51 protein-coding genes, 3 tRNA genes and 2 pseudogenes (2 of these 56 cut by a window edge) are annotated in these 56,596 nt (G+C 65.0%); 37 read left to right on the forward strand and 19 right to left on the reverse strand.

Annotation, left to right across the window (positions count from 1 at the left end; genetic code table 11):
• On the forward strand, positions 1–577 hold the 3' portion of the coding sequence (locus IEY43_RS01845) for a DUF8185 domain-containing protein (protein WP_188946864.1). Its footprint begins 83 nt before the window's first position; 577 of the gene's 660 nt are visible here — the last part of the coding sequence; its start codon lies off the left edge, out of view; it ends in the stop codon at positions 575–577.
• Positions 578–655: 78 nt separating this feature from the next.
• On the opposite strand, the gene IEY43_RS01850 is transcribed toward IEY43_RS01845, so the two are convergent.
• From IEY43_RS01850 to pepN, 3 genes are all read right to left on the reverse strand, one after another.
• A complete protein-coding gene (locus IEY43_RS01850) occupies positions 656–1,162 on the reverse strand; it encodes a globin (RefSeq protein ID WP_229777220.1) in 507 nt (168 codons plus the stop codon).
• Positions 1,159–1,656, reverse strand: coding sequence for an OsmC family protein (locus tag IEY43_RS01855; protein ID WP_188946865.1), 498 nt, complete (start codon positions 1,654–1,656; stop codon positions 1,159–1,161). The genes IEY43_RS01850 and IEY43_RS01855 overlap by 4 nt, the downstream gene beginning before the upstream one ends.
• Positions 1,657–1,747: 91 nt before the next feature.
• Positions 1,748–4,294, reverse strand: a complete 2,547-nt coding sequence (gene pepN, locus IEY43_RS01860) for an aminopeptidase N (protein ID WP_188946866.1) — start codon at positions 4,292–4,294, stop codon at positions 1,748–1,750.
• Positions 4,295–4,579: 285 nt separating this feature from the next.
• Here pepN and IEY43_RS01865 point away from each other — a divergent pair, with 285 nt between their 5' ends.
• The 4 genes and pseudogenes from IEY43_RS01865 to IEY43_RS18305 form a co-directional block, all read left to right on the forward strand.
• Positions 4,580–5,053 carry a ribose-5-phosphate isomerase gene (locus IEY43_RS01865; protein WP_188946867.1) on the forward strand — a complete coding sequence of 158 codons (474 nt, stop codon included), beginning with the start codon at positions 4,580–4,582 and terminating at the stop codon, positions 5,051–5,053.
• Between the two features lie 2 nt (positions 5,054–5,055).
• A complete protein-coding gene (locus IEY43_RS01870; protein WP_188946868.1) occupies positions 5,056–6,024 on the forward strand; it encodes an Fpg/Nei family DNA glycosylase in 969 nt (322 codons plus the stop codon).
• Positions 6,025–6,209: 185 nt separating this feature from the next.
• Positions 6,210–6,283 (forward strand) — tRNA-Gly (locus IEY43_RS01875).
• A gap of 630 nt (positions 6,284–6,913) precedes the next feature.
• Positions 6,914–7,114: pseudogene (locus tag IEY43_RS18305) on the forward strand (S26 family signal peptidase); the annotation flags it as partial.
• 143 nt (positions 7,115–7,257) lie between these two features.
• Here the strand turns inward: IEY43_RS18305 and IEY43_RS18310 are convergent.
• The 3 genes from IEY43_RS18310 to IEY43_RS01890 are packed head-to-tail and all read right to left on the reverse strand — an operon-like array spanning position 7,258 to position 7,814.
• Entirely contained in the window at positions 7,258–7,386 is a 129-nt protein-coding gene (locus IEY43_RS18310; protein ID WP_268240049.1) for a hypothetical protein, read from the reverse strand.
• 18 nt (positions 7,387–7,404) lie between these two features.
• Entirely contained in the window at positions 7,405–7,551 is a 147-nt protein-coding gene (locus tag IEY43_RS01885; RefSeq protein ID WP_188946869.1) for a hypothetical protein, read from the reverse strand.
• A gap of 23 nt (positions 7,552–7,574) precedes the next feature.
• Positions 7,575–7,814 (reverse strand): hypothetical protein, encoded by a 240-nt coding sequence (locus IEY43_RS01890; RefSeq protein ID WP_188946870.1) that lies wholly within the window; start codon positions 7,812–7,814, stop codon positions 7,575–7,577.
• A 349-nt stretch (positions 7,815–8,163) separates the two neighbouring features.
• Here IEY43_RS01890 and IEY43_RS01895 point away from each other — a divergent pair.
• The 8 genes from IEY43_RS01895 (at position 8,164) to IEY43_RS01930 (ending at position 14,701) form a co-directional block, all read left to right on the forward strand.
• Positions 8,164–8,238, forward strand: a tRNA-Pro gene (locus tag IEY43_RS01895).
• A 157-nt stretch (positions 8,239–8,395) separates the two neighbouring features.
• Positions 8,396–8,470: transfer RNA gene (locus IEY43_RS01900), tRNA-Pro, on the forward strand.
• Between the two features lie 85 nt (positions 8,471–8,555).
• Complete coding sequence (gene tig / locus IEY43_RS01905) at positions 8,556–9,893, forward strand: trigger factor (protein WP_188946871.1); 1,338 nt, start codon at positions 8,556–8,558, stop codon at positions 9,891–9,893.
• 254 nt (positions 9,894–10,147) lie between these two features.
• Positions 10,148–10,741 carry an ATP-dependent Clp protease proteolytic subunit gene (locus IEY43_RS01910; protein ID WP_047120760.1) on the forward strand — a complete coding sequence of 198 codons (594 nt, stop codon included), beginning with the start codon at positions 10,148–10,150 and terminating at the stop codon, positions 10,739–10,741.
• A 50-nt stretch (positions 10,742–10,791) separates the two neighbouring features.
• On the forward strand, positions 10,792–11,451 hold the full coding sequence (locus IEY43_RS01915; RefSeq protein WP_188946872.1) for an ATP-dependent Clp protease proteolytic subunit: 660 nt from the start codon (positions 10,792–10,794) through the stop codon (positions 11,449–11,451).
• A 166-nt stretch (positions 11,452–11,617) separates the two neighbouring features.
• The gene (gene clpX, locus IEY43_RS01920) at positions 11,618–12,910 is read left to right on the forward strand and encodes an ATP-dependent Clp protease ATP-binding subunit ClpX (RefSeq protein ID WP_188946873.1); all 1,293 of its coding nucleotides are present in this window, start codon (positions 11,618–11,620) and stop codon (positions 12,908–12,910) included.
• Between the two features lie 59 nt (positions 12,911–12,969).
• On the forward strand, positions 12,970–13,578 hold the full coding sequence (locus IEY43_RS01925; protein ID WP_188946874.1) for a mycothiol-dependent nitroreductase Rv2466c family protein: 609 nt from the start codon (positions 12,970–12,972) through the stop codon (positions 13,576–13,578).
• Positions 13,579–13,735: 157 nt separating this feature from the next.
• Entirely contained in the window at positions 13,736–14,701 is a 966-nt protein-coding gene (locus IEY43_RS01930; protein WP_188946875.1) for a hypothetical protein, read from the forward strand.
• A gap of 69 nt (positions 14,702–14,770) precedes the next feature.
• On the opposite strand, the gene valS is transcribed toward IEY43_RS01930, so the two are convergent.
• Positions 14,771–17,389, reverse strand: coding sequence for a valine--tRNA ligase (gene valS, locus IEY43_RS01935; RefSeq protein WP_188946876.1), 2,619 nt, complete (start codon positions 17,387–17,389; stop codon positions 14,771–14,773).
• 129 nt (positions 17,390–17,518) lie between these two features.
• Between valS and IEY43_RS01940 the strand changes: the two genes are divergently transcribed.
• The 13 genes from IEY43_RS01940 to IEY43_RS02000 all read left to right on the forward strand — a co-directional run bounded on the left by IEY43_RS01940 (position 17,519) and on the right by IEY43_RS02000 (position 29,853).
• Positions 17,519–18,028 carry a methyltransferase family protein gene (locus IEY43_RS01940; protein ID WP_188946877.1) on the forward strand — a complete coding sequence of 170 codons (510 nt, stop codon included), beginning with the start codon at positions 17,519–17,521 and terminating at the stop codon, positions 18,026–18,028.
• Positions 18,029–18,071: 43 nt separating this feature from the next.
• Positions 18,072–18,662 carry a gamma-glutamylcyclotransferase family protein gene (locus IEY43_RS01945; protein WP_188946878.1) on the forward strand — a complete coding sequence of 197 codons (591 nt, stop codon included), beginning with the start codon at positions 18,072–18,074 and terminating at the stop codon, positions 18,660–18,662.
• Between the two features lie 57 nt (positions 18,663–18,719).
• Positions 18,720–19,487 carry an SDR family oxidoreductase gene (locus IEY43_RS01950; protein WP_188946879.1) on the forward strand — a complete coding sequence of 256 codons (768 nt, stop codon included), beginning with the start codon at positions 18,720–18,722 and terminating at the stop codon, positions 19,485–19,487.
• A 25-nt stretch (positions 19,488–19,512) separates the two neighbouring features.
• Complete coding sequence (locus tag IEY43_RS01955) at positions 19,513–20,250, forward strand: sirohydrochlorin chelatase (protein ID WP_188946880.1); 738 nt, start codon at positions 19,513–19,515, stop codon at positions 20,248–20,250.
• 67 nt (positions 20,251–20,317) lie between these two features.
• Complete coding sequence (locus IEY43_RS01960; protein WP_188946881.1) at positions 20,318–22,018, forward strand: nitrite/sulfite reductase; 1,701 nt, start codon at positions 20,318–20,320, stop codon at positions 22,016–22,018.
• Positions 22,015–22,728 (forward strand): phosphoadenylyl-sulfate reductase, encoded by a 714-nt coding sequence (locus IEY43_RS01965; RefSeq protein WP_188946882.1) that lies wholly within the window; start codon positions 22,015–22,017, stop codon positions 22,726–22,728. The genes IEY43_RS01960 and IEY43_RS01965 overlap by 4 nt, the downstream gene beginning before the upstream one ends.
• Before the next feature lie 16 nt (positions 22,729–22,744).
• Positions 22,745–23,668, forward strand: a complete 924-nt coding sequence (gene cysD / locus IEY43_RS01970; protein ID WP_188946883.1) for a sulfate adenylyltransferase subunit CysD — start codon at positions 22,745–22,747, stop codon at positions 23,666–23,668.
• A gap of 1 nt (position 23,669) precedes the next feature.
• A complete protein-coding gene (locus tag IEY43_RS01975; RefSeq protein WP_188946884.1) occupies positions 23,670–24,965 on the forward strand; it encodes a sulfate adenylyltransferase subunit 1 in 1,296 nt (431 codons plus the stop codon).
• Positions 24,952–26,037, forward strand: coding sequence for an ABC transporter substrate-binding protein (locus tag IEY43_RS01980; RefSeq protein ID WP_188946885.1), 1,086 nt, complete (start codon positions 24,952–24,954; stop codon positions 26,035–26,037). The genes IEY43_RS01975 and IEY43_RS01980 overlap by 14 nt, the downstream gene beginning before the upstream one ends.
• Positions 26,037–26,774 carry an ABC transporter ATP-binding protein gene (locus tag IEY43_RS01985; protein ID WP_188946886.1) on the forward strand — a complete coding sequence of 246 codons (738 nt, stop codon included), beginning with the start codon at positions 26,037–26,039 and terminating at the stop codon, positions 26,772–26,774. The genes IEY43_RS01980 and IEY43_RS01985 overlap by 1 nt, the downstream gene beginning before the upstream one ends.
• Positions 26,752–27,609: an ABC transporter permease gene (locus tag IEY43_RS01990; RefSeq protein WP_188946887.1), complete on the forward strand. Its 858-nt coding sequence runs from the start codon at positions 26,752–26,754 to the stop codon at positions 27,607–27,609. The genes IEY43_RS01985 and IEY43_RS01990 overlap by 23 nt, the downstream gene beginning before the upstream one ends.
• A complete protein-coding gene (gene cobA / locus IEY43_RS01995; RefSeq protein WP_188946888.1) occupies positions 27,602–28,381 on the forward strand; it encodes a uroporphyrinogen-III C-methyltransferase in 780 nt (259 codons plus the stop codon). Before IEY43_RS01990 ends, cobA begins: the two co-directional genes overlap by 8 nt.
• A gap of 17 nt (positions 28,382–28,398) precedes the next feature.
• Positions 28,399–29,853 carry an FAD-dependent oxidoreductase gene (locus IEY43_RS02000; protein WP_188946889.1) on the forward strand — a complete coding sequence of 485 codons (1,455 nt, stop codon included), beginning with the start codon at positions 28,399–28,401 and terminating at the stop codon, positions 29,851–29,853.
• A gap of 100 nt (positions 29,854–29,953) precedes the next feature.
• Here the strand turns inward: IEY43_RS02000 and IEY43_RS02005 are convergent, their stop codons facing one another.
• Positions 29,954–31,189 carry an exonuclease domain-containing protein gene (locus IEY43_RS02005; protein ID WP_188946890.1) on the reverse strand — a complete coding sequence of 412 codons (1,236 nt, stop codon included), beginning with the start codon at positions 31,187–31,189 and terminating at the stop codon, positions 29,954–29,956.
• Between the two features lie 276 nt (positions 31,190–31,465).
• Here IEY43_RS02005 and IEY43_RS02010 point away from each other — a divergent pair, with 276 nt between their 5' ends.
• On the forward strand, positions 31,466–32,542 hold the full coding sequence (locus IEY43_RS02010) for a hypothetical protein (protein WP_188946891.1): 1,077 nt from the start codon (positions 31,466–31,468) through the stop codon (positions 32,540–32,542).
• A gap of 78 nt (positions 32,543–32,620) precedes the next feature.
• On the opposite strand, the gene IEY43_RS02015 is transcribed toward IEY43_RS02010, so the two are convergent.
• The 4 genes from IEY43_RS02015 to IEY43_RS02030 all read right to left on the reverse strand — a co-directional run bounded on the left by IEY43_RS02015 (position 32,621) and on the right by IEY43_RS02030 (position 37,125).
• Positions 32,621–33,058: a DUF2871 domain-containing protein gene (locus tag IEY43_RS02015; protein WP_188946892.1), complete on the reverse strand. Its 438-nt coding sequence runs from the start codon at positions 33,056–33,058 to the stop codon at positions 32,621–32,623.
• Positions 33,051–35,156: an MMPL family transporter gene (locus IEY43_RS02020; RefSeq protein WP_188946893.1), complete on the reverse strand. Its 2,106-nt coding sequence runs from the start codon at positions 35,154–35,156 to the stop codon at positions 33,051–33,053. The genes IEY43_RS02015 and IEY43_RS02020 overlap by 8 nt, the downstream gene beginning before the upstream one ends.
• A gap of 110 nt (positions 35,157–35,266) precedes the next feature.
• Complete coding sequence (locus IEY43_RS02025; protein ID WP_188946894.1) at positions 35,267–35,884, reverse strand: response regulator; 618 nt, start codon at positions 35,882–35,884, stop codon at positions 35,267–35,269.
• Positions 35,881–37,125, reverse strand: coding sequence for a sensor histidine kinase (locus tag IEY43_RS02030; RefSeq protein WP_188946895.1), 1,245 nt, complete (start codon positions 37,123–37,125; stop codon positions 35,881–35,883). The genes IEY43_RS02025 and IEY43_RS02030 overlap by 4 nt, the downstream gene beginning before the upstream one ends.
• 179 nt (positions 37,126–37,304) lie before the next feature.
• Between IEY43_RS02030 and IEY43_RS02035 the strand changes: the two genes are divergently transcribed.
• Positions 37,305–37,847, forward strand: a complete 543-nt coding sequence (locus IEY43_RS02035; RefSeq protein ID WP_188946896.1) for a GNAT family N-acetyltransferase — start codon at positions 37,305–37,307, stop codon at positions 37,845–37,847.
• Positions 37,848–37,912: 65 nt separating this feature from the next.
• Here the strand turns inward: IEY43_RS02035 and helR are convergent, their stop codons facing one another.
• Positions 37,913–40,102, reverse strand: a complete 2,190-nt coding sequence (gene helR, locus IEY43_RS02040; protein ID WP_188946897.1) for an RNA polymerase recycling motor ATPase HelR — start codon at positions 40,100–40,102, stop codon at positions 37,913–37,915.
• Positions 40,103–40,591: 489 nt separating this feature from the next.
• Between helR and ileS the strand changes: the two genes are divergently transcribed.
• From ileS to ndk, 4 genes are read left to right on the forward strand one after another with little or no spacing between them, the layout of a single operon-like run.
• Positions 40,592–43,843 carry an isoleucine--tRNA ligase gene (gene ileS, locus IEY43_RS02045; RefSeq protein WP_188946898.1) on the forward strand — a complete coding sequence of 1,084 codons (3,252 nt, stop codon included), beginning with the start codon at positions 40,592–40,594 and terminating at the stop codon, positions 43,841–43,843.
• Positions 43,844–43,896: 53 nt separating this feature from the next.
• On the forward strand, positions 43,897–45,189 hold the full coding sequence (locus tag IEY43_RS02050) for a bifunctional folylpolyglutamate synthase/dihydrofolate synthase (RefSeq protein WP_188946981.1): 1,293 nt from the start codon (positions 43,897–43,899) through the stop codon (positions 45,187–45,189).
• Positions 45,189–45,620 (forward strand): DUF4233 domain-containing protein, encoded by a 432-nt coding sequence (locus IEY43_RS02055; RefSeq protein WP_188946899.1) that lies wholly within the window; start codon positions 45,189–45,191, stop codon positions 45,618–45,620. The genes IEY43_RS02050 and IEY43_RS02055 overlap by 1 nt, the downstream gene beginning before the upstream one ends.
• A gap of 48 nt (positions 45,621–45,668) precedes the next feature.
• The gene (ndk, locus tag IEY43_RS02060; protein ID WP_188946900.1) at positions 45,669–46,085 is read left to right on the forward strand and encodes a nucleoside-diphosphate kinase; all 417 of its coding nucleotides are present in this window, start codon (positions 45,669–45,671) and stop codon (positions 46,083–46,085) included.
• A gap of 65 nt (positions 46,086–46,150) precedes the next feature.
• On the opposite strand, the gene IEY43_RS02065 is transcribed toward ndk, so the two are convergent.
• The 6 genes and pseudogenes from IEY43_RS02065 to IEY43_RS02095 all read right to left on the reverse strand — a co-directional run bounded on the left by IEY43_RS02065 (position 46,151) and on the right by IEY43_RS02095 (position 50,535).
• On the reverse strand, positions 46,151–46,372 hold the full coding sequence (locus IEY43_RS02065; RefSeq protein ID WP_188946901.1) for a type II toxin-antitoxin system Phd/YefM family antitoxin: 222 nt from the start codon (positions 46,370–46,372) through the stop codon (positions 46,151–46,153).
• Positions 46,373–46,643: 271 nt separating this feature from the next.
• A pseudogene (locus tag IEY43_RS18475) lies at positions 46,644–47,173 on the reverse strand (GNAT family N-acetyltransferase).
• A 124-nt stretch (positions 47,174–47,297) separates the two neighbouring features.
• The gene (locus IEY43_RS02080) at positions 47,298–48,632 is read right to left on the reverse strand and encodes an AI-2E family transporter (RefSeq protein WP_188946902.1); all 1,335 of its coding nucleotides are present in this window, start codon (positions 48,630–48,632) and stop codon (positions 47,298–47,300) included.
• Between the two features lie 139 nt (positions 48,633–48,771).
• On the reverse strand, positions 48,772–49,362 hold the full coding sequence (locus IEY43_RS02085) for a GNAT family N-acetyltransferase (protein ID WP_188946903.1): 591 nt from the start codon (positions 49,360–49,362) through the stop codon (positions 48,772–48,774).
• A 145-nt stretch (positions 49,363–49,507) separates the two neighbouring features.
• Entirely contained in the window at positions 49,508–49,909 is a 402-nt protein-coding gene (locus tag IEY43_RS02090) for a ribosomal maturation YjgA family protein (RefSeq protein WP_188946904.1), read from the reverse strand.
• 2 nt (positions 49,910–49,911) lie between these two features.
• Positions 49,912–50,535, reverse strand: a complete 624-nt coding sequence (locus IEY43_RS02095; protein ID WP_188946905.1) for a vitamin K epoxide reductase family protein — start codon at positions 50,533–50,535, stop codon at positions 49,912–49,914.
• A gap of 609 nt (positions 50,536–51,144) precedes the next feature.
• On the opposite strand from IEY43_RS02095, the gene IEY43_RS02100 reads away from it, so the two are divergent.
• From IEY43_RS02100 to proB, 5 genes are all read left to right on the forward strand, one after another.
• Positions 51,145–54,012 carry an Rne/Rng family ribonuclease gene (locus IEY43_RS02100; RefSeq protein WP_188946906.1) on the forward strand — a complete coding sequence of 956 codons (2,868 nt, stop codon included), beginning with the start codon at positions 51,145–51,147 and terminating at the stop codon, positions 54,010–54,012.
• Between the two features lie 228 nt (positions 54,013–54,240).
• Positions 54,241–54,549, forward strand: coding sequence for a 50S ribosomal protein L21 (gene rplU / locus IEY43_RS02105; RefSeq protein ID WP_047119274.1), 309 nt, complete (start codon positions 54,241–54,243; stop codon positions 54,547–54,549).
• 46 nt (positions 54,550–54,595) lie between these two features.
• Complete coding sequence (rpmA, locus tag IEY43_RS02110) at positions 54,596–54,850, forward strand: 50S ribosomal protein L27 (protein WP_022875303.1); 255 nt, start codon at positions 54,596–54,598, stop codon at positions 54,848–54,850.
• 125 nt (positions 54,851–54,975) lie between these two features.
• A complete protein-coding gene (obgE, locus tag IEY43_RS02115) occupies positions 54,976–56,559 on the forward strand; it encodes a GTPase ObgE (protein WP_188946907.1) in 1,584 nt (527 codons plus the stop codon).
• On the forward strand, positions 56,556–56,596 hold the 5' portion of the coding sequence (gene proB / locus IEY43_RS02120; protein ID WP_188946908.1) for a glutamate 5-kinase. It continues 1,096 nt past the right edge of the window; the window shows 41 of its 1,137 coding nt (coding positions 1–41); its start codon is at positions 56,556–56,558; the stop codon falls past the right edge of the window. Before obgE ends, proB begins: the two co-directional genes overlap by 4 nt.

Here is a 56,596-nt window from a genome sequence, read left to right on the forward strand (position 1 = left end):
AGACGATGCGGCGCTGCTCATGGCACGGGGTACCGCCCTGGCAGTCTACGTCCCGGTGCTGGTACCGGTGGACCTGGGCCAGGGGGAATACACCATCCTGGCCATGCGGGTGCACCGGCTGGCCCAGCCGGCGGAACTGACCCGCAGCTACTCCCTGGCATCGATGCAGGACCGTCTGGCCCGCATGGCGGACGGCTCGGTCGAGTTCTCGCTTCCACCGGTTGAAGAGAACCCTCGATGGGCCGGGATCTCGGTGCCGGTCTCGGGGTGGACCGACAGCGGAACCATCGCCGATGACGCGCTGCGCACCGCGGCCCAATCGGGCATTGATGCCGTGGCCAAGGCCTTGCCTGAGAATCCCGGAAAGCCCGTAGTGGCTCAGATCCGCCAGCGGATCTGGTCATCGCCGATTCTTGCCAGCGAGCACGAGCTGCCCATGGGAGCGGCCTTCGCGATGCAGGCCCTGGGATTCCTCGTACTTGGCGGTGAAAGCCGGATCTTCCGCAACGGGGGCTGGGTGCGGATCAGCAACGGGCGCGGGCACGTGGTGCTGCGCCGGTCGTCGCTGCTGGGCTAACCGGCTGCAGCAGGCACTAAACGAAAGATGGGCTGGAACTCCCGGGGGAGTTCCAGCCCATCCATGTTCTGCGGCAGGTTACATGGTGTCCGGGGTGTTCTGCAGCGAGTGCGCCGCGCGATCGAAGTAGTCGCGCAGCGTCTCGGCTTGGAGCATCGGAAGCTCCAGCTGGTCGATGGCCTTGTTCATGTGCCCCAGCCAGACATCGCGGTAATGCGAGTTGATCGGGTAGTTGTGGTGGCGCATGCGAAGGCGCGGATGGCCGCGGTGCTCGGAGAAGGTTGTGGGCCCGCCCCAGTACTGTTCAAGGAACAATTGCAGGCGCACCTGGGCCGGATGCAGGTCTTCCTCCGGGTACATCCGTCGGAAATCTTCATCCTCGGCCACGGAGGCGTAGAAGTTCTTGGTCAGCTGGGAGAACACCGGCCGGCCGCCGACCTCCTCGTAGAACGTTCCGGCGTACTGCGATGCATCGACCGGCTCCTGCGCCAAGTCGAGGAATTCCTGCGATGATTTTCCCATCACCAAGGGGTTGCTCATGGGGTCGCGCCGGACGGCCTGCGGAAGAAACTGTGGTTCGCTCATTGGCTAGATCCTTGGGTATCTGTCGGTTGGAAGGGGACTGGCTCATGCAGGACCGGGAAATTCACGGATCGTGCGATGAAGCAGACCTTGTTGGCCTCGCGGTGCAGCGAATCGGCCAATTCCCGCTGGGACTCGTCGGCGAGTTCCACCCGGGGATGCAGCACCACCTGCGTGAACTCGCCGCTGTTATCGCGGTTCAGGCGCAGAGTTCCCGTGGACTCATCGCTGTAGCCCGTGACAACAACTCCGTGCGTCACCGCCACATGCAGGTAGGAGAGCATATGGCACTGAGCCAGCGCCGCCAGCAGCAGCTGCTCCGGATTCCACCGGTCCTTGTCGCCGTGGAATGTCGGGTCGGCGGTGCCGGGAAGATCGGGCAGGCCCGGCGCCCGGACAATGTGGTCGCGGCCGTAGCTGCGGTATCCCTGGGTTCCGGCGCCGCGGTTCCCGGTCCAGTCGATGCCCACCCGGTATTGGTGCTGCGAGAGGTCCATGACCCTATTCTCCCACCCTTTAAACGAACGGTGGTGTGCCATCACGCACACGGCGCGTGGCACACCACGGGTTCGCTGCCGGTCAGGCTTATTAGGCCTGCGCGTCAGCCGCGCGGGCGGCCAAGGCGCGCACCACGTCCGCCTTGGACTCCACCAGCAGCCGGCGCATGGCCGGATGCTTCTCGCCGAGCGAGGACAGGAAGCCGTCGGTGGCCTCCAACGTCTGCTCGGAGACGTTCGAGCCCGGGTAGAAGCCCAGTACGATCTGCTTGGCCATTTCGTGGGAGAAGGACTCCCACGTGTTGACCAGCAGGCCGAAGTACTGCTCCGAATAGCCGGAGAGCAGTTCGGAGTCATGAGTGGTGTTGAAGCCGGCGATGACCGCGCTCTGCTGGTCGTTGGACAGGTTTGCGCTGGTCGCCGCGGCGAACGCGGCGGCCTTGGCTTCGGCCGTAGGGCGCGCGGCGCGGGCGGTGTGCCAGGAGGCCTTGCCCTTGGCGGTGTCGTCGTCGGCAAGCACCGCGTCCAGCGCGGCGTCGTCCATGCGGCCGCCGGCGGACAGTGCGATGGCCAGGGCCCAGCGCAAATCGGTGTCCACGGCAAGCCCGTCGAGCACGGTGGAGCCGTCGAACAGCGACTGCACGGTATCCAGCTGCGCGTCCGTGCGCGAGCGGTGGGCGAAAGCCTTGGTGAACTGCAGCTGCGCATCGGATCCGGCGTCGGCTTCCGAGGCCAGCTCCCACAGCCGGTCGGCGGCGTGGACGCCCAGCTCCTTGCTGTGCTCGGCGGCCACGAAGGAATCCAGCGAGGTGTTCAGCTGGCGCAGCAGCACCATGATCACGGTCGAGTCGACCTCGTGCCCGATGTTGTTCAGCAGCAGCTGGACATAGGTGCGCGCCGGGGACTCAGCCTCGCGGACCGCGTCCCAGGCCGCGGACCAGACCAGCGTGCGGGGCAGGGACTGCGCGAAGTCCTTCAGATGCTCGGTGGCGGTGGCCAGCGAACGCTCGTCCAGGCGGATCTTGGTGTAGGTCAGATCGTCGTCGTTCAGCAGCACCAGGTCCGGGCGCTGCAGGCCGACCAGCGCCGGCACCTCGGTGAACTCGCCGTCGATGTCCAGCTCCTCGCGGTGCACACGCTGCAGCTTGCCGTCGGCATCCAGCGAGTAGAAGCCCACGGCCAAGCGGTGCTGTCGCAGGGTCGGGTAGTCCGCGGCGGCGCTCTGGCGGATGCCGAAGGCGGTGATGGCGCCGTGCTCGTCCTCGGAAATCTGCGCGGTCAGGGTGTTCACGCCGGCGGTTTCCAGCCAGGACTCGCCCCAGTGGCTCAGGTCGCGGCCGCTGGCCGCTTCCAGTTCGCGCAGCAGGTCGGGCAGCTCGGTATTGCCCCAGGCATGCTTGGTGAAGTATTCGCGCACCCCGGCCATGAATTCTTCCTGGCCGACGAAAGCCACCAGCTGGCGGAGCACCGAGGCGCCCTTGGCGTAGGTGATGCCGTCGAAATTGACCTCGACGTCCTCCAGGTCGTTGATCGGGGCGACGATCGGGTGGGTGGAAGGCAGCTGGTCCTGGCGGTAGGCCCAGTTCTTCTCCAGCGTATTGAAGGTCGTCCAGGCGCTGGTGAACTCCGTGTTCTGCGCCGCGGCCAGGGTGGACATGAACTCCGCGAAGGACTCATTCAGCCAGAGGTCGTTCCACCACTTCATGGTGACCAGGTCGCCGAACCACATATGGGCCAGCTCGTGCAGGATGGTGATGGCGCGTCGCTCCACCATGGCGCCGGTGGGCCGGGAGCGGAAGACGTACTCTTCCAGGAAGGTCACCGCACCTGCGTTCTCCATGGCCCCGGCATTGAATTCCGGCACGAACAACTGGTCGTACTTCTCAAACGGGTACGGGGTGCCGAAGTTCTTCTCGTAGAACTCGAAGCCCTGGCGGGTGATGGTCACGATGTTCTCGACATCCAGGTACTGCATCAGCGAGGCGCGGGCGAACACTCCCAGCTCCACGGTGCGCCCGCTGGAGGAGACCAGCGAGTCGCGGGCCACCTGGTAGGGGCCGGCGATCAACGCGGTGATGTAGCAGGAGATGCGCTGGGTTGGCGCGAAATCCCAGGTGGCGGACTCGCCGTCTTCCGTCGGCTGCGGGGTGGGGGCGTTGGAGACGACGTTCCAATATTTCGGCGCCGTCACCGCGAACTGGAAGGTGGCCTTCATGTCCGGCTGCTCGAAGACGGCGAACATGCGGCGGCAGTCGGCGACCTCGAACTGGGTGTAGAGGTAGACCTCCTGGTCCACCGGGTCCACGAAGCGGTGCAGGCCTTCGCCGGTGTTCATGTACAGCGCATCGGCGTCGATCACCAGGACATTCTCGGCGGCCAGGTTCGGCAGCTGGATCCGGATGCCGTCGGACACCTCGGCGGGATCCAGCTCGATGCCGTTCAGCTTCACCGAGCGCACCGTGTCGGTCACGGCGTCGATGAAGCTCGCGGCTCCCGGGGGCGCGGTGAATCGCACGGTGGTCTGCGAGGTGAACACGCGCTCGCCGCGGGTCAGGTCGAGATTCACCTCATAGGACTCGACATTGATCAAACTGGCGCGTTCGGCGGCCTCGGCGCGCGTGAGGTTCATTCCTGGCATGGGGGTCTCCAATTCCTCGTGAGGCGTCACCTCACCCGAAGTTCTGAAATGGATATTGAATATCTATTCCTATTGTGGCACCCGCCACCGCCACCATGGCAACCCCCGGCCGGGAGAATCCTTATATTTCGCGTATTTTTTTCGCGTCACGAATTTCGCCGGTCCGAATCGCGTCCCGACTTCATACTATTGCCCGGCGGGTGACGCAATGCCCATGGTGCGCGCGTTGGTCGCTAAGCTAGAAGCGACAGCAACAACCGTCCCCAATGAATGAGGCTCCACACGATGCGCGTGCATATCGCCACCGACCATGCCGGTCTTGAACTCAGCGACTACTTGGTCAAGCACCTGACCGCCAAGGGCTACGAGATGGTCAACCATGGACCGAAGGCCTATGACGCGGAAGACGACTACCCGGCATTCTGCATCAACGCGGCCAAGGCCGTTGTGGCAGACCAGCGTGCCGGCGTCGACGCGCTGGGCATCGTCCTGGGCGGCTCTGGCAACGGCGAGCAGATCGCCGCCAACAAGGTCGAAGGCATCCGTGCCGCACTGGCATGGAACCTGGACACCGCCAAGCTGGCCCGCGAGCACAATAACGCCAACGTGATCGCCGTGGGCGGCCGCCAGCACACCGTGGAGGAAGCCGCCGAACTGATCGAGGCGTTCCTGGCCGAGCCGTTCAGCGAAGCCGAACGCCATGTTCGCCGCATCGGCAAGATCGCGACCTATGAAACCACCGGCGAGGTCATCGACTAACCGTGCCCGAAGGACATTCCCTTCACCGCCTGGCCCGCCAATTCGACGACGTTTTCGGCGGCCAGACGGTCAACGTTTCTTCCCCGCAGGGCCGCTTCGCGGTGGACGCGCAGCGCATCGACGGGTGCCGGCTGGAGTATGCATTCGCCAAGGGCAAGCAGCTGTTCTGCCTTTTCTCCAACGATCTGTACCTGCGGGTGCATCTGGGGCTATACGGCGCCTTCAGCTTCGGTGGAGACAGCTACTTCACCGGTGCGTCATCCATCGGAGCCCCGCGGAAGATCGGTGAACGCGAAACTTCTGCGCCGCAGGAGGCGGGGGAGTATGCCGGTCCACCAGCCCCGGTGGGCGCGGTGCGTGCCCGCATCGTCTCCGAGCATGGCTGGGCCGATCTGCGCGGCCCGACTGCCTGCGAGGTGCTGGACCACGAGCAGGTGCAGATCCAGCTGGCCAAGCTTGGGCCGGACCCGCTGGTCGGCGCGGCCGTCCGGTTCCGGGCCGCCAAGGGGCAGGCGGATCCCGCCGAGGCGGACGCCCGGCTGGATGAGGCCTACACGCTGTTCAGCGCCAACCTGCTGCGCACCAAATCGCCGATCGGCATCGTGCTGATGAACCAGCAACTCATCAGCGGCGTGGGAAATATCTACCGCGCCGAGGCGCTGTTCCGCAATCGGATTTCTCCCGACCTTCCTGCCAATGAGCTTTCGACACGCACCGCCAGGAAACTGTGGAACGACATCGTGGAGACCATGGAAGACGGGGTGCGTGACGGAAGAATCATCACGACGCATCCCGAAGACCGCGATCCCGAGGGATTGCTGTGGCCGGACAATGCCTACTACGTTTACCAGCGCCAGGGGATGGGGTGCCGGAAATGCAACGCGAAGATCTCCCTCGCGGAGGTCGCCGCAAGGAAGTTGTATTGGTGCCCTAAATGCCAGCGCCTGCCGCGCAAGCGCGGCGGCAATTAGGATTCTTAAGCGCCGGGAATTCGGAATTATCGGATCAAATTCGGATTTCCGGCGTGTTCTGTCTCGTCTGCACCGAACTCGGTGCTAGTGAATGGATCCCAAGTCGGATAGTGGTTTCCCGATTTGCAATGCCCAAGTTTCATGGTCTAGACTAGAACTTGTTCGAAGCGATGCAGCTTCGGAATGGGGATGTAGCTTAATGGTAAAGCCTTAGTCTTCCAAACTAATGACGCGAGTTCGATTCTCGTCATCCCCTCCAGAAAAAGACCTCACCTCGGTGAGGTCTTTTGCGTTCCCCGCGGTTCGCCAGGGCCTGGACAAGACCTGCGCGGTGCTGCGTGGTGGACCGCCAGCTTTTCATAGGTTTTCTCCGCAATACTGGAGCAACGGCCAATCTGACCAACGGCGTTAAACGTACCGGAGCATGGTTCGTAGCCGACCTTCAGGTTCGACCGGAGCACCCCAGCTGACGGATGAATCTCCCAAGCCCCGTCAGGTTGGGCCACGGCGCCGGTACCTTGCAGCGGCGCCCCCCAAGGGCCCCGGTTTCCCCCAACCGGGGCTCTTGCCTTGTTCTTGCCCCGGGAATAGACCAAATGACCGCATGCCAAGGTTTCCCAAGGGTGCTCCGCGCACGCTGTGCTGGATCATTCCCAACACTCTAGGTGCTTGGGCCATGAGACTTGTGCAGCCCCCGGTGGCAGCGCGGCGCGTCTACTCCAACGCATCGACGTTCCGGCGTCGCGCAGCATGGATCCTGTCGACGAGCCTCGGTTGCATGTGGTGCCGATGATTTTTCAGGGACCGCCGGACATTTGTGTGGCAGGTGGTCATTACTAAATGGGGGCTCTGAAGATGTCGTGCTCAAACGCATGGTGCCGTTGGCGGCCAGGGAGTCTCTATCAGGGACTCACTGCTTGATGTGGATGGGTGGCGCGTGGACGAACCGGGCAGCGACGCCAGCATTATCGACGGGATCTGGTCCGGCCCGGTTGCCATTCCGGAGGGCGCGGTCTTCGTGCTCGGCGACAACAGGGCTGCATCCATTGACTCCCGGGGCTCCGGACCCATCGCGCGGGATGAAGTTCGGGGCAAGGTGCTGTTGAGCCTGGGGACCCTGAGCCGCGACTTTTCTGCCGCCGCGGCATCGGAGCGGCCCCTGCCATTCAGTTCGGTGCACCGACAACTCCGCGATCGACCGGCCGCGGAGGGCGTTCACGGGGCGCCCGAGATTCAAGAGTGGTGCTCGGAACTCATGCCCGGGCGCAGCGGCGCCGGGCCGACCAGCACCAGTTCGATGGATTTGTCCGGAATCTCGAACACCAAGGTGGCCGGCAGGCTGTAGCCGGGCTTGATGACCATGTCCGCGGTGTTGGTCCACTAGACCGCGGAATCGAAGGGTGCGACGACGTGCACCGAGAATTCGGCGGCGGTGAATCGAGTGCCGTCTAACTCGAGGGTGGTAAACGCCACCAGCATGCGCACGCGTTGAAGTCCCGCGGGCAGGGCCGCCCTGAGCGCCGGCACCGCTGGAGGCTAGTGATCGAGCTCTAGGGGAATGAGTCCCTGGATGCGGGCAAGACCCCGGACACGGCGCCCATGGCTCCCAAAGGGGTCGCGGTGAGTTTCGGGGCGCTGATCAACTTGCCCACGCCGATTCCGGTCATGGCAAGCCCAAGCATTCCAATCGGGATCAACGCCAGCACCGCCCAGCGCGATGGACCTGAGGACTCCTGCGAAGGCCCGGAACCTTTCGGCTCCTGATCGATGGTTGTCGTTTCGAAAGTCATGATTCATGCTGTCCCTCCAACCCTGTCAAAAGCCTGGCTAACGCGTGAACACTCCGGGAGCCGCAGTTCAAATGGACTTCGCTAAAGCAATTCTCGAATTGCGGCGGCCCCCGCATTTGTTGTTATGCACCTCACGTCTGTGCTGAATACGGACGAAAGATCGGTAATATTCTCGGAAAATCCCCGGAAACACGGGGTTTCCCGGCGGTGACCGGAGAGGAACCCTGATTTTGCATTTGCGCTGAACCCGTGTATCTTTATTTCTTGTGGTCAGGCGCGGATAAAGAAATCCAAACCTGAATTCACAAAGAGTTGATTCAAGTGAAAAGCGATTTTCTCAGGAATTCAACGGGGTGTAGCTCAGCTTGGCTAGAGCGCGCGCTTTGGGAGCGTGAGGTCGCAGGTTCGAATCCTGTCACCCCGACTCATGAACCAGGGATTTCGGTCCGGAAGTACATGAAACTTGAGAGCTAAATATTATTTAGATCTTGTGATCTTCGGATACTAGTGAAATAGTCCGAACTGCATCACAGACGATTAGTGGATACGGTAAAACTTCGGTTAGACTGATCACTGCTAATCGGGGTGTAGCTCAGCTTGGCTAGAGCGCGCGCTTTGGGAGCGTGAGGTCGCAGGTTCGAATCCTGTCACCCCGACTCTGTCGAACAACCCCGCAACGCCACCATGTTGCGGGGTTTTTGCAGATTAGACCTAATTATTACGACTCAGGAGTGCAACGCTGTGAAGAGCGCCGTCGAAAACGTCAACCCGACCCGGGTTAAGCTGACCGTTGAAGTTCCTTACGAAGAGCTGAAGCCCCGCGTCGATGAGGCGTACAAGACTATCGCTCAGCAGATCCAGATCCCTGGCTTCCGCAAGGGCAAGGTCCCTTCCCGCCTGATCGATCAGCGCGTTGGCCGCGGCTACGTGATCGAGACCGCTGTGAACGAGGGTCTGAACGAGTACTACCAGGCCGCCATGGTCGAGAACGAGCTCACCCCGCTGTCGCGCCCAGAGGTCGACATCACCGAGCTGCCTTCCATCGAGAAGGAAGGCGAGGGCCAGCTGGTCTTCACCCTGGAAGTTGACATCCGCCCGAACGTCGAGCTGCCTGACTACAAGGGCATCGAGGTTTCCGTCGAAGCCAAGGAAGTTTCCGACGAGGACATCGAGAAGGCCCTCGACGACCTGCGCGGCCGCTTCGGCACCCTGAAGGACGTCGAAGCTCCAGCAGCTGCTGATTCGTTCGTCACCATCGACCTGACCGCTTCGGTCGAGGGCGAAGAGGTCGACTCGGCCCAGGGCCTGTCCTACCAGATCGGCTCGGGCAACATGCTCGAGGGCATGGACGAGGCCATCACCGGCCTGTCCGCTGGCGAAGACGCAACCTTCGAAACCGAGCTGGCTGGCGGCGAGTACGCCGGCAAGCCTGCCACCGTCAAGGTTGTCGTGACCGCAGTGAAGCAGCGCGAGCTGCCAGAGGCCAACGACGACTTCGCACAGCTGGCTTCCGAGTTCGACACCATCGTTGAACTGCGCGAAGACCTGGGCAAGTCCGCCGCCGAAGGCAAGATCGTCGAGCAGGGCGTCGAGGCCCGCGAGCTGGTCCTGGACAAGCTGCTGGAACTGGTCGAGGTTCCAGTGCCTGAATCGGTCATCAACGAGCAGATCGAGCAGCACTTCGATCAGCCGAACGCCGAGGACGACCACGACACCGAAGAGCACCGCGCAGAAGTTCGCGAGAACACCGAGCGTGCCTTCAAGAACGAAATCATCCTGGACGCAGTGGCCAACGCCGAAGAGGTTGGCGTCGAGCAGTCCGAGCTGATCGACTACATCGTGCAGACCGCCGGCCAGTACGGCATGGAGCCAAACCAGTTCGCGCAGATGCTGGACGGCGCCGGCCAGGTTCCGATGCTGCTGGGCGAGGTACGCCGCCGCAAGGCCCTGGCAAAGGTCCTGGAGTACGCAAAGGTCACCGACTCCAACGGTGCCGCCGTGGACCTGAGCTCCTTCGTCAAGCCAGCTGGCGAAGACGAGGCAGTTGAGGCCGAGGCCGAGGCAACCGAAGCCAAGTAGCCTTCACCCGAATCATTGATGGCCGTCCGCCAGCATGTGCAAACACGCTGGTTGACGGCCATTTTTGTTCGCTTCCGGCGTGCAGCATGCGCCGTGAGCGAAACAGGGGCATGAAACGCCCCATCAAGGACTTGAAGTAAGTAATCTGCAAGTAAACCAGTTGCAGCTTTGGGATTCGGACTTTGGATTCCAGAATCTGATCTACACGTTTGGAAGAGGTAGAGAACATGTCAAATGATTCGCGCACTCCCGCCATGGCCACCGTTGACCCGGCCGGCCGTGAGGATTACATCTACAACCGCCTCCTCAAGGAGCGCATCATCTGGCTGGGCTCCGAGGTCCGCGACGACAATGCGAACGCCATCTGCTCGCAGCTGCTGCTGCTCTCCGCAGAGGACCCTGAGAAGGACATCTACCTGTACATCAACTCGCCGGGCGGTTCGATCACCGCAGGCATGGCGATCTACGACACCATGCAGTACATCCCGAACGACGTGGTGACCGTGGCCACCGGCCTGGCAGCCTCCATGGGGCAGTTCCTGCTGTCCTCCGGAACCCCGGGCAAGCGCTTCGCCACCCCGAATGCCCGCATCCTGATGCACCAGCCATCGGGCGGCATCGGCGGCACGGCCTCGGACATCAAGATCCAGGCCGAGCTGATCATGCACATGAAGAAGGTCATGAGCGAGCTGACTGCCGAGCAGACCGGCCAGACCGTGGAGCAGATCCTCATCGACAACCAGCGCGACAAGTGGTTCACCGCAGAAGACGGCCTGGCCTACGGCTTCTTCGACAAGATCGCCAAGCACGCCGGCTCCGTCACCGGTGGCGGCGGAGTCGAATCCTAAGCGCCGCACCCACCTGCTTGAATCACACAGATTTGTCCTAGGAGAACACCATGCACTTCAATCCTGAAGCCACCAGCGGCCAGATGCCTTCGGCCCGCTACATCCTGCCGCAGTTCGAGGAGCGTACCCCGTACGGCTTCAAACGCCAGGACCCTTACGCCAAGCTGTTCGAAGACCGCATCATCTTCCTCGGCGCCCAGGTCGATGACGCCTCCGCGGATGACGTGATGGCCCAGCTGCTCGTCCTGGAATCGATGGACCCGGAGCGCGATGTCACCTTGTACATCAACTCCCCGGGCGGTTCGTTCACCGCGATGACCGCGATCTACGACACCATCCAGTTCATCCGCCCAGAGGTGCAGACCGTATGCCTCGGCCAGGCCGCCTCGGCCGCGGCCGTGCTGCTGGCCGCCGGCACCCCCGGCAAGCGCCTGGCGCTGCCGAACGCCCGCGTGCTCATCCACCAGCCTGCCATGGGCGGGGGCGAACGAGGCACCGCGACGGACCTGCAGATCCAGGCCGAAGAGGTCATGCGCATGCGCGCCTGGCTGGAGACCACCATCGCAGCGCATTCGGGCCAGACCGTGGAGAAGGTTCGCGACGACGTCGAGCGCGACCTGTTCATGACGGCAGCCGAGGCGAAGGAATACGGCATCGTGGACGAGGTCCTGACCCCGCGCAAGATCAACCGCGCGGTGCTGGGGCACTAGACCGATCCGGGAATAATTGCTGAATACTGGCGGTTTACCTGAAATGTGGCTTTCGGTTGAAAGTGACTCATGACGGGTAAGCCGCCTTGTTCAGCTATTTTGGGGACTACCTGGCCTAGAATTGGGTAAGTCCACAGCTACTGAAGGCAAATGGGAGAATGGTGCGATGGGACGTATGAGCGAGGGCTCGGACCTGCTGAAGTGCTCTTTCTGCGGAAAGAGCCAAAAACAGGTTAAGAAGCTGATTGCCGGCCACGGCGTCTACATCTGCACCGAGTGCATTGAGCTGTGCAATGAGATCATTGCCGAGGAATTTGCCGAAGAGCAAGTCAATGAGGAATTCTCGCTGCCCAAGCCGCGTGAGATCTTCGATTCCCTGCAGGAATACGTGATCGGCCAGGAGAACGCCAAGCGCGCCCTGTCCGTCGCCGTGTACAACCACTACAAGCGCATCCACGGCAACCAGGAACACGCACCGGTTGCCGCCCTGACCAATGACGACCCGCTCGGCGACGTCGAGGTGTCGAAGTCCAACATCATGCTCATCGGCCCCACCGGCTGCGGCAAGACCTACCTCGCCCAGTCGCTGGCCAAGAAGCTGAACGTGCCCTTCGCCGTCGCCGACGCCACCAGCCTGACCGAAGCCGGATATGTCGGCGAGGACGTCGAGAACATCCTGCTCAAGCTCATCCAGGCCGCGGACTACGACGTGAAGAAGGCCGAAACCGGGATCATTTACATTGATGAAATCGACAAGATCTCGCGCAAGAGCGAGAACCCGTCGATCACCCGCGATGTCTCCGGCGAAGGCGTGCAGCAGGCGCTGCTGAAAATCCTGGAGGGCACCGTCGCAGCGGTCCCGCCGCAGGGCGGACGCAAGCACCCGCACCAGGACTTCCTGCAGCTGGACACCACCAACATCCTGTTCATCGTCGCCGGCGCCTTCGCCGGCTTGGAAGAGATCATCTCCTCCCGCGCCGGCCGCAAGGGCATCGGCTTCGGCGCCCCGTTGACCGCGCTGAAGTCCGAGGTTGCCTCGTACTCCGACGTGCGCCCGGAAGACCTGCTGAAGTTCGGCCTGATTCCCGAGTTCATCGGACGGCTGCCGGTGATCACCACCGTGGAGCACCTGGACCGCGATGCGCTGGTGCGTGTGCTGACCGAGCCGCGCAACGCGCTGGTCAAGCAGTACCAGAAGATGTTCCAGATGGACGGCGTGCAGCTGAGCTTCGAGCAGCCGGCGCTGGACGCCATCGCCGAGTTGGCCATTGAACGCGAAACCGGCGCCCGCGGCCTGCGCGCCATCCTGGAAGAAACCCTGGCCGGCATCATGTTCGAGCTGCCAAGCCGTGAGGATGTCGCCGAGGTTGTCGTGACCCGGGAAACCGTCATGGACGGCGCCGAACCGACCCTGCTGTCGCACGCAGTGGTGGCCAAGCGGAACAAGAAGTCCGCATAGTTCAGCTCATCATCAGCCTGCCGGGTTCCGGCGGGAGACCCTAGGAAAGTTGGTAGTTCATGGCTTCGCGTCAGCATGTCGATTTCTGGTTTGACCCTATTTGCCCGTTCGCCTGGGCGACGAGCCGCTGGATCAAGGAAGTCGAGAAGGTCCGCGATATCGAGGTTTCCTGGAACGTCATGAGCCTGTCGGTGCTGAACGAAGGCCGCGACCTGCCCGCCGACTACCGTGCGAAGATGGACGATTCCTGGGGCCCGGTCCGGGTCATCATCAAGGCGGCGCAGGACCACGGCGACCAGGTCAAGGACCAGCTCTACACCGCCATGGGGGAGCTTTTCCACCAGGAGAAGCTGACCGACCGCGACGAAGTGATCGAGAAGGCGCTGCAGAAGACCGGACTGCCGGCCGAGCTCGCCGCCGCGGCCCACACCGACGCGAACGACGACGCGCTGCGCGCAAGCCATGACGTCGGCATCGGCAAGGTCGGCCAGGACGTCGGAACCCCGATCGTCGCAGTCGACGGGGTGGCCTTCTTCGGACCGGTGATCACCCGCATCCCCAAGGGCGAAGAAGCAGGCAAGATGTTCGACGCCGCAGCCGCGCTGGCAGCCTTCCCGCACTTCTTCGAGCTCAAGCGCTCGCGCACCGAAAGCCCGGAATTCGACTAGTCAGTTCGCCGCCACAGGGACGTTCCGCTCCGGAACGTCCCTGTGGTGTTTTAAGCCGCAGGCGCACCAAGCACATGGGGACGGCCCGTCCGGCGAGCATCGGCGATTGCTAAGCTGTAGCCAGGGCCAATTCGATGGCCCCCAGGAAGGATAAACCGTGCCTGCAACGATTTCCCGCTGGCGGTCCATCACCGCGAGCGTATTCTTGATCATCGGCCTGGTCCTCGCCCCGGTCTCCATCACTGGCTTGTGGGCGACGAAGCATGTGACGAACACCGAGGGCTTCACCCAGACGCTCGCGCCGCTGGCCAAGAACCCGCAGCTGCAGGAAGAGCTCTCCGGGCAGATCTCCCAGGCCATCTCCAACCAGCTGCAGCTTGAAGAGCGCATCAATTCGCTGACCGGCGACGGGTTCGTCTCGAGCCTGGTGCCCAGCGGGCAGATCGCCGATAAAGTGGACGGCATCGTCAACGGCGCGGTGCACAACCTGGTGCAGTCCAACCAGTTCGCCTCGTTGTGGGAATCCACCCTGCGCGCCAGCCACGCGAAAACCGTCGCCATTCTCTCCGGCAACAGCTCCACCGTCTCCCTGGACGACGCCGGAGCCCTGACCTTCCAACTCAGCAACGTGCTCGGGGAGGTCGTGAACTCCCTTACCGCCCTGGGCATCCCCGGTCTCGGCGCGCTGACGAACCTCGAATGGGACGTGCAGATCATCCAGAGCGACGCGCTGCCCGCCGTGCAGCAGGCGTACACGCTCATTGAAACCTACGGGCCATGGCTGGTGTACGTGGCCGCGGGCTTGCTGGTGGCCACGGTCATCCTGAATCCGCGTTATGTGACGCGCTCGCTGATCGGCCTGGGCCTGGTGACCGGGCTCAGCGCGCTGGCCATCGCCACCCTGGCGGCCGACTACGCGGGGGAGCACCTGTTCGCGAATCTGGACCCTGCGGTAGCCGACCTGATCTACCACCAAGCCACCGGATCGCTGACCGGGACCCTGACGACGGTTGCAGTGGTTGCGGCCATCCTGGGCGCTGCCTCCTGGCCGATTTCCAGCATCCTGCGCCGGCGGCAGGGGACCGGGCGCGAACAGGTCGGCCGGCCCCTCATCGAGCAGTAGCCTCGGCATAGCGAAACGGCGGGCCGCCGGGAAAACTCATTCCCGGCGGCCCGCCGTTTCGCGTTCGGACTAGGCTTCTTCGACCGGTGCCAACTCCACGTTGGCCACGGTCAATTCACCTTCGGCTTCCACGAGGGTCAGCTCGCGGGCGTTGGCCGCGGACTTGAGATCCTCGAAGCCGGCCCGCAGCTGCGCGATCTGGGCGGCCGGCGCATGGATTTCGCCGGACAGCACCTCGGTGCGCTGCTTGACCTTTGCGTCGGACTTGGCCTTGCGAATGCCGGACAGTGCGGTGCCCACCAGCGGCAGCACCTCTGCGTCCGCATCGGCGATCGCCGCGGCCAGGTGGCCGGTGGTCGGCCACTTCGCCTGGTGCACCGAACCGGCGCGCCACCAGCCCCAGACCTCTTCGGTCGCGAAGGGCAGGAACGGAGCGAACAGGCGGAGCACCGAATCCAGGGTGGTGGCCAAGGTGGCCAGCACGCTGGCCTGCTCGGCTTCGCCGTGTCCGCCGTAGGCGCGGTCCTTGACCAGTTCCACGTAGTCGTCGGTGAACGACCAGAAGAAGGATTCGGTGATGTCCAGGGCGCGGGCGTAGTCGTAGTTCTCGAACGCGCGCTGGGCGTCGCCGATGACCGTGGACAGGCGGGTCAGCAGCGAGTGGTCCAGGCCGTTGGTCACCACGGAGGCGTCGTCGGTGAGCACGTTCGCCTCGGTGGCGCCCAGGTTCAACACGAACTTCGACGCGTTCAGGATCTTGATGGCCAGGCGTCGGCCGATCTTCATCTGGTTGATCTCGTAGGCGGTGTCCGCGCCGAGCTTGGCGCTGGCGGCCCAGTAGCGCACCGCGTCCGCGCCGAACTTGTCCAGCACGTCGTTCGGGACCACCACGTTGCCCTTGGACTTGGACATCTTCTTGCGGTCAGGGTCCAGGATCCATCCGGAGATCGCGGCGTGCTTCCACGGGGCGTTGCCGTGCAGCGCATCGGCGCGGACCGCGGTGGAGAACAGCCAGGTGCGGATGATGTCGTGGCCCTGCGGGCGCAGGTCGAACGGGTAGACCTTCGAGAAGAACTCGTCGTCGCGGCCCCAACGGCCCACGATCTGCGGGGTCAGCGAGCTGGTGGCCCAGGTGTCCAGCACGTCGGCGTCGCCGATGAAGCCGTTGGCTTCGCCGCGCTGGTCCTCGGTGTAGCCAGCCGGGGCGTCGGCGGCCGGGTCGACCGGCAGCTGCGAGATCTCAGGCAGGATCGGGGCGTCGTAGTTCGGCTCGCCGTGCTCGTCGACCTGGTACCAGACCGGCACCGGCACGCCGAAGAAGCGCTGGCGGGACACCAGCCAGTCGCCGTTCAGGCCCGAGACCCAGTTCTCGTAGCGCGAACGCATAAAGGACGGGTGGAAGTCGATCTGCTGGCCGCGTTCGATCATGCGGGCGCGGCGCTCCTCGTCGCGGCCGCCGTTGCGGATGTACCACTGGCGGGAGGTGACGATTTCCAGGGGCTTGTCGCCCTTTTCGAAGAAGTTCACCGGGCGGGAGATCTTCTTCGGCTCGCCGTCCAGCAAGCCGGCCTCGGTGAGCAGCTCCACCATGGTCTCCTTGGCGGAGAACGAGGTCTTGCCGGCAATCTTGGCGTAGACCTCCTTGCCCTCCTCGGAGGTGATCCACTCCGGGGACTCGGCCAGGATGCGGCCGTCGCGGCCGATGATCGGGCGGGTCGGCAGCTGCAGTTCGCGCCACCAGGTCACGTCGGTCAAGTCGCCGAAGGTGCAGACCATCGCGATGCCCGAGCCCTTGTCGGCCTGGGCCAGCGGGTGCGGGTAGACGGTGACCGGAACGCCGAACAGCGGCGAGGTCACGGTCTTGCCGAACAGGTGCTGGTAGCGCTCGTCATCCGGGTGCGCGACCAGGCCGGCGCAGGCCGCCAGCAGCTCGGGACGGGTGGTCTCGATGAAGACCTGCTCGCCGGACTCGGTGGCGAAGCCGTAGCGGTAGTACGCGCCGGGCATTTCGCGGTCCTCGAGTTCGGCCTGGGCCACGGCGGTGCGGAAGGTGACGTCCCACAGGGTGGGGGCCTCGGCCATGTAGGCATCGCCCCTGGCCAGATTCTCCAGGAAGCCGCGCTGCGACACCGCACGCGAATTGTCATCGATGGTGCGGTAGGTCATGCGCCAGTCCACGGACAGGCCCAGGGCGGAGAACAGCTGCTCGAAGACCTGCTCGTCCTCGACAGCCAGCTCTTCGCAGATCTCGATGAAGTTCTTGCGGCCGATGACGTCCCAGTCGCGCTGGTTCTTGGCCGGCTTCTCCGGCGGGCGGTAGCCCTCGATGTACGGCTTGGTCGGGTCGCAGCGGACGCCGAAGTAGTTCTGCACGCGGCGCTCGGTCGGCAAGCCGTTGTCGTCCCAACCCATGGGGTAGAACACGTTCTTGCCGTTCATGCGCTGGTAGCGGGCCAGCACGTCGGTCTGCGTGTAGGAGAACATGTGTCCTACGTGCAGCGAACCGGACGCGGTAGGCGGGGGAGTGTCGATGGAGTAGACGGCCTCGCGGGTCGTGTCCTCGTTGAAGTGATAGGTGCCCTCGGTGCGCCACCGGGACGAGAGACGTTCCTCCAAGCCTTCCAAAGCGGGCTTGTCAGGAACGGAAACCGTTGCGGGCGCGTCTGTGCCCAAGTTTTCTTCTGCCATGGGTTCATTCTTTCATGTTTTATCCGGCGCGCGGTCATCCGTGTCAATGGTTTGCCCCACGTCGGCCCGGTGCGCCGGCACGGCCGCCAGCCATAGGCAGCGGGCCGTGCGGGGCGTACCATCGGTTCCATGAACGAGCATCGCGCCCCCAAGATCCCGCCGCCGGTGGTTGTCGCGGCGGCACTGTCGGCCCAGCGCCTGCTGGCCGGAGACCGCCGCGGAGGCATGGCGTGCAAGACGGCCGGCGGCGTGCTGCTGGCCGCCAGCGCGGGCCTCTCGACGTGGGCCGACCTCGCGTTCGGCGCCGCCAAGACCTCCATCAACCCCCTGCGCCCCGAGCGGAGCAGCACGCTGGTGGTTACGGGCGCGAACGCGGTCAGCCGCAATCCCATGTACCTGGGCATGGTCGGCGCGGCGACGGCCCATGCGCTGTGGCGCGGATCCTTTCGTGCGTTGCTGCCGGTCGCCGGACTCGTCCTGTGGCTGGACAGGCTGCAGATTCCCGCCGAAGAGGAAGCGCTGCAGGCGACGTTCGGCCAAGCCTACGAAGACTACAAGGAGCGCGTGCCGCGGTGGATCCAGCTGCCCTCCACCCTGATCTGGCTGGCCAGCCGCGACCGCCTGCGCGCCGCGGACTGAATCCGCCCGCCGTCGGGCGCCGCAAGAACCTATGATGTGGGGTATGGCACCTTTCCCCGACCTGACCGCGCCCGGGCTGTTCATCTTCGGCTACGGGTCGCTGGTCTCCTCCGCCTCGGTATCCCGTACGCTGCAGCGCCAGGTGGACGCGCGGCACATGCCGCTGGCCCTGCTGCACGGCTATGCGCGCGACTGGGAAATCAGGGTGCCCATCATCTTCGACGACGGCATCGCCTGCAACGGCCAATTCCTGGACATCAGCCCGCAGCCCGACGCGTCGGTCAACGGCGTGCTGATCCCGGTCACCGAGCAGGAGCTGGCGATGCTCACCCGCCGCGAAGCCCAGTACGACGCCGTCGAGGTCGGCGACCGGATCCAGTCGGCCGTGGCCCCCGCCGCCAGGGTCATCGCCTTCCGGGGACGCGCGGAATTCCGCCGGGACACCCCGCAGGTGCCCAGCTTCCGCCCCCGCAGCTACCGTTCCCTGGTCGAAACCGCGGTGCGCAGCCGCGGGGCGGACTTCCTGGCGCAGTTCCATTCGCTGACCATGCCCGCGGAGGTGAACGAATACCAGGGCGGCTACCGGTTCGCCGATCCGGCCCAGGAACTCGCCGCCCGGCCGCCGGCGTGTTAGCGGACAAGAAAATTCACGGCCTACCTCGTGTCCGGCGCGAAGTCATAAACTGAACCCATGACACTTTGGGAAAACACCTCGTCCAATCGTTCCGCCGTCGTCACCGGGGCCTCCTCCGGGATCGGCCAGGCCACCGTGCGCGCCCTGCGCGAGCAGGGATGGACCGTATTCGCCGTGGCCCGCCGTGCCGAGCGGCTGGAGGCCCTGGCCAAGCAGACCGGCGCCATTGCGATCCCGGCCGATGTCAGCAACCAGACCGACGTGGACGCGCTGGCCTTGGCCGTGGCCGAGCACGGGGGTGCGGACACCCTGATCAACGTGGCCGGCGGCGCCCGCGGCACCGAATACTGGGCCGATGCGGTGGATGAGCATTGGGATTTCATGTGGCAGTCAAATGTCATGGGCACCATGCGCCTGACCCGCGCCCTGCTGCCGCAGCTGCGCAAGACCGGGGGCACCATCGTGAACCTGACTTCCACCGCCGCCCTGGCCAGCTATGAAGGCGGCAGCGGCTACAACGCCGCCAAGGCCGCGCAGAGCGCCATGACCCAGGCGCTGCGCCTGGAGGAAGTCGAGCACGGCATCCGCGTCATCGAGGTGCTGCCGGGCCTGGTGCAGACCGAGGAATTCGCGCTGCGCCGGCTGGGCAGCCAGCAGGCGGCGGACAGCGTGTACGCCGGGGTGGACAACCCGCTCACCGCCGAGGACGTGGCCGAGGTGATCCGGTTCGCGGTCAGCGCCCCCGCCCACGTGAACCTTGACCAGATCGTCATCCGCCCGCAGGCCCAGGCCGCCAACCACAAGCTGATCCGCGCCAACAAGTAGCCGGCCTTCCGGCAAGGAGCATTCCATGAGCACCAGCATCCCGCCGGCCATCCACGTGGTGGCCGCCTCGCACGGCACCGACAATCCCGACGGGCAACGGCTGATCAACCAGCTGCGCGGACAGCTGGAGGGGCTGAGCGCCAGCTGGCGTCCCGAGCTGCGCTGGCACGAGGCCTATGTGGACGTGCAGCAACCCTCCTTGCCGCAGGTCCTCGCGAGCCTGCCCGCCGGGGAGCCGGCCGTGGTGCTGCCGCTGCTGGTGGCCGACGGCGTGCACACCACGCATGACGTGGCCCAGGCCGTGGCCTCGCGGGACAGGACGATTGCCGCCGACCCGCTGGGCCCGCTGCCCGACCTCGCGAAGGTGCTGGCGCAGCGAGCCCGGCCGCACCTGGAGAATGATCCGATGGTCATCCTGGCCGCGGCCGGGACCCGGCTGGAGGTCGGCCAGCAGCAAACCGTCCAGCTCGCCGCCAAGCTGCAGGACCTGCTGGGCCGGGAGGTGGCCGTGGCCTACTGCGCCGGGGCGCAGCCGAACGTTCTCCATGCCGTCGCCGAGGCAGGGTCCCGGCCGGTGCTGCTGCTCAGCGTCCTGCTGGCCGACGGATTCTTCCAGGACAAGCTCGCTAGCACGGGCGCCGCGGTCGTCACAAGCCCGCTGCTGCCGGACGTCACGATCGCCCAATGTTTCCTCGTGCGACTGAAAACCGCCCTTGAAACCGCCGGTTTCATGACGCCGCATGACGAAGTTCGAAGTCTTTAGGACTCGCGTGTTCATGTGACCTCCGGCGGTTGCCAGCCCCCGGGGCCGGTTTCCTACGCTGGGAAACATGACGCAGACAACCACACCGGCCCGGCCCCAACGGGCGGCCAAGCCCAACGGCCAATGGAAGATCGACGGCACGACCCCGCTGAACGCCAACGAGGAAATGAAGGCCGCGGACAACGGCCTGAACGTGCGCCAGCGCATCGAAGAGATCTACGCCGTGCAGGGCTTCGACTCCATCGACCCCGAGGACCTGCACGGCCGCTTCCGCTGGTGGGGCCTGTACACCCAGCGCGCCCAGGGCATCCCGGGCGGCAAAACCGCGACGCTGAGCCCCGAGGAGCTCGAGGACCGCTACTTCATGCTGCGGGTGCGCATCGACGGCGGCGCGCTGAGCACGCAGCAGCTGCGCGTCATCGGCGGCATCTCCACCGACTTCGCCCGGGACACCGCGGACTTCACCGACCGCCAGAACATCCAGCTGCACTGGGTGGACGTGGTGGACGTGCCGGAGATCTGGCGCCGGCTCGAATCCGTCGGGCTGCACACCACCGAGGCCTGCGGCGACGTGCCGCGCGTCATCCTCGGCTCCCCGGTGGCGGGCATCGCCGCCGAGGAGATCATCGACCCCACCCCGGTGATCGCGGAGATCGCCCGCCGCTACGTCGGCAACCCGGAATTCGCGAACCTGCCGCGCAAGTTCAAGACAGCGATCTCCGGGCATCCCAGCCAGGACGTGGTGCATGAGATCAACGACGTGGCGCTGATCGGGATCGTGCACCCGCAGCTGGGCCCGGGCTACGACCTGTGGGTGGGCGGGGGACTGTCCTCCAACCCGCGGCTGGGCGAACGCCTGGGCGCGTTCGTCACCCAGGAGCAGGCCCCGGATGTCTGGGAGGGCGTCACCTCCATCTTCCGCGACTACGGCTACCGCCGGCTGCGCAACCGCGCCCGGCTGAAATTCCTGCTGGCCGACTGGGGCACGCAGAAGTTCCGCCAGGTCCTGGAGGACGAATACCTGGGCTACGCGCTGCCGGACATCGCCCCCGGACCGCAGCCGGAAACCGCCGGAGACCATTCCGGGGTGCATGAGCAGAAGGACGGCAAGTTCTACATCGGGCTCACCGCGGAAGCCGGGCGCGTTTCGGGCACCACGCTCACCGCCCTGGCCGACCTGGCCGAGGCCCACGGCTCCACCCGGCTGCGCACCACCCCGCACCAGAAGATCATCGCCCTGGACATCGCGCCGGAGCGGGTCGAGGACTTCGTGGGCGGCGCCCGCGCGCTGGGGCTGGAAGCCTACCCGGGGCTGCTGCGCCGCTCGGCCATCGCCTGCACCGGCATCGAGTACTGCAAGCTGGCCATCGTGGACACCAAGAACACCACCATCGACGCGGTGCGCCAGATCGAGGCGCGGCTGGCTGACCACGAGGGCAAGCTGCCCAAGGCGCTGTCCCTGCACGTGAACGGCTGCCCGAACTCCTGCGCCCGCGTGCAGACCGCGGACCTCGGCTTCAAGGGCCAGCTGATCACCAACGACGCCGGGGAGCAGGTTTCCGGGTTCCAGGTGCACCTGGGCGGCACGCTGGCCGGCTTCGAGAACGGCGAGGCCAGCCTGGGCCGCACCGTGCGCGGCCTGAAGGTCGCCGCCGATGAACTGCCCGACTACGTCGAGCGCGTGGTGAAGAACTATTCGGCGCTGGCCGGGGACGGCGAATCCTTCGCCGCCTGGGCCCACCGCGCCGCCGAGGAGGACCTGTCATGAGCCCCCGCACCGCCAAAACCGAAGCCGAGCTGCGCGAGATCGCGGCGCTGGGCGCACAGGAACTGGGCTGGGACGCCAGCGCGGAGGAGGTCATCGCCTTCGCCGCCCGCCACCTGGAGGTGCGCGAGATCGCGGTGGCCTGCTCCATGGCCGACGCGGTGCTGCCGCACCTGGTGGCGCAGCAGCTGCCCGGGGTGGACGTGCTCTTCCTGGACACCGGCTACCACTTCACCGAAACCCGCAGCACCCGCGACGAGGTCGCCGAAAGGCTGCCGGTCACCGTGGTGGACGTGCTCCCGGAGCTGACCGTGGCCCAGCAGGATGAAAAATACGGCAAGGACCTGTTCGCCCGCGACGCGGCCGCCTGCTGCAAGCTGCGCAAGATGGACCCGCTCAAGCGCGCCCTGTCCGGCTACGGAGCCTGGTTCACCGGGGTCCGCCGCGACGAGGCCCCCACCCGCGGCAACACGCCGCTGGTCGCCTTCGACGAGACCCACGGGCTGCTCAAGTTCAACCCGGTGGCGGCCTGGAGCTTCGATGAGTTGATCGGCTACGCCGCCGGACACCAGGTTCCGCTGAACCTGCTGCTGGCCCACGGCTACCCCTCCATCGGCTGCGAACCCTGCACCCGGCCCGTCGCCGAGGGCGAGGACCCGCGCGCCGGACGCTGGGCCGGCCTGTCGAAAACCGAATGCGGCATCCACATCTAACCCCAAGGACATCCCCATGAGCCTCACCGCTACCGCCCGCCCCGGCACCCAGCGCAGCGTCCTGGACGCCCTGGAAGCCGAATCCATCCACATCATCCGCGAGGTGCTCGCCGAATTCGAGAAGCCCGGACTGCTCTTCTCCGGAGGCAAGGACTCCGTGGTCGTGCTGCACCTGCTGGCCAAGGCCGTCTTCCCGGGCCGCGTGCCGATCCCCGTGGTGCACATCGACACCGGCCACAACTTCGGGGAGGTGCTGGACTTCCGCGACGCCGTGGTGGCCAGATACGGCCTGAACCTGGTGGTCGGCTCCGTGCAGGAATACATCGACCGCGGCCAGCTGGCGCAGCTGCCCGACGGCACCCGCAACCGGCTGCAGACCCGCGTGCTGCTGGACACCATCGAATCCAACGGCTTCGACGTGGTGTTCGGCGGGGCCCGCCGCGACGAGGACAAGGCCCGCGCCAAGGAGCGCATCCTGTCCCTGCGCGACGAGTTCGGCGTCTGGGATCCGCGCAACCAGCGCCCGGAGATCTGGAACCTGTACAACGGCCGCCACGAACCGGACTGGCATGTGCGCGCCTTCCCGATCTCCAACTGGACCGAAAGGGACATCTGGGCCTACATCCAGCGCGAGGACATCGCGCTGCCCTCCATCTACTTCGCCCACCAGCGCCAGGTCTTCGAACGCGACGGCATGTGGCGCGCGGTCACCGCGGTCAGCCAGCCCGAACCGGGCGAGCAGGTGGCCATCCGCGAGGTGCGCTATCGCACCGTGGGGGACGCCAGCTGCACCGGCGCGGTGCTCTCCAACGCGGACACCGTCCAGAAGGTGCTCGACGAACTGGCCGTGGCCACGCTGACCGAACGCGGGGCCACCCGCGCCGACGACCGTATTTCCGCCGCGGGCATGGAAGACCGCAAGACCGAAGGGTACTTCTAAGATGACCACCACACTTTTGCGCATCGCCACCGCCGGATCCGTGGACGACGGCAAGTCCACGCTGGTGGGCCGGCTGCTGCACGACGCCAAGGCCATCCTTGCTGATTCGCTGGACGACCTGGCCCGCACCAGCGCCGAACGCGGCTTCGGCGGCGAAGCCGGCGCGCTGGACCTGGCGCTGGTCACCGACGGGCTGCGCGCCGAACGCGAGCAGGGCATCACCATCGACGTGGCCTACCGCTACTTCTCCACCGCCCATCGCTCGTTCATCCTGGCCGACTGCCCGGGACACGTGCAGTACACCCGCAACACCGTCACCGGCGCCTCCACCGCGGACGCGGCGATCGTGCTGGTCGACGCCCGCCACGGGGTGCAGGAACAGACCCGCCGCCACCTGGGGGTGCTGGCCCTGCTGCGGGTCCCGCAGCTGGTGCTCGCGGTGAACAAGATGGACCTGGTCGGCTGGGACGAGCAGCGCTTCACCGAGATCGAAAACCAGGTCCTGGACCTGGCCGAGGAGCTGGGCGTCCAGGCCGCGACCGTCGTCCCGGTCAGCGCGCTGCACGGGGACAACGTGGTGGACCCCTCCGCCGCGTCGCCATGGTACGCCGGCCCCACCTTGCTGGGGCTGCTCGAGGAACTGGAGCCGGCGCGGGAATCCGGCACCGCCCGGCTGGACGTGCAGTACGTGATCCGCCCGCAGGGAGCGCTGGCCCCAGGACTGGACGCGGAGGAATACCGCGACTACCGCGGCTACGCCGGCACCCTGGCCGACGGCAGCCTCTCGGTGGGCGATACGGTCGGCGTCCTGTCCAACGGCTACCCGGCGGCCAGCCGCGTGCAGGCCATCGGCACGCCGACCGGGCCGGTGCACACCGCGCACCCCGGCGAGGCGATCGTGCTGGAACTGGCCGACCAGGTGGACATCGCCCGCGGGGACACCGTGGTGTCCGGGCCGCCGCCGCAGGCGGTCCGCGAATTCGACGCGGAGCTCTGCGTCCTGGCCCAGGCCACGCTGGCCGCGGGGCAGCGGGTGCTGCTCAAGCACGGCACCAAGGTCGCGGCCGCCAAGATCGCGCAGATCACGAACGTGCTCAACGTGGCGGACTACACCCGCACCCCCGCCGACACCCTGGGCCTGAACGACCTGGGACGGGTGAGCGTGCGCAGCTCCGCGGCGCTGTCGGTCGACCCGTACCGGGACTCGCGCGCCGGCGGCAGCTTCCTGCTCATCGACCCCGCCACCGGGCGCACGCTGGCCGCCGGGATCATCGAGGCGGATCATGCAGCCGCCTGAGCGCCCGGCCGCCGGACGCACCCGGCTGACCGCCCACGCCCCGCGCGCCAACCGGCGCGGCCGGGCGATCGGGGCCGGGGCGGTGGTGCTGCTGGCCGCCGCTGCGGTGCTGACCGCCTTCGCCCCCGCGCCGGCCGGCGGGCTCGGCACGGCCGCCGACCAGGGGCCGGCCGCGACCCTGCGCCTGGGCTATTTCGCGAACGTCACGCACGCCCCGGCGCTGGTGGCCGATGCCAACGGCTACCTGGACGACGCGCTGGGCGCGGACGGCACCACGCTGGAAACGCAGATCTTCGCCGCGGGGCCGGCGGCCATCGAGGCGCTGAACTCCGGGGCCATCGACGCGGCCTACCTGGGACCCAGCCCGGCGCTGAACAGCTACCTCTCCAGCGGGGGGACCTCGCTGCGCATCATCGCCGGGGCCGCTTCCGGCGGGGCCAGTCTGGTCACCACCAAGCAGATTACGCAGGTGTCCCAGCTGGCCGGCACCGAGCTGGCCACCCCGCAGTACGGCGGCACCCAGGACGTGGCGCTGCGCAGCTTCCTGCGGGATCAGGGCCTGTCCGATGCCGTCACCGTCACCCCGAGCTCCAACGGCACCGTCCCGCAGCTGTTCGCCCGCGGATCCATCGACGGGGCCTGGCTGCCCGAACCGCACGCCTCGCTGCTGGTCGAGAAGTACGGGGCGCACCGCCTTGTCGACGAGGCGGACCTGTGGCCCGGGGGCAGGTTCCCCACCACGGTGCTGGTGGCCTCGCAGGAGTTCATCGCCAAGCACCCGGACACCGTCCGGGAACTGGTGCAGGCCAACGCGCAGGCGGTGCGCTGGCTGAATGCCGCCGGGCAGCGGGAGACGCTGGACACGATCCAGTCCGCGCTGGCCGCGCTGGGCTCGGGAACCCTGCCCGACGCGGTGATCTCATCGGCCCTCGAACAGGTCAGCTTCGACACGACCCCGCTGGCCGGGACCTTCGCCACGCTGGTGAACCATGCGGCGGCCGTGGGCATCGGTGAACGCGGCAGCCTCGAAGGCCTGGTCGACGACTCGTTCACTGCCAAGGCGGAGCGGTAATGGGAGTGCTGCTGAACGAGGTCTCCCTGAGCTATCCGGGCACCGGGCTGGTCATCGACCGGCTCAGCGCCCAGATCGAGGACGGCGAATTCATCGCCGTGCTCGGCGCCTCCGGGTGCGGCAAGTCCTCGCTGCTGAACCTGATCGCCGGGCTGCTGGCCCCCACCGGCGGCTGGCTGGAGGTCCCGGACGACGGGGCGGCCTTCATGTTCCAGGATTCGAACCTGCTGCCCTGGCTGACCGCCGGGGAGAACGTGGACCTCGCCCTGAAGCTCGCCGGGCAGCCCAAGGCCGACCGGCCGGCGCGGATCACCCGGCTGCTGGAGCTGGTCCAGCTGGGGCATGCGGCGCACAAGAAGCCGCACGAGCTCTCCGGCGGCATGCGCCAGCGCGTGGCGCTGGCCCGGGCGCTGGCCCAGGACCGGCAGGTGCTGCTGATGGACGAGCCCTTCGCGGCGCTGGATGCCATCACCCGGGACCTGCTGCACGAGCAGCTGCGCTCGCTGTGGGAGCAGACCGGCAAGACCATCATCTTCGTGACGCACAACGTGCGCGAGGCCATCCGCCTGTCCGGGCGGATCCTGGTGCTCTCCTCCCACCCCGGGCGCATCCTGGAAACCCGGAGGATCACCGAGGACCTGCGCCGCACCCCGGCCCTCGCGGCCGCGCTGGCCGACGAACTGACCGCCATCCTGCGAAAGGAGCAGCGAAAACATGAGCGCACCAACTCAAGCTAGGATCCGGCCCGCCGTGCCCGCGGCCCTGGCGCTGCGCCGCCGCGGGCGTGCGGACGCGGTCATCGCGCCGATCATCACGCTGATCGTGCTGGTCAGCCTGTGGCAGATCGCGGCGTGGGCCTCGCCGCTGCGCGAAGACCTGTTTCCCGGCCCGGCGGCCGTGGCCGCCAAGCTGCCCGAGCTGCTGGCCGACGGGTCGCTGCTCTCCGCGGTGGGCACCTCGCTGTTCCGGGCGCTGTCCGGATTCGCGATCGCGGTGCTGATCGCCACCCCGGCGGCCCTGCTGCTGGCCCACCTGCCGTTGTTGCGCAAGGGGCTGGGGCCGCTGGTCTCGGCCATGCAGGTGCTGCCCTCCATCGCCTGGGTGCCGGCGGCGATCATCCTCTTCGGGCTGAGCGACGCGACCATCTACACCGTGCTGCTGCTCGGGGCGATTCCCTCGATCATCAACGGGCTGCTGTCCGGGATCGACATGATCCCCGCCCAGTACTCGGCCCTGTCACGGGTGCTGGGGGCCGGCAAACGCCAGCACATCCTGTCCGTCCAGCTGCCCGCGGCGCTGCCCGGCTACGTGGCCGGCTTGCGCCAGGGCTGGGCCTTCGCCTGGCGTTCGCTCATGGCCGCGGAGCTGATCGCGGTGGGCGGGTCGCTCGCCCTGGGCGTCGGCTCGCTGCTGCAACGCGGCCGGGACCTGGCCGATTTGCCCCTGGTGATGTTGGTCATACTGGTGATCCTGCTGGTGGGCGTGCTGATCGAACTACTGTGTTTTGCCCCGCTGGAACGCAAACTGCTGCGCGACCGCGGAATGACTCGAACTGGAGAAAACCATGCCTAAAGGACATATCACCCTCATCGGCGGGGGACCGGGAGACCCGGAACTGATCACCGTCGCCGGATACAAGGCCCTGCTCGCCGCGGAGGTGGTGCTGGCCGACCGGCTGGGACCGACCGAACTGCTCGCGGACCTGGCCGACGAGGTGATCGTGGTGGACGTGGGCAAGGCCCCTGGCTGCCATGTGAAAACCCAGGACGAGATCAATGAATTACTGGTCAAATACGCTTTGGAAGGCAAGAATGTGGTGCGCCTGAAGGGCGGGGACCCGTTCGTGCTGGGCCGCGGCGGCGAGGAGCTGCTCTACGCCGCCGAATACGGCATCCCGACCCGGGTGATCCCGGGGATCACCAGTTCCATCTCGGTTCCCGCCGCCGCCGGCATCCCGGTGACCCACCGCGGCGTGGCCGCGGGGTTCACCGTGGTCAGCGGCCACACCGAGCTGGCGGACGTGCCGATCCGCAGCGACCACACGCTGGCCGTGCTGATGGGAGTGGCGAATCTGCCGAAAATTGTTGAGACATTGCTTACCCGTGGTTTACCGTCAAGTACGCCAATTGCGATAGTTGAGCGAGGTTACTCACAGACGCAGCGCACAACTATCGGTACGCTAGAAGGGATTGTAAAGCGCGCCCGCAAGGCCGCAGTGGCGAATCCGGCCGTCATCGTGATTGGTGATGTCGTTCGGCTAGCACCGGAAGCCTCCGACAGCCTGGCAGGCTTCCTGCCGCTAGAGAACGCCGACGCCCCCGCGGCGGCCACATTCGTTGACTAAGAAAGAGATGTTGTTTGATGAGTGAACTGATCGTCCCCGAGCACCTTTCGGCCCGCGCCCTGCGCGTGGCAATTGTCGGCGCCGGCCCGGCAGGCATCTATGCCGCTGATCTGCTTAATAAGAGCCAGCCGGTCTCTTCCGGCGCACTGAGCCTGAAGGTAGACCTCTTCGACGAGCTGCCGACCCCGTTCGGCCTGATCCGCTACGGCGTATCCCCGGACCACCCGCGCATCAAGGGCATCATCACCGCCCTGCACAAGGTGCTGAACAACGACTGGATCGACTTCTACGGAAACGTCGGGCTGGGCCGCGACATCACCCTTGATGACCTGCGCGCCCGCTACGACGCGATCATCATCGCCACCGGCGCCCAGAAGGACGCGGACCTGAACATCCCGGGCATCGACCTGGACGGCTCCTACGGCGGCGCGGACTTCGTGTCCTGGTACGACGCCCACCCGGACGCGGACAAGGACTGGGACCTGTCGGCCCGCGAAGTCGCCGTCATCGGCAACGGCAACGTGGCCCTGGACGTGGCCCGCATCCTGTCCAAGCACGCCGACCAGCTGCTGGAAACCGAAATTCCGGCCCACATCTACGCGCAGCTGAACGATTCGGCCGTCACCGACGTGCACGTGTTCGGCCGCCGCGGCCCGGCCCAGGTGAAGTTCACCCCGCTGGAACTGCGCGAACTGTCCCACTCCAAGGACGTGGACATCGTGCTGTACCCGGAGGACTTCGAGTTCGACAAGGCCTCGGACGAGGCCATGAAGACCAACAACCAGACCAAGACCATGGTCTCCACGCTGACCAACTGGCTGATCGAGCAGGAAGAACGCGAAGAGGCACCGAGCGCCTCGCGCCGCCTGCACCTGCACTTCCTGCAGTCCCCGATCGAGGTCCTGGGCGACAACGGCAAGGTCGCCGGCCTGAAGGTCGAGCGCAACGAGCTGGACGGCAACGGCGGAGCCCGCGGCACCGGCGAGTTCGTCGAATACCCGATCCAGGCGCTCTACCGTGCGGTGGGCTACTTCGGCTCGGCCGTGGGCGAGATCGAATACGATGGCGCCAAGGGCGTGCTGCCCAACGTCGAGGGCCGTGTCCTGGACGCCGCCGGAACCCACGTGTCCGGCCTGTACGCCACCGGCTGGATCAAGCGCGGCCCGGTGGGCCTGATCGGCCACACCAAGGGCGATGCCCTGGAGACCATCAACCACCTGCTGGAGGACCTGGGCTCGCTGGCCCAGCCGACCATCGAGCAGTCCATCGCGGACTTGCTGGACGAGCGCGGCGTCGAGTACTCCGACTGGGAGGGCTGGAAGTCCCTGGACGAGCACGAAAAGGAGCTGGGCGCCGCCGAAGGCACCGTGGCCACCCGTTTCGGCGAGATCACCCGCGACCGCATCAAGGTTGTCGAGCGCGAAGACATGATGGAATTCTCCCGCGCAAAAAAATTGGCTGAGAGTCTGTAAGCTCCACCCCAGACTCTGACATCGAAGGGATGGTCCCGCCGCAACCGCCGGCGGGGCCATCCCAACACGTTTCCGCCGTGAACCGGCGATGCGGAGCGGTTCAGGCGAACAGCGTGCTCCAGAGGTAGTCCTCGGACACCACGGGAATGCCGTAGTCCCTGGCCTTCCTGGCCTTGCCGGACAACGAATCCGGATCGGCGGCCACCAGCAGGCTCACCTTTTTGGTGATCGCCTTGTGCGGCAGGTATCCCGCGGCGCGCAGCTCCGCTTCGATGTGGGCGCGGGCCCGGGACATGTCCCCGGTGAGCACCACCAGCGAGCCGGGTGCGATCCGCCCGTCCAGCGGCTCGGCCGCACGCGTGTGCGGCGCGAAATCCGCGGGCGGGGTCAGCGCGTTTCCGAGCCGTTCCTCCGCCAGTCCCAGCAGCGCAGCGACGGTTGCGAGGTCAGCGAAATCGTCCTCGGTCAGCTTGCCGTCGGCCCAGGCGGCGCGGACCAGCTGCTGGAAGTACAGCTCATGCAGTTCCAGCGCCCCGGCCCGGTCCAATCCCAGCTCGGCGGCCAGGCGGATCAGCTGCTGTTCCTCGTGGGCCGACAGGTACCGGTCCATCAGCGCCCGGTCGAGGATCGCCAGGTAGTCGTCCTGGGCTTCGGTGCCGGCGAACTGGGGCAAGCGGGTAGCGAGCCGGTCCAGGAAGTGGCCGTTGGGCTGCGCGGAGGCGGCGGTGCGCCGCACCGGCACGATGCGCCCGGAGGGTGAATCCTGCACCCATGCCGAGCGCGCCGCCCGATCCAGGCGCAGATCCCATTCGGGGTTCTGCTCGTCGAGCTCCATGTACCGCGAGAGCAGGACGGCGGTAGTGGCCGCATCGCCGGCCGCGCTGTGGGCCGAGACCAGCTCGATGCCGAAGGAATCGCAGCAGTCCTGCAGCGAGCGTCCTGCACCGTGCAGGTACTGGTGGGACATGCGCATGGTGCACAACCCCTGTTCCAGGAAATGCCCCGGGACCGGCATTCCGGCCCGTCGGAATTCCGCCTCCAGGAAACGCGCATCGAAGAAGAGGTTGTGCGCCACCAGCACGGTGCCGGACAGGCGCCACTGGAGTTCTTCGGACAGATCGCTGAACGTCGGAGCACCCAGCAGATCGCGGCTCTGAATTCCGTGCAGCGACTGCTTGCCCACATCCCGTTGCGGGTTGATCAGCGTTTCCCAACGGTCCAGCACTTCGCCATGGCGGTTCATTCTCACGATGGCGATCTCGGCGATGCGGTCATGGCCGCCGGGGAACAACCCCGTGGTTTCCGTGTCAAGCACGGAGAAGACTCCACTTTCCATTTTCATATTTCCCCCTGTGCCATGCCGGTCGAATCCTGTCCCTCATAGTCTCCCTACCGGGCGTGCGTGGCTGACACCCGGCGCTTCACATAGGATCAGTTCACAGTCGCTTTTTCGTTCAGGTCGACCCCGAAGCCGCCACGGCCTCGGCATGAAGTGGATGGTGTGCCGTTAATGCGCAATGCTTTTCTTTCATCACTGAGGCATCTGTCCGAGGGGACGCGACTGTACGGTCGAGACCAGCCGGGGCAGATGGCTGCAATCCTCGCACTGAGTGTGTATATCCCTTTGACGCTGCCGCTGCTGCGCGAGGGTGTCTGGATCGGTTTTTCCGCGTGGATCGAGGCGGTGACGGTACCGGGCCCCGGACTGATTCTGGCAGGCTACGCAGTCATTGTGGCCATCGTGATCGCACTGGCGCTGACGCCGCCAAGCATCGCGGCCAACGCGCCGCTGGCCCCCTACCCGGTGGAGCGGCCGGTCAAGAGCCTCATCATCCACAACTGCCGGCTCTTCCTGGGCAGCATGATCGGCTTGGGATTCATCGGCGTGTTGTTCACCTCCGGCATCGAGCGGCTGGAACATCTGGTGTGTGCCGCCGTGGGCGCGTTGCTGCTGCAACTGGGACACCTAGACGAGGTCAACGCCGCCCAGGCCGATGCGGTGCTTGAGCTGCTGGGGGATGAACCGCTGCAGGGTTATGACCGCTGGTATGCCAAGCAGTGGGGGCGGCCAAGGGCAGGGCGGCAGGTTCGTGCCCGGGCTTCGCTGGTGCGCCGCAAGCTCTGGATCGTGGTACTCATGATGCTGGTCCACCTGGGGGTGCTGGTCGCATACATTGCGGTGGTCCACGGAACGGCAGGCCTGGCACGCCATTGGGCGACGGTCCTGTTCCTGTCTTCCGCCACATCGGTGGTGAACCTGTTGATCATCGACGCAGTTCTCGCCGCGTCGCTGGCGATCCGCCATAGCAAGGGGAGCCGCTATAGCACCTGGGTTTCGCATCCGGAAACGTATTTCGCACTGTTGGCGATCGGCGCCAAAATCCTCGCCGTCGCGGCCATGGCCGCGCTGCCGGTGCTGTGGATGAACGCAGAGAACAGGCAAACATCGCTGGCGTATCTGGTCTTCCTGGCCCTAGAGATGCTCTGCATCCTGGCAGTGGTGCTGCTGCTTGTGCACCGATGGGTTTCATCCGGCGTCGTGCCACCCGAACCGCTGGGCCGATACGACGGTGACGAGATGGCGGTTCGGCTCAAGAAGCGAGCGGCCAGAGACCGCGCAGCCATCCGTGGCGCCGTTGCCTACCGCCGGCATCATGCCGCTGCCGTGGCATCCGGCCAGATTTCCTGAGCAAAACAAACGCCGCGGCCGTTCCCCCTTCGTGGATCGGGGGACCGGCCGCGGCGTGGAATCGCTGGGCGCTGCTACTTAGGCGTTGACAGCCTTCGAAGTCTTGGCAGCGGGAACGCTGCGGCGCAGCATCACGAACAGCAGGATCATGCCGACGGTCAGGGCAATGTGTCCCAGCCCGGCGATGCCGGCAATCATGGCGCTGGACTCCTTGCCCAGCACGGTCAGCGAGCCGTGCACGGTGAGCATTGCCGCGGTCAGGATGACACCGATGTTGTAGGTCCACATGAACCACGCGTAGAGCTTGGTATGGGCGCTGATGTTGAATGCCTTCTCCAGCAGCAGCACCAGGAGCAGGACCATGAATCCTAGGACCAGCAGGTGGGTGTGGACGACCGACAGCTGGGTCCAGCCGCCTTCCGGGAAGTCGTTCATCTTGGTGAATTCCCGGTAGAACAGGCCGGAGGCCACGCCGACAGCCATGTAGATGAACGAAAGATTGACGAGCTTACGCATTGATGGTGCTTTCTGTCGATGGTGAAGTTTCGGATTCATCGGCATGCTGGATGCCTGAACCCTTGCCGAAGACCGGCTTGTTGTTTGAACCGAGGACTGCGAACAGGGCCGGCAGCAGCAGGGTGCGGACCACGAAGGTATCCAGCAGGACGCCGAGGCCCACGATGAGTCCCAGTTGTCCCAGGACCATCAGCGGCAGGGCGGACAGGGCCGCGAAGACGCCTGCCAGGACCAGCCCGGCGCTGGTGATCACCGAGCCCGTGCTGCGTGCGGCATTGGCCACGGCTTCGCGAAGCGGCGAAGCGGCGGAGTTCTGGCGCACCCGCTGGGTGAAGAAGATCGTGTAGTCAACACCCAGGGCGACCAGGAACACGAAGGCCAGCAGCGGAACCTGGACATCCAATGCCGAGACGTTGAAGACCATGGAGGAAATCAGGGATCCGAGTCCCACGGCCGCCGCGGCGCTGAGCAGGTTGACCAAGCCCAGCGACAGGGCCGTCTTCCAGGACCGGGTCAGCCAGCCAAGCATGGCGAAGCAGATGATCATGATCATCGGGGCGATGACATACAGGTCGCGCAGGTGTCCCTGATGCGAGTCGTATTGGGCCGCGGTCTGGCCGCCCACCAAGACCGTGGCGGAGCTTGTCTCGCCGGCGGTCGAGCGGATCTGGGCGACCAGGTCCATGGCCGCGGAGCTGGAGGGATCATCCGAGGAGATCACGGAGAATTGCTGCCAGGAGGAATTCGCGAGTTCGTGGGCTTCGCCGACGCGCAGCACCCCGTCCAGGCCCTTGATCTGCTCCTGCAAGGCACCGGTGTCGGATCCATCAACCAGCACGGTGATCGGCTGGGCTTCACCGGCAGGGTAGTGCTCGGAGAGCACGTTCATGGCGCTCGCCGATTCGGTCGGGGTGCGGAACTGCTGGGTCTGGTCCAGTCCAAGGCGGGTTCCGGTCAGCGCGCCGGCGAGTACCAGCAGCAGCACTGCCAGTGCCGCGAGATTGGTCCCCGGTTTGCGCATGACCGCGGTGGCAGCCTTTCCGAAGTACTTGCCCCGGGTGCTCGGCTGGCCCGGCTTGGGGACCAGCGGCCAGAACACCTTGCGTCCACACAGTGCGAGGATTGGCGGCAGCAGCAGGAAGACGAAGAGCGCTGCGATGAGCAGGCCGGCGGCGCAGACGATGCCCAGGCCGCGGGTGTCTTCCATAACGGCCAGCGACAAGGTCAGCAGGGCCAGCACCACGGTGAGGTTGGACGTGAGAATCGCTTCGAAGCTGGCGGCCCAGGCCTTGGCCAGCGCCTTGCGGTGGTCCTCGTTCTTCTGCAGTTCATCGCGGTAGCGGGAGATCAGCAGCAGGGCGTAGTTGGTGCCCGCACCGAAGACCAAGACACTGAGCACGCCGGAATCGAAATGCAGGTCCCAGGCGTTGCCCAGAACATTGGCGACCATGGAGGCGCTGCGGTCGGCCAGTGCGACCACGGCCAACGGAATGAGCCAGAGGATCGGCGAGCGGTAGGTGGCAATCAGCAGCACGGCCACAATGCCGACGGTCACGGCCAGCAGGGTGAAGTCAGCACCGGCGAAAGCCTGGCTGACGTCCGCGGCGAAGGCGGTGGAGCCGGTCATCTGCAGCTGGACCCCTGACAGCTCATGGGTTCCAAGCCAGTCTCGGATGTCGGTCAGCGTCTGCTTGTCGGCATCGAGGTCGACGGTGTCCCAGGAAATCGGGACCATCACGGCCTGGGCATCTTCGCTGGGCAGCGCCGGACCCGCCTTGACCGGAAGCTCGGAAGCCATCTGCGGAGCCAGCTTTTTGACCTGGTCGATCTGGTCGCCGCTCAATGCGGCCCCGTTGGAACCGTTGGCGACAAGAATTGCGGAGGTCGTGGTGCTGTCGCTGTTCTGCGCGACCAGCTCGGCGACCTTGGCGGAATCGGAGCCGGCAACGAGCGAGCTGTCAGCGCGCTTCGGGGCATCCACCCCGCTCAATGCGCCAAAGAGCAACACGACCACGGCCAGCAGGGCCACGGTCCACCAACGAGCTGAACGCCGAGAAGTCAGCGAACTGGCAACCCGGGAAATCACTGGAACTTTCATACTTCCAGTCAACGCTGATTAATAGGGTCTGCCATCGTGGCTTGTGCTGATTCAAAGATCAACCAAACGGTTGAGGCCTCCCCGGGCGCGTCGCCTCGTCATGACGCGGGCTAAAGCAGGCCGAGGTCCTTGGCAGCATGGATTGCCCCGGTGCGGGAGCTGGCCTGCAGCTTGTCGAAAATATGCACCAGATGGGTTTTGACGGTCGCTTCCGAGACGAAAAGTGACTTGGCGATCTGCTTGTTGCTGGCGCCGGTCGCCAGCTGTTCCAGGACTTCGGACTCGCGATGGGTGAGCTCCACCTTGGGCTTGCGCATTCCGGCCAGCACCCGTTGGGTCATTTCAGGTGCCAGGACGAGCTGCCCCGCCGCAGCCTGGCGAATCGAGTCGATGATGGTTTGGGACGAAACATCTTTCAGCAAATAGCCCGCGGCTCCGGCTTCGATGCACTGGACGATTTCCGCATCCTTGTCGAAGGTGGTCAGGATGAGCACCTGCGGGGGATTGGGCAAGGCCCGCAAGGCCGCGGTAGTTGCCACGCCGTTCATGCCATCGCCTAAACGGAGATCGCACAGCACCACATCGGCCGGTTCCCGCCGGGTGATGGCTACCGCTTCCTCGCCGCTGGCCGCCTCACCGAGCACGGAAATTTCCGGATAGTTGGCCAGCAATGCCCGCAGCCCGGTGCGGACAATCGGATGGTCGTCAACCAGCAACACGTTGATCACTGCTCGTCCTTTCGAAGATTCAGGGGCAGGTGTGCACACAGGGCGGTGCCCTCACCTGGTGAGCTTTCAATGTCCAAGCCGCCACCGAGCTCGCCCAGACGCTGGGTCATCGCGGTCAGGCCAAATCCGCCCGAGGGTGTTGCCCCATGGCGTGGGGACTCGACATCAAATCCTATGCCGTCATCCACGATATCCATGCGGACCTCATTGGAGAGCACCCCGAGGTTCAGGCTCACCTGCGTTGCCTGGGCATGGCGCCGCACGTTGGACAGCGCCGACTGGGCCGTACGCAGCAGCGCAATCTGGATCCCCGGTTCCAACGCAGGGATGCCTTCTTCAATATTCAGGCGAGTCGCGACCTTCGAATCAGTTTCGAACGACGCCAGAACACGTTCCAGGGCACCGGCGAGCGCCTGGGCGTCCAGCTCCGCAGGAGCCAGCGCTGCGATGATCCGACGCAAGTCGTTGAGCGACTGTCCGGAGAGCTCGTCAATACGCGCCAGCGCATCCAGGGCAGACTGCGGGTCACCGGCTGCAGTGGCGGCCTTTGCATGAAGTCCGATGGAGGAAAGCTGCTGGGCCACGGTGTCGTGGATTTCCCGCGCCAAGCGGGTGCGTTCTGCGGCGATGCCCGCCTCATGCTGCGAGCGGGCCAGCTCTTCCTGGAGATCCGCCATTTCCTGCTGGGCGCGCATCAATGAATCCACGAGCTTGCTGCGGATTTCCGCATCGCGTTCAAGCTGCAGATAACCGCGGGAGATGCCCCAAGCGAACAATCCGCCCACCAAGGGTCCGACGACGGATGCCAGGGACGAGTGCCCATTGTGCAGGTACGGGGTCATGATGGTGAAGGCGTAAAGCACCAAGGACCAGAGGACGGACGGGAGCAGGGGCAGCTGATGGCCTAACAGCAACCAGAGACTGAACGCCAGCCACATGAATTCCGGGGTCGTCCACAGGCTTGCCACCCAGGTGGCCATGAGGACGGCAATCCACCAGGAAGGCAGCTTGGATTCCCCGCGTACTGCCATGCGGACAAAACCAGCCACATACCATCCGGCTAATAACACTGACGCCAAGAGCACAGGCCAGAGGCTGGCGTCGGTGGAGAGGCCGCGCAGCACCACCACCGCGAGCAAGATGGCCGTGACCACATGTTGGCCCCAGCGAAGGATCGCTGGAGAAGTGATCAGCTGGTGGCCGGAATCCAGGTGGGGCGCTGCAGCCGGGTAAAGACTCATATCTTGAGACTACCCAACAACCCGTGCGGGCCATGCCCGTTGTCCGGGAAAGAAAAGCTATATGCGCTCGCCGATTCCACTGGCTCGAACCAGCTGTCGATTCCTTTGCAAGGTGTTGTTTCCCGAATCGGGGGAGAGAACCGGGGGTCAGGAACTACCCGCGTAGCTAGGCTCGGAGCATGAGCATCACCTTCGTGCAGATGTCGGCCGCTGATAGGGACGATCTGATCGAGTTCCTCACCACCAATCGCTTCCCGTTCCATGTCCATCAAGCGCCCGGCGAAGCTGACGTGCGGACGAGAGTCGATAGCAGCCATTTCTGGAATGAAGACCGGCAGGGCTACTGGGCCGTCCGAGGCGGACAACGTCGTGGCATGGTGGTCTTGGAAGACTTGCAGGACGGTGGATCTCCGCTGTTTGATCTGCGTCTGGCCGAATCCCAAAGAGGCCAAGGCATCGGAGCCGAGGTGCTGCGCGCCCTGTGCGGCATGGTGTTCGAATCGATGCCGAACGCTCTCCGCTTCGAAGGCCAGACGCGGGAAGACAACATCGCGATGCGCAAGACGTTCCTTCGCTGCGGGTTCCTCAAGGAGGCGCATTACCGGATGGGATGGCCAACGGCTGATGGCCGGCATGTGGCTTCGATCGCCTATTCGATTCTGCGTGAGGACTGGGCCAATGGAACCGTGACCCGTTTCGAATGGGAAGACCTCGAGCTGTAGCCGATGTCCGCCATCCGACTACGGCACGGGCACCTTGCCGGCACTCCCGAAAAACCACGCCGAAGTCATGAGGCCCGCGTTGCGTCCGGATCCTGCAGCACCACCAGCTGCGCCGTAGCCCGGGTCATGGAGACGTAGCGCCGCACTGCCCCTTCCACACCGGAACCGAAACGCTCGGGACGATACAGCAGAACCAGATCGAACTCCAGTCCCTTGGCTTGTTCAGGGCTCAACGCAGCCACCCTCAACCGTGCAGTGAACGCGTCATGGCCGATGACCGCTGCAACACCTTCAGCGTGGCTTTGCAGCCAGGCATTGAGAATGGGCTCCAGCTCATCCGGGTGCGCGTAACGTACCGGGGCTCCGTTGGTGCGTACGGACACCGGAACATTCGCCCCGGGCATTTGCTGGCGGATGGCCGTAGCCGCAGCGTCCATGACCTGAGCGGTGGTCCGATAGTTGATGTTCAGCGCTGCAACATGAACGTCGCGTATGCCCGCCCGGGCCAGGCGCCCAGCCCAGGAACCGCTGAACCCGGCAGTTGCCTGCGCACGATCGCCGACAATCGTCAGGCTGCCCGAGGGACAGCGCCTGAGCACCATGGCCCACTGGGCATCCGTCAGATCCTGTGCTTCATCGACAATCACGTGCGAGAAGGGGCCCGCGGATACGTCGCCAACTGGTTCCTCCGGGGCTCGCTGCTCAACCAGTTGGTCCTGCAGGTCGGCATTCATCAGCTGCGAGGACAGGTCTTCTTTGTCGTCGGCAGAAGCGATCAGGTCGTCAACGACCTGTCGCATCAGGGTGCGCGCGGAGGATAATGCGGCGGCACGCTGCACACGGATCTGTTCACCGTGCGGGTTGCCGACCAGTGCGCGGGCTGCGTCCAGCAGGGGCAAGTCAGATTCGGTCCATGTTTCGCCGGTCTCTGCCTGCAGCAGCGTGTCGATGTCATCCAAACTCAATCCCCGGGCGCAGTACCGCAGCAAGGGTGCGTTCGAATACAGGGTCCGAAGGAGCCTCTCCGGATCCAAGACAGGCCAGTACTCCTCCAAACAGGCATCCAGCTGGTCGTTGGCAGCTAATGCATGCCGGGATTCTGAACCGCTGGCATCCTCGCTGGTTACCTTGGCCGCCAACTGCTCGACGAGCACCTCACGGAGCTGGGATCGCGCGGTGTTGTGGTCCAAACCCGATTCGAGGCAGTCCACCGCAGCCGTCCATTGGTCGGGGGAGAGCATGAGCTCATCCCAGGGAGTTTCAATGACCAGACCCTGTGCGGGAGGCTGTTCGAAAACCCTCACGGCTCGTTCCACGGCATCAACCATGGCGGAGGTCCCCTTGATCCGGCCAATCACCGAGTCGGTTTCCACCCGGGCACCACCAGCATTCGAAACCATGTTCGAAAGCGTTGACACGAGAACCTCGTCTTCGCCCAAATTCGGCAGGATATCGGAAACATAGGCTGTATAGGAATCATGGGGACTCACCACAAGCACGCGGCCGCCCCGGTTCTTTACCCGCGCATCCGCATGCAGCAGATACGCGGCCCGGTGCAGCGCCACAACGGTCTTGCCCGTCCCCGGCCCACCGTCCACTACGAGGGCTCCGGCCGATGGGCGGCGGATGATCGCATCCTGGTCGCCTTGAATCGTAGCCAGGACATCTTGCATCTTCCCGGTGCGCTGCTCACCCAGCGAAGCTAGAAACGCCGAATGGTCATCCAGTGAGGTGCTCTCACCCAGACGTTCCAGATCGAATACCTCGTCGAAGTAGCCGGCAATCATCTGCTTGCGCCAGCGATACCTCCTGCGCATCACCAAACCCTGCGGGTTCGCATGGGTCGCAGCAAAAAACGGTTCCGCAGCAGGCGCACGCCAGTCGATCATGAGTGGGCTGCCCTGTTCGTCGCTCAGGCCAAGGCGCCCGATAAAAAGGCGCTCGCCGGTCGTTGTCTGCATGAATCCTAGGCAGTCCTGCGGGCCGAGATGATCCAGTCGCGCCAGCCGTGCACCCAGCGCGCTGACTTCCACGTCCCTCTCCAGGGATTGCTGCAGTACACCCGCCCGGTCAGTCCCGCGGGTGATGAGTCGATGTCGGGTCTGCGTGCGAAGCTGCTCCGTACGCTGGGCGATTGCGTGCAATCGGTAGTTGTCCGCGTCGAGCGTTGCCGGGTTCGTCAGTCCTGCCTTGGCGCCGGAGAGGGCGAAGAATTGTTGGACAAATGGATCGGTGGCTATGGGGGTGTCGGGCATTTGGGGCCTCCGGAAATGACGTCAGACTAGCGGTGCAAGCATTGACTATGCGCCTCGCCCGGGGCCTTGCGGCAAGAGGGTGTCCAGGGGCTATCCTGAAAATGAGGCTTGTGGGAACTTTCCTGCTTGCCCTGTCGAAGAGCGACTCAATTCTCCGAATTGTGCATGCTGGAGGTGTGACGGTGCGCTCACTGCGCACATTGCTGTGCGCCGGGAATTTTCACAGTGCCCAAGTCGCGATACGATGGATGAATCATGACTTTGAACCGGCCATCACCGGGGAGTCGTCGGAAGAACAGCGTTGGTCGATCACGTTCGTCTCACGCCCAGTAGAGCCGGCCGGGTCCAGCCCGTCACAGCTGAAGAGAAGCGATGTCCCGCCGGTGCTCACAGCATCGGGCGGGGGATAAGCGGGGTGGTACCGCGGCGCATGCGTCGTCCTCGTAGGCAAGGATTTATCGACCCTACGCTTGAAGGACGGCCAAAGCGATGAGCTTCTACCCGAAGGTCACTACTGACCCAACCGGTTCGACCCCGGCTTCGCCGCGTTTCCCAGACATTGAGAAACGCGTGCTCGACTACTGGAAAAATGACAACACTTTCCAGGCCTCCATCGACCAGCGTGAGGGCGAAGAATTCGTTTTCTACGACGGACCTCCCTTCGCCAACGGCCTGCCGCACTACGGCCACCTGCTGACCGGCTACGTCAAGGACCTGGTCGCCCGCTACCAGACCCAGCGCGGAAAGCGCGTGGAGCGCCGCTTCGGCTGGGACACCCACGGCCTGCCGGCCGAGCTGGAGGCCATGAAGCAGCTGGGCATGAACGACAAGCAGCACATCCTGGAGATGGGCATCGACAAGTTCAACGACGCCTGCCGCACCTCCGTGATGAAGTACGCCGACGAATGGCAGAACTACGTCACCCGTCAGGCCCGCTGGGTGGACTTCGAGAACGACTACAAGACCCTGAATGTCGAGTACATGGAGTCGGTCATCTGGGCCTTCAAGCAGCTGAGCGACAAGGGGCTGACCTACCAGGGCTTCCGCGTGCTCCCGTACTGCTGGAAGGACGAGACCCCGCTGTCCAACCACGAGCTGCGCATGGACGACGACGTCTACAAGGACCGCCAGGACCAGACCGTCACCGTGGGCTTCACCATCCTCGCCGGCGAGAACCCGGTCTCGGCCGAGCTGGCCGGCGTGCAGGCCCTGGCCTGGACGACCACCCCGTGGACCCTGCCGACCAACGAGGCGCTGGCCGTGCACCCGGACGTCGAATACGTCGTGGTTCCCTCAGGCGAGAAGGGCGTGAAGGCCTCCGAGGCCGCCGGCCCGTTCCTGCTGGCCAAGGACCTGCTGGGTTCCTACGCCAAGGACCTGGGCTACAAGGACGCCAAGGCCGCCGCCGCAGCCATCACCGCCAGCTACACCGGCGCGCAGCTGGCCGGCGTGCGCTATGCGCCGCTGTGGGACACCTACACCGATACCGAGAAGTACGGCACCGACAACGCCTGGCAGATCCTCACCGCCGACTACGTCACCACCGCGGACGGCACCGGACTGGTCCACCAGGCACCCGCCTACGGCGAGGAAGACCAGAAGGTCTGCGAAGCCCACGGCATCCCGGTAATCCTCTCCGTGGACGAGGGCGCCAAGTTCCTGCCCGTCTTCACCGGCGGCCCGCTGAACGACATCGCCGGCGTGCAGGTCTTCGAAGCCAACAAGACCATCACCAACGTGCTCAAGGCCGACGGCCGCCTGGTCAAGCAGGCCTCCTACGAGCACTCCTACCCGCATTGCTGGCGCTGCCGCACCCCGCTGATCTACCGCGCGATCTCCTCCTGGTACGTCGAGGTCACCAAGATCAAGGACCGCATGCTGGAGTTGAACGAGCAGATCAACTGGATCCCGGGCAACGTGAAGCACGGCCAGTTCGGCAAGTGGCTGGAGAACGCCCGCGACTGGTCGATCTCCCGCAACCGCTTCTGGGGCTCCCCGATCCCGGTCTGGGAATGCGACGGCGTGGAGTGCGAGCACCGCGAGGTCTTCGGGTCGCTGGACGAGCTGAAGAACTTCTTCGGCCGCCTGCCGCTGAACCACGACGGCGAACCCGACCTGCACCGCCCGTTCATCGACGAGCTGACCGCCGCCCACGAGGGCTGCGCCGCCGGCGGCACCCTGCGCCGCGTCGAGGACGTGCTGGATGTCTGGTTCGACTCCGGCTCGATGCCCTACGCCCAGGTGCACTACCCGTTCGAGAACCGCGAATGGTTCGACGGCGGGCACAACCCGGCGGACTTCATCGTGGAGTACATCGGCCAGACCCGCGGCTGGTTCTACACCATGCACATCCTGGCCACCGCGCTGTTCGACCGCCCGGCCTACACCAACGTGATCTCCCACGGCATCGTGCTCGGCAGCGACGGGCAGAAGATGTCCAAGTCCCTGCAGAACTACCCGAACGTCACCGAGGTCCTGGACCGCGACGGCTCCGACGCGATGCGCTGGTTCCTGATGGCCAGCCCGATCCTGCGCGGCGGCAACCTGATCGTCACCGAACAGGGCATCCGCGAGGGCGTGCGCCAGGTGCTGCTGCCGCTGTGGAACGTGTGGCACTTCTTCAACCTCTACACCAACGCCGCGAACAACGGCGCCGGCTACGAGGCGAAGTTCTCCACCGCTTCCACCGACCCGCTGGATCAGTACATGCTGGCCGCCACCGGCCAGCTGGTGCGCGAGGTCACCGAGGCGCTGGATTCCTATGAGGTCTCCGACGCCACCGAGGCAGTGCGCCGCTACATGGACACGCTGACCAACTGGTACGTGCGCCGCAGCCGCCAGCGCTTCTTCGATGAGGACACCCAGGCCTTCGACACCCTGTACACCGCCTTGGAAACCCTGGTGAAGGTCACCGCCTCCCTGCTGCCGCTGGCCAGCGAGGAGATCTACCGCGGGTTGACCGGGCAGCGCTCGGTGCACCTGACCGACTGGCCGGATGCCAACGACTTCCCGACCGACACCTCGGCGCTGGAAGCCATGGAAACCACCCGCAAGATCTGCTCGGTGGGCTCCTCGCTGCGCAAGGCCAAGAACCTGCGGGTGCGCCTGCCCTTGGCCGAGCTGAAGATCGTGCTCACCGATGCCGCTGGGCTGTCCGGCACCTACGAGTCGATCATCAAGGACGAACTGAACCTGAAATCGGTCACCTTGATCGACGCGGCCGGCGTGGACGCCGCCAGCTACGGCATCAGCCAGCAGCTGGTCGTCAACGCCCGCGCCGCCGGCCCGCGCCTGGGCAAGAACGTGCAGCAGGCCATCAAGGGCGCCAAGTCCGGTGACTGGTCCGTCACCGACGGCGTGGTCACCGCCGGCGGCCTGGAACTCGCCGCCGGGGAATACACCCTGGACACCGTGGTGGACGAAGCGGCGGACATCGCCGCGGCGGTCATCGACGGCGGCTTCCTGGTGCTGGACACCGAGGTCACCGACGAGCTGGCCGCCGAAGGCGCCGCCCGCGACATGATCCGCTCCATCCAGTCCGCCCGCAAGGACGCGGACCTGCAGGTCTCGGATCGCATCCGCACCGTGGTCACCGCCAAGGCAGAGGTCATCGCTGCGCTGGAAGCCAACCGCGAGCTGGTGGCCGGGGAGACGCTGACCGCGCAGCTGGAGCTGCTCGTGGACGACTCGGTCGAATCCGAACAAGTCACCGTCGTCGTCATGCAGGACGCAGCCAAGTGAGCGACCTGAACCGCGTCTACCGCGAACTGCTGGACCGCGCGCCGGAGAACAAGATGGAACCGCGCATGGAACCGATGTTCCGCGCCATGGAGATCCTCGGTGAGCCGCAGAAGGCCTGCCCGGTCATCCACATCACCGGCACCAACGGCAAGACCTCGACGGCCCGCATGATCGAGTCCCTGCTGCGCGCGCATGATCTGCGCACCGGCCGCTACTCCTCGCCGCACCTGGTCTCCGTGACCGAGCGCATCAGCGTGGACGGCGAACCGGTCGCGGACGAGACCTTCGTGCGCGTCTGGGACGAGATCAGCCCCTTCCTGGAGATCGTCGACGCGGAGCTGGACGAGCGCGGGGAAACCCGCCTGACCTACTTCGAGGCCGTCACCATCCTGGCCTTCGCGGTCTTCGCGGAGGCCCCGGTGGACGTGGTGGTCCTGGAGGTGGGCCTGGGCGGCATCACCGATGCCACCAACGTGGCGGACGGCGACGTTTCGGTGGTCACCCCGATCTCGCTGGACCACACCGACCTGCTGGGCGACACCACCGAGCTGATCGCCCAGGAAAAGGTGGGCATCCTGAAGCCCGGCGGCTACCTGGTCTCCTCGGTGCAGCCGGTGGACGCCGCCGACGTGCTGCTGGCCCGCGCCCGCGAGCTGGAGGTGCCCATGGCCTTCGAGTCCCTGGACTTCAAGCTGCTGGACCGCCAGGTTGCCGTGGGCGGACAGCTGCTGGCCATCCAGGGCCAGGCCGCGACCTACGAGGAGATCTTCCTGCCGCTGTTCGGCGCCCACCAGGCGCAGAACGCCGCCGTGGCGCTGGCCGCCGTGGAAGCATTCCTGGGTGGGGGCGAGCGCGAGCTGAACGCGGACCTGGTCCGCGAGGGCTTCGCCGAAACCTCCAGCCCGGGCCGCCTGGAACTGGTGCGCACCGCGCCGAGCATCCTGGTGGACGCCGGGCACAACCCGGACGGCATCCGCGTCTCGGCCGAGGCCATCCGCGAATCCTTCGGCTTCTCCCGGCTGGTGCTCATGGTGGGCATCCTGCAGGAAAAGGACGCCGAAGCCATGCTCTACACCATGCGCGAGGAGTACGGCGACCTGGTCGAGGACCTGTGCATCACCCAGTCGTCCTCGCCACGGGCCATCCCAGCCGGGGAACTGGCCAACATGGCGCTGGCCGCCGGCTGGCCCGAAGAGGACATCCACGTCACCGAAGACCTGGAAGACGCCATCGAATGGTCCGTGGGGCGGGCCGAGGCAGGCAACGACCTGTCCGGCGGCGTGCTGGTGACCGGCTCGATTACACTGGTGGGCGAGATTACGACACTGCTCAAGGGAGGAGCCTAATGGCCAAGCTGACCCGCGCCCAGCGCGAGTGGCGCCCGGGCATGCAGAAAAAGCAGCGCTCGGTTAAAACGATGTTCGCCTCCACCGTCCTGGTCTGCGAGGCGCTGTTGGCGGTGTTCGTCACGCTGGCGGCCTTCGGGCTCAAGCGCGGTGAACCGGCGGTGGTCCTCGGCCTGGGTGCCGCCATCGCGGTGCTGTGCATCGTGAACTGCGCGCTGCTGACCAAGAAAATCGGTTTCATCATCGGCTGGGCCCTGCAGGTGGTGTTCTTCCTCAGCGGCTTCATCCTGGTGGATATGTTCTACCTGGCCAGCGCCTTCGCGCTGTGCTGGTGGTACGCGCTGTCCAAGGGCGAAAGCATGGACCGCGACAACGCCAAGCGAGCCGCGGCCCAGGAAGCCTGGGACCAGGCGCACCCCGAACAGGCCTAGTCCAGTTCACCCACGAAGTTTCATCCACCGATACGAAGAGGTAGTCACATGACTGAACGTACCCTGATCCTGGTCAAGCCGGACGGCGTCAAGCGCGGCTTGACCGGCCAGATCATCGCCCGCATCGAAGCCAAGGGCTACACCATCGCCGAGCTGAAGCAGGTCTCCGCGACCCGCGAACTGCTCGCCCAGCACTACGCCGAGCACGAAGGCAAGCCGTTCTACGAGCCGCTGGTCGAGTTCATGCTCTCCGGCCCGGTGGTCGCCATCGTCGCCGAGGGCCATGCGGTCATCACCGGCTTCCGTTCGCTGGCAGGCACCACTGACCCGACCACTGCCGCTCCGGGCACCATCCGCGGCGATCTGGGCCGCGACTGGGGCCTGAAGGTTCAGCAGAACCTGGTCCACGGCTCGGACTCGCCGGAGTCCGCCGCCCGTGAGATCGGCATCTGGTTCGGCAACTAGCCGATGAAGCGCAGAATCCCAGGGACCCTTCGGGGTCCCTGGGATTCTGCGCTTAAAGGGAAAGCCTACAACCAGCCGTCGAGATTGTTGTTGGCGCCGGGAGGAGAAGCTGCCAGCGTCGGGGCCGGGTGGCCACCTGTGCTGATGGAATCGAAGTCGTCCTTTGAGATCAGGACCACCGATTCATGGTTTGCGCCCTGGACGGTGATGACCTGGTGGCTGGTCGCCACGTTGTCCAATAGGTGCGGGAAATTCTGTAGGGCTTCTTCATAGCTGAAATTCAGCATGCAGATTCCTCCTGGGGGTTATGTGCTCAAAGCGTCGAGGATGGGGCGATGCCCACACCGTGGATGGGGGTCCACGGTACTAAACGGCCGGGTGGCCATCCGGGGGACGAGGGGTCTTCGCATCGCTCCAGGTAATTCACATGAGTCACATTAAACACACAAACATCGGGCAATACAATCTTCAGCATCATTTTGTGACACGGATTGATGAATTCGTGGAGTCCCGCCGCCGGCATCGAAGTCCCGGGCCGCCCGGGGTTGCGGGCCGAGGCTAGTCGGAGGAGAGTCTGGCGTGCAGCAGCGAGTCCCGGCGCCCGGAAGCCGTTCGCTTGTGGCCGCGCAGCAGTCCCTCGTAACTGAATCCCGATTTTTCGAGCACCCTGCGCGAGGCTGTGTTCTGAGGGGCGCAGGTGGCTTCAGTGCGTTGCAGGCCCAAGGTTGCGAAACCCAGCCAAGCAGCATTCCGGCAACGATCGTTGCGTACCCCCGGCCCCAGTGACGGCTGTTCAGGACGTAGCCCAGCTCTCCACAGGCGTGTTGTTCGCTAGTGGTCCAGACGGCTCCCGCGCCGATGACATCGCTGTCCAGGGCGGCCGCAAGGTTGAAGGCGCCCGGAGCGGAGGCCCTGGCCTCGTTGATGAACGCCTCGGAGTCGGACCGGGAGTTGGGGCCCCAATCGACGTACCGGCAGACCAGCGGATCCGCGGTGTAGGCATGCACGGCATCGACGTCCTGCTGGCTGAAGCTGCGCAGGGCAAGGCGCGTGCCATCGTGCAGCCTGTGCTCGATGATCTGTTTCATGCGGTTCCCGATGTCCCTTTCGGCGGCGGACAGCGTGCTGCGGGCACCCGGTGGAAAGCAAGGGGCCCAGCTCCCGGATGGTGGAAGCTGGACCCCTGAACGTGCATCGGCGGGTGGTGCGGACCTACTCGGCCGCGTCCCTTGGCTCTTCGGAGAGCGAATGGGCAGGTTTCCCGGCGTCGGTATTCTCCTTCAGTGCCCGTTCCTTGGCGGCCTTTTCCTTGGCATCCAGCCGTTCGATGGCGGATGCTTCCTCGTCCAGCGCGACTTCCGCGATGATGTCCTGTTTGGCTTCGACGGACGGATCAGACTTCTCGCGCCCGGTCCAGACCTTGACCACGGCCCAGGTCGCGGCGGTCAGTGGTACGGCAAGCACCGCTCCGATGATGCCGGCCAGCACGGTGCCAGCGGTCAAGGCCATCAAGACGACCAGCGCGTGCAGGCTCAGGGCATTGGCCATGACAACCGGCTGCAGGAAGTTGCCTTCCAACTGGTTCACGATGATGACGGCGGCCAGCACGATCAGTGCCACCACCGGGCCATTGGTGACGAGCGCAACCAGGGTGGCTAGCACACCGGCCACGGTCGCACCGACCATCGGGACGAACGAGCCGAGGAAGACGATGACGCCCAGCGGAATGGCCAGCGGCACCTGCAGGATCAGCAGGGTGGCGGTGATGCCGATCGAGTCAACGGCCGCCACAATCGAGGTGCCACGAATGTAGCCGCCGAAGGTGTGCAGAGCACGGTCTCCGGACAGGATCCACTTGTTGCGGTAGTGCTTCGGGGTCCAGGAGACCGCGAAGGCCCAAATGCGGTCCCCGTCCTTCAGGAAGAAGAACAGGATGACCAGCAACAGGATCAGGCCGGTGACGAAGCTGCCGGCGGCGCTGATGGTATTCAGCGCTCCGGTACCGAACTGGGAACTGGTCAGGAACCCGGTGACGGTCTGGACGGCCTTATCGATCTGCTCCTGGTCGATGGTGAACGGAAGATCGCCCAGTACTTCCTGGATGATCTCGTTGAGCTGGTTGAAGCCCTGGACCGCCTTGTCGACCAGGGTCGACCATTCGTTGGTCACCGAGAACACCAAACCGGTGCCGATCCCGCCAAGCACGAGCAGTGAACCGAGGAACACGATCCATGCAGCGAGCAGTGCATTGACCACCCGGCGCAGTCGGACCACTAACGGCCAGAGCGCGCAGGCGATGATGATTGCCAGCAGTGTCGGAATGACGATGGTGGTGAGCCTGAGCATGCCGATGATGATGAATGCCGCCAGCGCACCGACCACCAGGATCTGTGCGCTGCGGATTCCCATGCGTCCAAGCAGATCCGTCCATAGCCCGCTGACGGTGAATTCGGGTGGCTGCTCGGTGGTCAAGCCCAATGCCGCGTCGGTTTTGGCCTGTGGGGCCTTCTCCTTCGTCGCGGGTTTCGCCCTGCGAAACAAACTCATACTCGCTCCTCAATGCCGTTTGTGATAGCTCCAACAATAGGCTAGCGAAATGAACAGTCGGTAGATCAACACCGTGAGGATGATCTTTTGCCAGCTCAGTGTTGGGTTGATCGTTTGCTGGGTGGAGGTCTGAGACAGGTTAGGAGCGCGGCCCGAAGTACTCGCTGGACAGCAGGCCCATGATGATCCGGTCGTGGAACTTGCCGTCATGGAAGCCGGCCTGGCGTTCGCGTCCCTCTTCCCGGAATCCTGCGCGGTTGAAGGTGCGCAGCGCGCGTTCGTTGTAGGCCCACACGCTCAGCCCAATGCGGTTCAGCCCCATCTCGCGGAAGCCGAAGTCGACAATCATCTTGGTTGCCATGGTGCCGTAGCCCTGGCCGACGTTGGATCCGCCGATCATGATCATCAGCTCGGCCGAACGGGCTGGAGCGTTGTAGTTGTACAGCGCCGTGTGTCCGATTAGGGTGTCGTCGGGAAGCGTGATGCACAGGCCCACTCCGTCGGTGGTACCGCGGTTGAGGCTGCGCCCCTTGAAGAGCTCGGCGGCTTCGGTCCCCGGATGCGGGAGCACCAAGGATCCTTGCAGAGCCATGAATTCCGGGCTGTTCCACCACTGGGTCAGGATCGGGAGGTCGGATTCCTGCAGTTCGCGCAGGCGGATGTGCTCAGAAATCAGCAGGTTGATTCCGTAGTCCTGGGCATTCTCTGTGTTCCATATGTCACTGGCCATGCATCCAATCTACCCTGTTGCGTAATTCACGCTCCGCATTCCACGACAGGCGAGCGTGGCCACCAGTGAACCGGAAAAGCCCCTATGGGTAGGAAGTTAAGCCATCCTGGGGGTTGCGGTGGCGCATCAGACACGCCGAAGCTCCTCAGCGGGTTTTCGCCGCGGACCTGAAGTGTTGGCCCAGCCAGAAATCCAGCGCTGCGGACAGCAGGATCCCCAGCGTATAGGCGGCAAGATCCAGCGCCGCGAAGCCAGAACCGAACACCAGGTGGGCCGCCGGGAGCATGGAAACCAGAAGCGCCGGCAGGCCGGTGAGCTGCAGGAATTCGATCCCGAAGCACCACAGGAAAGCCAGGGAGGCTGGAAGCCAGGGGGAGCGGCGTACCAGGATCAAGGCGAAGAGCACGTAGAACAACGCCGCATACAGCACCCCGCCGGAGAAGTCTGCGGCCAATCCGCCGCCAAGATATCGTGCGCTTAAACCAGCGGGGATCATCGCCATGGCGATGATCCCCAGGGTTAGGCGCCGCGCAGAAATGCTGCCCATGCCTATCCGAAGAAAGCGTTCGGGAAACGCAGGATCACGGTCGCGGCGACCAGCAGCCACAGAATGGCGGTGATGATCCAGCTCCATTCGCGGAACAGCTTCTTCACTCCTTCGCCGGCGGGGATCACGCCGGTCAGCACATTGCGTCCTGTAGTGAAGACAAAGAGCGGGATGACCATGGTCCAGACGACCATGCAGTAGAGGCAAAGGGCGTTGATTTCGTACAGCGCCTGGAACCAGAACCAGATGACCAGGCCCAGCGCCGCGGTGACGCCCAGCTGGAAGCAGATCCAGAACCAGCGCTGCAGCTTGGTGGCTCCAGCCAGCAGTGCGAAGCCGATGGCGACCACGACGGCGAAGCAGACGATGCCGAAGAACGGGTTGGGGAAACCGAAGATGCCTGCCTGTTCGGTTTTCATGACCGTGCCGCAGGAAATCCATGGATTGACGTCGCAGCTCGTGACGTAGTCAGGGTTCTTGTAGAGTTCGATCCGCTCCAGGACCAGGATCCCGGCGGCGACCCATGCGATGATGCCGGTGACGATGGTGAACAGGCCGAACCCGCGATCCCTCGCCCACCAAGGCAACACGCCCGGGGTCTGTTGATTTTCAAGTGATGAAACCATGCTTTGACTATTCCATATGTTCCTAGGAAAGCGGATGACTCCGCCGTGTGCGTTCTCATCCTAAAAAGATTTTCTGTGCAACGGATATGTGCCCATGAACGCGATGTGAACGAAATATGAGAGAATAGGAGTGGTTGTTCGCGGATCCACAGTCTGCTTTCAACCCAACGAGAGACTTTCGAAACGACAGATCGTCAGGCGATGCATCGCTTCGGTTGAGTGCCCAATATGTGCGCCTCCCGAGGGAATACCGCGGATCGAAGGGCTGCAAAGGAAAGCAGCTGGTTTGAAAGGGCCGCGTTGAGCCGCAGTTGCTGCGTCGGGATCGGTACTCCGGTTCCGGGGCGTGGACAGCTGCGGAATATATAGAGCTTTTGTGTCCGGCCGACTCATAGAAGTAGGCCGAGCCGCACGTCATGTTTGTAGATTCAGCCAAGGCACCGTCTGTGGAGGATGCAGAAGCTGGACTTTAATAGGAGTACGCGAAATTAAATGAGCGCATCAAATCAGCGAAAGGGTGGGGCGCAGGGAAGCAAGCGAGGCAATCGTTCGACGCGCGCCCGCCGCACCCAGGTATCCACCACCCCGGCTCGTCCATTGCGTCGCGCCATGACTCTGGCAGAGCTTAATGCCGCTGCCGGCGTTGAAGACACCCAGTACCGCTGGCGGGCCACCCGCCGCACCCAGGTGTCAACCCCTGACTCCAGCAAGCGCGCAAGCCGCCAAGCCGACCGTCGAGCCCAGAGCGCCCGCAGCGCGGAAGTCGACGAAGCCTTGAATGAGCAGGCGGCAAAGCAGCAGGCAGTCGAGGCCGAAGCCACCGAACAGGTGCAAGCCCCCGCCGCTGAAGTCGTGGAGCCTGCAGCGCCTGCTGCATCCCTGGAAACCGTCGAGGCCATTGCCCAGGCGGCCATCGAGGCCGAGGCGAACGCCGAGCCAGAAGACCGCACCGGCGCACTGCTGGCCGAGCACGGGAGCACCATGATCATGAACCCGTTTGCGATCCCTGAGTCGGCGCATTCGGTGCTGGCCCAGGCCGTCGCGAAGAAGACCCGCACCGCACCGCATGCGGAGGCCGAGGAGCAGTCCGAGGAAGAAGAAGACGTCACCTCGCGCCGCCGTCGCCGTCGCCGCCGCGGCGATGTCGATCTGGAGCTCGAAGGCGGATCGCAGGACGATCCGCCGAACACGGTCACCCGCGTCCGCGCCCCGCGTGCCGGCATCGAGAGCCACGCCAGCGTGAACAGCAAGGTCGCTTCGGTGCGCGGTTCCACCCGTCTGGAAGCCAAGCGCCAACGCCGCCGCGAATCCCGCGAGACCGGCCGTCGCCGCCAGGTGATCACCGAGGCTGAGTTCCTGGCGCGCCGCGAGTCCGTGGAGCGCAAGATGATCGTGCGCCAGCGTGAAGACCGCATCCAGATCGGCGTCCTCGAAGACGGCGTCCTGGCCGAGCATTTCGTGTCCAAGACCCAGCAGGATTCGCTGATCGGCAACGTGTACCTGGGCAAGGTGCAGAACGTGCTACCTTCCATGGAAGCCGCATTCGTGGACATCGGCCGCGGACGCAACGCCGTGCTGTACGCCGGCGAAGTGAACTGGGACGTGGCGGGCCTCGAAGGAGCGCCGCGCCGCATCGAGAACGCCCTGAAAGCCGGGGATTCTGTGCTGGTGCAGGTCACCAAGGACCCGGTAGGCCACAAGGGCGCCCGCCTGACCAGTCAGGTCTCGCTGCCGGGCCGCTACCTGGTGTACGTGCCGGGCGGTTCCATGACCGGTATCTCCCGCAAGCTGCCGGACGTCGAGCGCCAGCGCCTGAAGAAGATCCTGAAGGACCACCTGCCGGAGAATGCCGGCGTGATCGTGCGCACCGCAGCGGAAGGCGCCTCGGAAGAGGAGCTGACCAATGACATCAACCGCCTGCGCGCCCAGTGGGAAGGCATCGAGGAGCAGTCGAACTCGACCAAGACCTTGGCCCCTGAGCTGCTGTACTCGGAGCCGGACCTGACCATCAAGGTCGTCCGAGACGTCTTCAACGAGGACTTCACCAAGCTGATCGTCTCCGGCGAGCATGCCTGGGACACGATCGAGGCCTACGTCATGTACGTGGCCCCGGATCTGATGGGCCGCCTGGAGAAGTGGGAGCAGAACGAGGACATCTTCGCCACCTACCGCGTCGACGAGCAGATCGCCAAGGCGCTGGATCGCAAGGTCTTCCTGCCCTCGGGCGGTTCGCTGGTCATCGACCGCACCGAAGCGATGACGGTCATCGACGTCAACACCGGCAAGTTCACCGGTTCGGGCGGCAACCTCGAAGAGACTGTCACCAAGAACAACCTGGAAGCAGCTGAAGAAGTAGTACGGCAGCTGCGCCTGCGCGACATCGGCGGCATCATCGTCATCGACTTCATCGACATGGTCCTGGAATCGAACCGCGACCTGGTGCTGCGTCGCCTGGTCGAATGCCTCGGCCGGGACCGTACCAAGCACCAGGTGGCCGAGGTGACATCCCTGGGTCTGGTGCAGATGACGCGCAAGCGCATGGGCACCGGTCTGCTGGAAGTCTTCGGCGAAGAGTGCGAGCATTGCGCCGGCGCCGGCGTGATCACCCACGAGGAGCCCGTCGAATCGCGCAAGTCCTTCAATTCGCATGGCGAGAGCCACACGAAGAAGTACTCGGAGAAGCCTTCGCGCAACCGCCGCCGCCGCGGTGGGGACAAGGACGAGAGCAAGCCTGTCGAGCAGGAGCAGGGAGAAGTCGTCGAGGAGAAGACCGAAGCGACTCGCCATGCCCTGGCCAACATCGCCGCGGCCTCGCACCTGGATCACGGGACGGAACACGCCGTGAACATCAACGGCGACGAGATCCCCATGCCGAAGCACGTTGACACCGAGTCCGCCGACACGTCCCTGACCTTGGAATCGCTGGAAGCAGCGCTGCCCGAGGGTGAAGGACAGGACGAGCTGGCCGACGCGGGCCGCAAGTCTCGCCGTCGCTCGCGCTCCCGTGGACGCAACCGCGCCCAGGACGAGCATCAGGGGACCGAGAACCAGGCCGAAGTGCAGCAGCCAGCCGCCGAGCCGGTGAATGCCGACGAACAGGTTTCCTCCAAGCCTGTCCGCAGCCGTTCACGCCGTGCCTCGCGCCCGCAGGGCGCCGCAGCGGGGGACCAGCCGGTCCTGACCGGCCTCGCCCTGCCTGCGTCCCAGGCTCCGGCCACTGAGCCGGCAGTCGCCGCCGCTGCGGCACCTGCCGCTTCGGCGGCCCCACAGAGTTCCACCAAACCAAAGCGACGCAGCCGTCGGGCCACCTCGGTCCAGGGCGATGCGAATGCTGCGGTTGAAGTGGTCGAGGTATCCGCTGCTACCGGTTCGGTAGTACAGATGGATGCCGTCAGTTCGCAGACTGAAAAGCCTGCCGAATCGGCCGGTGCTCCGGTCATGTTCGGTGTGGGAGTTCCGGTCCGCGAACTGAAATAGATGAACTTGGTCACGGTTCACCCACTGGGGCAGTTTGTATTTGCCCCAGTGGCGTGGACTAGCGTAATCTAGTTGATCGGTGCTAAACGCCAAGATCACGGACTTTTGGTCCGCTCGGCGTCAAGGCACAAGCGCATGAGATCCCTGCGTAACGGACCTGATATTAGGTTTGCGGGTTGATTTCTGCGCCGGTAAGACAATAAACGTCGAGTAGAAGTGAGTACCCACGTGGTGTACGCAATTGTCCGCGCAGGCGGCCACCAGGAAAAGGTTTCCGTTGGAGACCTGATCACCGTTGACCGTCTTCAGGCTGCCCCAGGTAGCTCCATTGAGCTTCCTGCCTTGCTGCTGGTGGATGGCGAGAAGGTAACTTCCGCCGCTGCCGATCTGGCTAAGGTCAAGGTCACCGCCGAGGTTGTTGAAAACCTTCGCGGTCAGAAGATCGTTATCCAGAAGTACAAGAACAAGACCGGTTACAAGAAGCGCCAGGGTTTCCGCGCTGCTCTGACCAAGGTCAAGGTCACCTCGATCGCCTAATTAGGCGATCGTACTATCCATTTTTTGTAGCGAAAGAGGCTAAATCATGGCACATAAGAAAGGTGCGAGTTCCACTCGCAACGGTCGCGATTCCAACGCACAGTACCTGGGCGTAAAGCGCTTCGGTGGTCAGGAAGTCAAGGCAGGCGAAATCATCGTTCGCCAGCGTGGCACCCACTTCCACCCGGGCGCCGGCGTTGGCCGCGGCAAGGACGACACCCTGTTCGCTCTGGCTGCCGGTGCAGTCGAGTTCGGCACCCGTCGTGGTCGCCGCGTGGTGAACATTGTGGCTGCTGCCTAACTTAGGTACGCAACAGCATTTTTAGTACACAAGGGGTGGGCCGATTCCGGTCCGCCCCTTGCGTGCGTAGTTAGACTTTTAAGCGAGCAGAAGTTCGCACCCCTTTTCTAGGAGTAGATGGCCCCGTGGCTGCATTCGTTGATCGCGTTACCCTTCATGCCACCGCAGGCAACGGTGGTCACGGTTGCGTGTCCATTAAGCGTGAGAAGTTCAAGCCACTGGGCGGCCCCGACGGCGGCAACGGCGGCGACGGCGGCGACATCATCCTGCGCGTGGACCCGCAGGTCACCACGCTGCTGGACTTCCACCACCTGCCGCACCGCAAGGCCGGCAACGGCGAACCGGGCAAGGGCGGCCTGCGCCCGGGCAAGCAGGGCCTGGACCTGATTCTCGGTGTTCCCGCCGGCACCGTGATCAAGACCCGCGACGGCGACATCCTCGCCGACCTGGTCAACGTGGGCGACGAGTTCCTTGCCGCCGCCGGCGGCCAGGGCGGACTGGGCAATGCCGCCATCTCCTCCGACAAGCGCAAGGCCCCAGGCTTCGCGTTGCTGGGCATTCCCGGCCAGGAGCAAGACGTCGTCCTAGAGCTCAAGTCCGTGGCGGATATCGCGCTGGTGGGCTACCCCTCGGCCGGCAAGTCCTCGCTGATCGCCGCGGTCTCCGCCGCACGCCCGAAGATCGCCGACTATCCGTTCACCACCCTGGTCCCGAACCTCGGTGTGGTGCAGGCCGGCGAAGTCCGCTTCACCGTCGCCGACGTGCCGGGCCTGATCCCCGGAGCCTCGGAGGGCAAGGGCCTGGGCCACGAGTTCCTGCGCCACGTCGAGCGCTGCGCGGCCATCGTGCACGTGCTGGACTGCGCCTCCCTGGAATCCGACCGCGATCCGATCTCGGATCTGGAGACCATCGAAGCCGAGCTGGCGAACTACGAAGCCGACTCCACCTTCGCCGGAACCGACGGCACCATCATTCCACTGGTCGAGCGTCCCAAGCTGGTGGCGCTGAACAAGGTCGACATGCCCGACGGCAAGGACATGGCCGAGTTCGTGCGCCCCGAGCTGGAGCGCCGCGGCTACCAGGTCTTCGAGATCTCGGCGCTGTCCCGCGACGGCCTGCGCGATCTTTCCTTCGCGATGGCCAAGCTGGTCGAAGAAGCCCGCGCCTCGCGCGTCGTGGAAACCCCGGTCGTCGAGGTGCCGGTGATCCGGCCGCGCTCGGTGAACAAGCAGGAATTCTACATCCGCCGTGAAGAGCAGAACCTTGAACCGCTGTGGCGAGTCATCGGAGAGAAGCCCGAGCGCTGGATCATGCAGACCGACTTCCGCAATGACGAGGCCGTGGGCTACCTGGCCGACCGCCTGGCCAAGCTCGGCGTGGAAAACCAGCTGTTCAAGTCCGGCGCGAAGCCGGGCGACGCAGTGGTCATCGGCGCTGAGGAGAACTCGGTGGTCTTCGACTGGGAGCCGACCATGGCCGCCGGAGCGGAGCTGCTGGGCAGCCGCCGCGGCGAAGACGTGCGCCTGGAGGACCGCGGCGACCGCAAGACCCGCGAGGAGAAGCGCGCCGAGCACGAGGAGCGCAAGGCCGCCAAGGCCGCTGCCCGCGACGAGCTGGAAGCCGAGCGCCGCGCAGGCATCTGGACCGAGTCGGTGCATGCAAAGGCCGCCGAGCGCAAGGCGAAGCAGCGCACCCAGGAAGATCAGTGAACACCACCAAAACCCTTTCCGCAATCACCTCCCGCGC

The sequence above is a fragment of the Glutamicibacter protophormiae genome (assembly GCF_014647495.1).
Lineage (GTDB): Bacteria > Actinomycetota > Actinomycetes > Actinomycetales > Micrococcaceae > Glutamicibacter > Glutamicibacter protophormiae.

What these genes read in the sequence shown, in the direction of transcription:
- IEY43_RS02095 (WP_188946905.1), bottom strand. Translation starts at nt 50,535, where the DNA reads ATGGTTTCATCACTTGAAAATCAACAGACCCCGGGCGTGTTGCCTTGG.
- pepN (WP_188946866.1), bottom strand. Translation starts at nt 4,294, where the DNA reads ATGCCAGGAATGAACCTCACGCGCGCCGAGGCCGCCGAACGCGCCAGT.
- IEY43_RS02005 (WP_188946890.1), bottom strand. Translation starts at nt 31,189, where the DNA reads ATGGAAAGTGGAGTCTTCTCCGTGCTTGACACGGAAACCACGGGGTTG.
- clpX (WP_188946873.1), top strand. Translation starts at nt 11,618, where the DNA reads ATGGGACGTATGAGCGAGGGCTCGGACCTGCTGAAGTGCTCTTTCTGC.
- IEY43_RS02085 (WP_188946903.1), bottom strand. Translation starts at nt 49,362, where the DNA reads ATGGCCAGTGACATATGGAACACAGAGAATGCCCAGGACTACGGAATC.
- cysD (WP_188946883.1), top strand. Translation starts at nt 22,745, where the DNA reads ATGAGCCTCACCGCTACCGCCCGCCCCGGCACCCAGCGCAGCGTCCTG.
- IEY43_RS02065 (WP_188946901.1), bottom strand. Translation starts at nt 46,372, where the DNA reads ATGCTGAATTTCAGCTATGAAGAAGCCCTACAGAATTTCCCGCACCTA.
- IEY43_RS01945 (WP_188946878.1), top strand. Translation starts at nt 18,072, where the DNA reads ATGGCACCTTTCCCCGACCTGACCGCGCCCGGGCTGTTCATCTTCGGC.
- IEY43_RS02050 (WP_188946981.1), top strand. Translation starts at nt 43,897, where the DNA reads ATGGAACCGCGCATGGAACCGATGTTCCGCGCCATGGAGATCCTCGGT.
- IEY43_RS01910 (WP_047120760.1), top strand. Translation starts at nt 10,148, where the DNA reads ATGGCCACCGTTGACCCGGCCGGCCGTGAGGATTACATCTACAACCGC.
- IEY43_RS02055 (WP_188946899.1), top strand. Translation starts at nt 45,189, where the DNA reads ATGGCCAAGCTGACCCGCGCCCAGCGCGAGTGGCGCCCGGGCATGCAG.
- IEY43_RS01915 (WP_188946872.1), top strand. Translation starts at nt 10,792, where the DNA reads ATGCACTTCAATCCTGAAGCCACCAGCGGCCAGATGCCTTCGGCCCGC.
- IEY43_RS02000 (WP_188946889.1), top strand. Translation starts at nt 28,399, where the DNA reads ATGAGTGAACTGATCGTCCCCGAGCACCTTTCGGCCCGCGCCCTGCGC.
- IEY43_RS01950 (WP_188946879.1), top strand. Translation starts at nt 18,720, where the DNA reads ATGACACTTTGGGAAAACACCTCGTCCAATCGTTCCGCCGTCGTCACC.
- IEY43_RS01965 (WP_188946882.1), top strand. Translation starts at nt 22,015, where the DNA reads ATGAGCCCCCGCACCGCCAAAACCGAAGCCGAGCTGCGCGAGATCGCG.
- IEY43_RS01850 (WP_229777220.1), bottom strand. Translation starts at nt 1,162, where the DNA reads ATGAGCGAACCACAGTTTCTTCCGCAGGCCGTCCGGCGCGACCCCATG.
- IEY43_RS02035 (WP_188946896.1), top strand. Translation starts at nt 37,305, where the DNA reads ATGAGCATCACCTTCGTGCAGATGTCGGCCGCTGATAGGGACGATCTG.
- ndk (WP_188946900.1), top strand. Translation starts at nt 45,669, where the DNA reads ATGACTGAACGTACCCTGATCCTGGTCAAGCCGGACGGCGTCAAGCGC.
- IEY43_RS01925 (WP_188946874.1), top strand. Translation starts at nt 12,970, where the DNA reads ATGGCTTCGCGTCAGCATGTCGATTTCTGGTTTGACCCTATTTGCCCG.
- IEY43_RS02015 (WP_188946892.1), bottom strand. Translation starts at nt 33,058, where the DNA reads ATGCGTAAGCTCGTCAATCTTTCGTTCATCTACATGGCTGTCGGCGTG.
- rpmA (WP_022875303.1), top strand. Translation starts at nt 54,596, where the DNA reads ATGGCACATAAGAAAGGTGCGAGTTCCACTCGCAACGGTCGCGATTCC.
- valS (WP_188946876.1), bottom strand. Translation starts at nt 17,389, where the DNA reads ATGGCAGAAGAAAACTTGGGCACAGACGCGCCCGCAACGGTTTCCGTT.
- IEY43_RS01890 (WP_188946870.1), bottom strand. Translation starts at nt 7,814, where the DNA reads ATGACTTTCGAAACGACAACCATCGATCAGGAGCCGAAAGGTTCCGGG.
- IEY43_RS01855 (WP_188946865.1), bottom strand. Translation starts at nt 1,656, where the DNA reads ATGGACCTCTCGCAGCACCAATACCGGGTGGGCATCGACTGGACCGGG.
- cobA (WP_188946888.1), top strand. Translation starts at nt 27,602, where the DNA reads ATGCCTAAAGGACATATCACCCTCATCGGCGGGGGACCGGGAGACCCG.
- IEY43_RS02100 (WP_188946906.1), top strand. Translation starts at nt 51,145, where the DNA reads ATGACTCTGGCAGAGCTTAATGCCGCTGCCGGCGTTGAAGACACCCAG.
- IEY43_RS02080 (WP_188946902.1), bottom strand. Translation starts at nt 48,632, where the DNA reads ATGAGTTTGTTTCGCAGGGCGAAACCCGCGACGAAGGAGAAGGCCCCA.
- IEY43_RS01960 (WP_188946881.1), top strand. Translation starts at nt 20,318, where the DNA reads ATGACGCAGACAACCACACCGGCCCGGCCCCAACGGGCGGCCAAGCCC.
- IEY43_RS01990 (WP_188946887.1), top strand. Translation starts at nt 26,752, where the DNA reads ATGAGCGCACCAACTCAAGCTAGGATCCGGCCCGCCGTGCCCGCGGCC.
- IEY43_RS02020 (WP_188946893.1), bottom strand. Translation starts at nt 35,156, where the DNA reads ATGAAAGTTCCAGTGATTTCCCGGGTTGCCAGTTCGCTGACTTCTCGG.
- IEY43_RS01865 (WP_188946867.1), top strand. Translation starts at nt 4,580, where the DNA reads ATGCGCGTGCATATCGCCACCGACCATGCCGGTCTTGAACTCAGCGAC.
- helR (WP_188946897.1), bottom strand. Translation starts at nt 40,102, where the DNA reads ATGCCCGACACCCCCATAGCCACCGATCCATTTGTCCAACAATTCTTC.
- IEY43_RS01985 (WP_188946886.1), top strand. Translation starts at nt 26,037, where the DNA reads ATGGGAGTGCTGCTGAACGAGGTCTCCCTGAGCTATCCGGGCACCGGG.
- IEY43_RS18310 (WP_268240049.1), bottom strand. Translation starts at nt 7,386, where the DNA reads ATGGTCATCAAGCCCGGCTACAGCCTGCCGGCCACCTTGGTGTTCGAG.
- IEY43_RS01980 (WP_188946885.1), top strand. Translation starts at nt 24,952, where the DNA reads ATGCAGCCGCCTGAGCGCCCGGCCGCCGGACGCACCCGGCTGACCGCC.
- ileS (WP_188946898.1), top strand. Translation starts at nt 40,592, where the DNA reads ATGAGCTTCTACCCGAAGGTCACTACTGACCCAACCGGTTCGACCCCG.
- IEY43_RS02090 (WP_188946904.1), bottom strand. Translation starts at nt 49,909, where the DNA reads ATGGGCAGCATTTCTGCGCGGCGCCTAACCCTGGGGATCATCGCCATG.
- IEY43_RS01975 (WP_188946884.1), top strand. Translation starts at nt 23,670, where the DNA reads ATGACCACCACACTTTTGCGCATCGCCACCGCCGGATCCGTGGACGAC.
- IEY43_RS01940 (WP_188946877.1), top strand. Translation starts at nt 17,519, where the DNA reads ATGAACGAGCATCGCGCCCCCAAGATCCCGCCGCCGGTGGTTGTCGCG.
- IEY43_RS01955 (WP_188946880.1), top strand. Translation starts at nt 19,513, where the DNA reads ATGAGCACCAGCATCCCGCCGGCCATCCACGTGGTGGCCGCCTCGCAC.
- IEY43_RS02030 (WP_188946895.1), bottom strand. Translation starts at nt 37,125, where the DNA reads ATGAGTCTTTACCCGGCTGCAGCGCCCCACCTGGATTCCGGCCACCAG.